This is a genomic window from Brevundimonas sp., assembly GCF_046293315.1.
GTDB lineage: Bacteria > Pseudomonadota > Alphaproteobacteria > Caulobacterales > Caulobacteraceae > Brevundimonas.
Window position 1 is genome coordinate 1 of record NZ_JBKBPF010000003.1, and the last position, 55,921, is coordinate 55,921.

Genomic DNA, 55,921 nt, shown 5'->3' on the forward strand with positions numbered 1-55,921 from the left:
TCCAGAAAGATGTCGACGGCCATCGGCCAAGACTTCAAACGCCCCGCCCGGCTCTCGCCAGGCGGGGCGTTTTTCTTGTTCGACTTGTGGCGGAGCGATCAGGCCGTGCGGAAAAGGCGCCGCCGGATGTCGCCCACCGCCTGGGGCGCCAGGGCCCACGGTTCGACGAAATAGCGATGGAACAGGCGCCTGGGCTCGGTGGCAAAACGCCAGAGCCACTCCACGCCCAGCCGGCCGGTCCAGCGGGGCGGCGTGGCCACCGCACCCGCTTCATAGGCCAGGGCCCCGCCCACCGGCATGACCACGCACGGGGGCAGACGCTCGCGGTTAGCCTCGATCCAGATTTCCTGCCGCGGCATCCCCATGCCGACCAGAAGAATGTCGGGCTCATGCTCACGGATGGCCGCCAGCACGGCGTCGTTCTCGGGCCCCGTCACGTCGAAGAATCCGTTGAGAGTGGACAGCTTCAGTCGCGGATGGCGTTCCGTGATCGCGACGACCGCCTTCTCGCCGACGCCGGGGGCGCAGCCCAGGTGGAACACGCGCCAGCCCTCACCGGCGGCGCGAGCCCAGAACGCCTCGCGCCAGTCCAGATAGGTCAGGCGGTGCGCTCGGCTCACCTCATGGCCCATCAGCCGGCCCCATGCGATCAGTGGCGCGGAATCGATCTCGATACGGTCGGCGCGGGCGTACAGGGCCGCCATGGCGGGGCTCCGCCGCCACAGATGCAGGCTGTGCAGGTTGTGATTGGCGATGAGGGCTGAGGCTCGGGTCGCGACCCGGGCCGCGATGAAATCCAGTAACTGGTTCGTGGTCATCGCGTCCACTTGGCCGCCCAGAAGGCGGATGCGGCGCGGTGCTGCGGCCGGGTCAGACGGGTCGACGGTGTCCCTCATGGACAGAGCTTCGCACACACGGGTTTCCCGCCCCTCAGCGAGCAGGGTTAACGAACCATGATCGTTCCATGACGCGACCACTTGCGGGGTGGCGCAAGCAGCCCGGCCCGGCTATGCCGCCGACAGGATTTCTCCGCACAAGGACAGGCCCATGCGCGTGGCGATGATCGGAACCGGCTATGTGGGCCTCGTCTCGGGCGCCTGCTTCGCCGACTTCGGCCACCGCGTGGTGTGCATCGACAAGGACGAAGCGAAGATCGCCCGTCTGCATGGGGGCGGCATTCCCATCTACGAGCCCGGCCTGGATGCCCTGGTCGCCAACAATGTGCGCGACGGCCGTCTGAGTTTCGCGACCGATCCCGCAGCTGCCATCGCCGAGGCCGACGCCGTGTTCATCGCCGTGGGCACCCCTTCTCGCCGTGGCGACGGCCATGCGGATCTGTCCTACGTCCACGCCGCAGCCGTCGAGATCGCGGATCTGATGCAGGGCTTCACTGTGGTGGTGACCAAGTCCACCGTGCCGGTGGGCACGGGGGACGAGATCGAACGCATCATTCGCGAGCGCCGGCCGGACGCGGAGTTCGCCGTGGTCTCCAACCCCGAGTTCCTGCGCGAGGGCGCGGCCATCGAGGACTTCAAGCGCCCCGACCGCGTGGTTGTCGGAACCGACGATGAGCGGGCCCGCGAGGTGATGCGCGAGCTGTACCGGCCGCTGAAGCTGAACGAGACGCCGATCCTGTTCACCGGACGGCGCACGTCCGAGCTGATCAAATATGCGGCGAACGCCTTCCTGGCCATGAAGATCACCTTCATCAACGAGATCGCGGACCTGTGCGAAACGCTGGGCGCCGACGTGCAGCAGGTGGCCCGGGGCATCGGTCTGGACAACCGCATCGGGTCCAAATTCCTGAACGCCGGGCCGGGGTACGGCGGCAGCTGCTTCCCCAAGGACACCCTGGCGCTGGTGCGGACCGCCGACGATGCGGGCTCGCCCGTACGGCTGGTGAAGACCACGGTGGAAGTCAACGACGCGCGCAAGAAGGCCATGGCCGGGCGGGTCTCGCAGGCTGCGGGCGACCTGCAGGGCAAAACCGTCGCCATCCTGGGCCTGACGTTCAAGCCGAATACGGACGACATGCGCGACGCGCCTTCTCTGGACGTGGTGCCGGCCCTGCTGGCCATGGGCGCGACCGTGCGCGCCTTCGATCCCGAAGGCATGGAAGAAGCGGCCAAGGTGCTGCAGGGCGACGTGACCTTCGTGGACGGGCCCTATGCGGCGGTCGAGGGCGCGGACGTGGCGGTGATCCTGACGGAGTGGGACCAATTCCGGGCGCTGGATCTGGACCGGGTCAAGCTGTTGATGACGGCCCCTGTCGTGGTGGACCTGCGCAACGTCTATCGGCCCGAGGACATGCGGGTGCGGGGCTTCAAATACAGCTCCATCGGCCGGATCTGACGCTCAGGTGAGCTTGTCGGCCTTGCGCAGGTCAGGAAACAGCTTCGCCCAGATCCCGGTGGACGCCAGCGCGCCGAAGCCACCGAACACGGCCGCCCCCACCGGTCCCAGGAACCGTACGGCGACGCCGGAATAGGCCTCGCCCAGTTCGTTGGACGCGCCGATGAACAGCATGGAGACCGAGCTGACCCGACCGCGCATGTGATCGGGCGTGGCCAGCTGGATCAGGGTCTGGCGGATGTTGACGCTGATCATGTCCGCCGCGCCGCCCAGGAACAGCACCATCACGGACAGCCAGAACCACTGGGACAGGCCGAAGGTCAGGGTGCAGACGCCGAACACCGCCACGGCGCCGAACATCCACCATCCCCCGCGCCGCCGAATGGGAAAGCGCGACAGCCACACCGCCACGGTCAGGGCCCCGACGCCGAACGAGGCGCGCAACAGGCCGAAGCCCTCGGGCCCCACATGCAGGATGTCGCGGGCGAAGATGGGCGTCAGCAGGGCCACGCCCGCCAGCAGCACCACGATCAGATCCAGCGAGATGGCGCCCAGCACCATCTTGGTCTTCCAGACATAGGCCAGACCCTCCTGCACGGCGGCGAAGCGCGACGGACCGCCGGGCATGATCTCGGGCTTGCCGCTGGTGCGGATCAGGGCGATCGCGGCGGCCGCCGCGATGAACATGGACAAGGCCACGGCATAGGCCAGCGGCACGGAGACGCCGACGATCACACCGCCCAGGGCCGGGCCGGCGATGGCCCCGGTCTGGAAGGCGATGGACTGGGCCGCGATGGCCGGCGGCAGGGCGCGGCGGCCCACCACCATGGGCAGGAAAGCCTGGGATGCGGGGGCGAGAAAGGCCCGGCAGGCGCCGAACAGCGCCGCCACGGCCAGCAGGCCCCACAGGGGCGGCGAGCCGTGGATGGCCATGGCCAGAAAGCCCACGGCGCAGAACCCCTCGACGATCACCGAGATGATCACCGTCAGCTTGCGGTCGCGGCGGTCGGCCATCTCGCCGGCGGGCAGGGTGAAGGCCAGAAGCGGCAGGAACTGCACCAGCCCCACCAGCCCCAGATAGAGACTGGCCTGTTCGATGGGGTGGTCGCGCCGGGCGATCTCATAGACCTGCCACAACAGGGCCGAGGACTGGGTCTGGATGGCCAGCACCGCCAGCACCCGCCCGATCCACAGATAGCGGAAGTCGCGGATCGCCCACGGACACTCGTGCCCGCCGCCGGGACTGTCCGGCTCGCGGGCGGACGGATTCGGATTTTCGGGGGTCTCTACGCTCACGATCGCCGGGGATACTTCGGATAGGGCGTCCCGTCGCGGTGGAAATAGCGGTCCGCGCCCTTCGGCAGGACCATGTCGATGTCGGGATAGTCGCAGCCGTCGCCGCCGGGCGTGCGGGTTCCCACCTCCAGCAAAACGGCCAGCGCGTCGGAGCGGTTCTCGATCTTGTGGCCGTTGGGCACGCCCGCCCGGAAGCCCGCGCAGTCACCCGCGTTCAGGAGTGTCTCGCCGTCCTCCTCGACCAGCACCACCTGGCCCTGCATGACCCAGACGAACTCGTCCTCGCCCTCGTGCCAGTGGCGCTGGCTGGACCAGTCGCCGGGCGACAGGTGCAGCAGGTTGACCCCGAACTGGCTGAGGCCCGCCGCGTCGCCCAGACGCCAGCGGCGGCGGCCCAGACACGGCCCGGCGTGCTCGTCGGGATAGGTGGTCCCGTGGCCGGCGGGGGCGGTTTCCAGATCGATCCTGGGCATGACGGTCTTCTCCCGGGCGGCGGCCCGTCCTAAAGCTGGGCCATGACCGCATCTGTCGATCCCGTGCGCCTGACGCAAGACCTGATCCGCATTCCGTCCATCACCCCCGCCGACGAGGGGGCCATGGACCTCGTGCAGGCCCAGCTGGAGCGGCTGGGCTTCACCTGCCGCCGCATGCCCTTTGAAGGCATCGAGAACCTGTACGCCCGGCGCGGAACGGAGGGGCCGAACCTGTGCTTCGCGGGGCATACGGACGTGGTGGCCACCGGGCCGCTGGAGGCCTGGCGGCATCCGCCATTCGAGGCGGTGATCGAGGACGGGGTGCTGTACGGGCGCGGGGCCGCGGACATGAAGGGCTGCATCGCCGCCTGGATCGCGGCCGTGGACTCCGTGCTGGCAAAGGGTCAGCCGCAAGGCTCGCTGTCCCTGCTGATCACCGGCGACGAGGAAGGCCGCGCCATTCACGGCACCAAGGTTGTGGTCCAGGCCCTGATGGACGAGGGCGAGGTCATCGACGCCTGCGTGGTGGGCGAGCCGTCCTCGGCCCGCGAGCTGGGCGACACCATCAAGATCGGGCGGCGCGGCTCGCTGAACGCCTGGATCACGGTGAAGGGCCGGCAGGGCCACGTGGCCTATCCGGAGCGTGCGGCCAATCCGGCCCCGGTGCTGGCGCGGCTGCTGGCCGAGCTGGACGCCCATGTGCTGGACGAGGGCTATCCGTCGTTCCCACCCTCCAATCTCGAGATCACCACCATCGACATCGCCAATCCGGCCATGAACGTGATCCCGGACACGGCGACGGGGCGGCTGAACATCCGCTTCAACCCGGCCCACACGGGCGAGAGCCTGATGGCCTGGATCCGCGAGCGGGTCGAGGCGGCGCAAGGGTCGAGCGGCTGCGGCGTGGGGGTGGATTTCCTGCACTCGGGCGACGCCTTCCTGACCGAACAGGGGCCGTTCGTGGCGGCGGTTCAGGACGCCGTGGAGGCGGTGACGGGCCGCCGCCCCGAGCCGTCCACCAGCGGCGGCACCTCGGACGCCCGCTTCATCACCCGCATGGCGCCGGTGCTGGAGCTGGGACTGGTGGGCCAGACCATCCACCAGATCGACGAGCGCGTGCCGGTGCAGGAAATCATCGACCTGACGCGGGTCTATGAGCGCGTGATCGAGGGCTATTTCGCGCGGGTGTGAGGTCTCGATGGCGCGCCGCCGCTCGCCTCGCGCAGGCTCGCCGCCCGGGGTGCGGGGCGACCCTCTCGGCACCGTCCGGGCCTGACAGTCGGACAGGCTGAAGCGCCCGTCGGTGCGGGTTGATGGGAAGGGTGCGGGGCGCCGGGCCATCGCCCGGTTCAAGGATAGACAAATACCGTTTCGACGAAGGCTGACGCCCCGCGCGATCGTTCTGCCAGAGCCCCCGGTGGGCACGCGTCTTAGGCGCTAGCCGGTGTTTAGGCCCCGGACGGGCGGGCATGGACAGCGCTCCATGTCCCGGACCCGGCGAGTAATCCGCCCCGCCGCTCAGTCCCGCTCGATCACAGCCCATCGCCGCAAGGTCGCCGGCCGAGCGCCCTTCCCGTGCGACGGGATGGGACAAGCATACCGGGGTGGGGAACGCGGTCGGAAAAGTGGGCGAAGATTTTTACGGAAGCCTTGTGCGCCAATGCATTGGCGCCGAAAAATGCGGGGATCTGGGCGGGATTCGTCCCGCATTTTCCTTCTCCCGTTGAGGGAGGAGGTGGCCCGCGAAGCGGGTCGGATAAGGGGTGAAACGCCGATCTCTGCCGAGTGGCGCTTTTACGGATGCTGCGGACTGATGTGAGGCCGCGTGACGCGAAACCATCCGACACCGGGATTCACCCCTCATCCGTCATGCTGCGCATGACACCTTCTCCCTCAAGGGGAGAAGGGATGCGGTCACGCCACCCTGCCCGCCCGGGGAGGGAGACGGCGGTATGGTGGATGCCGGACGCCCGAATTGAGCGAGGGGACGACAGCCCGGTTGAACCGTTGCTCTCGTCCCCTCGCCAAGTCCGGGTTGGGACTTGACCTTAGGGTCAGGAACCTGACCGTTTCCCCGGCGGGCGAACCCGAAGACGAAACGCGGCCTCCTGGCGGCTCCTGGTCTTCGGCGTACCGTCAGGGTCTCCCCTGTCGTCGTCCGTCGATCCCGGCCCGGTTCTCCGTGAACCTCCGCCCGAGGGCGTCTGGTTCGGGAGCCTTGGCCCTGTCCGGTCAATCGAGCCGTCCGAAGACGCCTGAGAGCCTGGATCAGAGAGCCGGACCGACCCGCTTGAAGTCCCCGGTCTCCCGGGATTTCCGCGCCGCCGTGTCCCTCGGCCCGTTGACGTTCCCGCGAAATCGTCTATTGGGCAAGCGCCCGAATTTCTCGTGCTGTGCATGAGGGGCCGCCGTCCGGTGCATAAGCCTGTGAAAGACTGTGGACGGATCGGATTCACAAAACTGAATCAATCGGGTGGGTTTTCCACAGTTTGATGACACCGCGTCGCGGACCCATGGCCGGCCGCCCTGGCGTGCTTTCGATCACGCCGGGGTGATGCGTTCGCAGCGAAAGCCCTATATGACGCCTGTCTCCCTTCCCTAAACGCGTTTGCGAACTGACATGGCGACCCTGAACCAGATCCGATCGACCTTCCTCGACTCCTTCGCGGCCTCGGGCCACGAGAAGGTGCAGTCGGCGCCGCTGGTGCCGCAGAACGATCCGACCCTGCTGTTCGTCAACGCGGGCATGGTGCCGTTCAAGAACGTCTTCACCGGCCAGGAGAAGCGTCCCTACAACCGCGCGGTCAGCGCCCAGAAATGCGTGCGCGCCGGCGGCAAGCACAACGATCTGGACAACGTCGGCTATACGGCGCGGCACCACACCTTCTTCGAGATGATGGGGAATTTCTCCTTCGGCGACTACTTCAAGGCCGAGGCCATCGAGTTCGCCTGGAACCTGATCACGAAGGAATTCGGCATTCCGAAAGACCGTCTGATGACCACGGTCTATGTGGACGATGACGAGGCGGTGGAGCTGTGGAAGAAGATCGCCGGCCTGCCGGAAAGCCGCATCGGCCGCATCGCGGGCAGCGACAATTTCTGGTCCATGGGCGACACCGGCCCATGCGGCCCGTGCACCGAAATCTTCTACGACCACGGCGACCATATCTGGGGCGGCCCTCCCGGCTCGCCGGAAGAGGACGGGGACCGCTGGGTCGAGATCTGGAACCTGGTGTTCATGCAGTACGAGCAGGCGGCGGACGGAACCCGCACCAACCTGCCCAAGCCTTCCATCGACACCGGCATGGGGCTGGAGCGCGTGGCGGCGGTGCTGCAGGGCGTCCACTCCAACTATGAAACCGACCTGTTCCGGAACCTGATCGCGGCGTCCGAGGCCGAGACGAAGACGAAGGCCGAGGGCGACCAGGCCCCGAGCCACCGGGTGATCGCGGACCACCTGCGCAGCTCCTGCTTCCTGATCGCCGACGGGGTGACGCCGTCCAATGAAGGGCGCGGCTATGTGCTGCGCCGGATCATGCGCCGGGCCATGCGCCACGCGCACCTGCTGGGCGCCGCGGACCCGCTGATGCACCGGCTGGTGCCGGCGCTGGTGGCGGGCATGGGCGACGCCTATCCCGAGCTGGGCCGCGCCCAGGCCACCATCACGGAGACCCTGCGTCAGGAGGAGGAGCGGTTCCGCACCACCCTGGGCCGGGGCATGGCCCTGTTCGAGGACGCCACCGCCAACCTCAAGGAAGGCGACATGCTGGAGGGCGAAACCGCCTTCACCCTGTACGACACCTACGGCTTCCCGCTGGACCTCACCCAGGACGAGGCGCGTCGGCGCGGCCTGTCGGTCAATGTGGCGGCGTTCGAAACGGCCATGGCCGAGCAGCGCGCGCGCAGCCGCGAGCACTGGACCGGATCGGGCCAGACGGCCACGGCGGGCGAATGGCTGGCCATCCGCGACCGCATGGGGCCCACGGTCTTCACAGGTTATGACGGCGTGGAGGAGTCCGGCGAGGTTCTCGCCATCCTCAAGGACGGCCAGGCGGTGGACGCGGCCGGGCCGGGCGAGACGGTTCAGGTGCTGTTCGACCGCACCGCCTTCTATGGCGAGAGCGGCGGTCAGGCGGGCGACCACGGGACCATCGAATGGCCCGGCGGCGAGGCCCGCGTCACCGATGTGAAGAAGCAGGCCGGGGACCTTCACGTGCATGACGTGGAGGTTGTGTCCGGCGGTCTGGCCATCGGCCAGCGCTGCGCCCTGCTGGTGGACGCCGACAAGCGCCGCACCACGCGCGCCAACCACTCGGCCGCGCACCTGCTGCATTCGGCGCTGAAGAACGTGCTGGGCGCCCATGTGGCCCAGAAGGGCCAGCTGGTGGACGCCGAGCGGGCGCGCTTCGACTTCAGCCACGGGGCGCCGCTGACCGACGCCGAGATCGAGGCCATCGAGGCCGAGGTCAATGCGGTGATCCGTCAGAACGCGCCGGCCGAGATGCGCCTGATGACCCCGGACGCCGCCATCGAGGCGGGCGCCATCGCCCTGTTCGGCGAGAAATACGGCGACGAGGTGCGGGTGCTGACCCTCGGCCGCTCGCTGGTCAGCGACAATGCGGCCTATTCCATGGAGCTGTGCGGCGGCACCCACGTCGCGCGCACCGGCGACATCGGCCTGTTCAAGATCGTGTCCGAAGGCGGCATCGCTGCGGGCGTGCGCCGCATCGAGGTGCTGACCGGCGAGGCGGCCCGCCAGTATCTGGAGGGCCAGGCGAAGGTGGCGCGTGGTCTGGCCCGCGACTTCAAGATGCAGCCCGCCGACGTGCCCGCCCGGGTCGAGGCCATGGCCGCCTCGGTCAAGGCGCTGGAGAAGCAGGTGGCCGAGCTGAAGAAGCAGGTCGCGCTGGGCGGCGGGGGCGGCGCTGAGGCTACGCCGGAAGAGATCGGCGGCATCAAGCTGATCGCCCGGGTGCTGGACGGCGTGGACGGCAAGGGCCTGCGTGGCGTGGCCGAGGACTTCCGCAAACAGGTGGGCTCGGGCGTCGTGGCCCTGATCGGCGTGGTCGACGGCAAGGCCGCGGTGACCGTGGCGACGACCGCCGACATGGCCGGCCGTGTGAATGCGGCTGACCTGGCCCGCGCTGCGGTGCTGGCCATGGGCGGCCAGGGCGCGGGCGGCAAGCCCGACTTCGCCCAGGGCGGCGCCCCGGACGGCGACAAGGCCGACGCCGGACTGGACGCGGTGCGGGCGGCGCTGAAGGGCTGAGGGGTACCCATAAATACCGGCTTGTGGTATTCGTGGGTCATGAGCAAAAATACCTCCGTCACCCTCGGCGAGCATTTCGGCGCCTTCGTGGACCAGCAGGTCACCGGGGGTCGATACGGCTCGGCCAGTGAAGTAATCCGGGCGGGCCTGCGCCTGCTGGAAGATCATGAAGCCCGGAGCCGGGTTCTCCGCGACGCCCTCATCGCGGGCGAAGAGAGCGGACCGTCGACTTCTTTCGACTTTGACGCTTTCATTGCGGGCAAGCGAACAGAAGCGCCCTGATGACACGGTTTGTCCTGTCACCTGCCGCGCAGGCGGATCTGGAGGACATCTGGCGGTATTCAGCGGCGTGGTCTTCGGCACAGGCGGAACGCTACGTGCTGGCCATCCGCGACGCCTGTGACGATCTCGCCACCGGAGTTCAGGCCGGACAGGACGCGGGCGACATCCGCGCCGGCTACCGCAGGCTCAGGGTGGGCTCACACGTGCTGTTCTTCCGACAATCCGGGGATGTCATCGACGTGGTGCGCATCCTGCATCAGCGCATGGACCTGCCGAACCGGCTGTGATCACTCCCTCGGCAGCCGCACCTGGGCCAGTTTCCAGCTGAACACGCCCCGGCGTTCCATGATCAGGTCGATGCGCTGATGGGGGCGGTCGCGGTCGGTGAGGGTGCCGGCGAAGCGGTTCAGGCCGCGATAGCCGTAGCCGATGCGGATGTCCTTATCGCGCCCCTCTGGCGGCTCCAGCGCCACCTCGCCACGGTCGCCGATGATGTCGGGCGCCTCGGCGGTCTGGACCATGGCGGCGATGGCCTCGGGCGTCACGAAGGCGTCCACGACGCCGGAAATCAGCGACGGCGCCAGAACCAGGCCGAGGCCGGCGAGAGGATTGTCGCGCATTTCCGGGTCCTCGCGCAGACGCCGGACCAGTTGGGCGTTGAGCTGCGCCTTCAGGTCGTCGCGCACGGCGGGGAAGTCCACGAGTCGTTCCAGCCGCGCCTCGTCGCCGGTGCGCGCCGCATTGATCAGCGAGCGCACCGCAAAGACCGGCGAAGCGAAATAAGCCACCAGAAACGCGCCGATCAGAACGATGATCAGCCGCGTCAGCAATCGTCGGCTCAAGAGCCGCCCTCCCCTTGCATCCCCGGGTCTTAATCGAGCGTGCGTCGCTCGCCGGGTCAAGCGAACTCGGACGAACCGCGGTCTGTGATCAACGGGGCATTGACGCGGCTGTTCCCGGCGGGCCCCATGCGCGCCGTTATTGATTTGAGGGGGGCTTCCTTCCATGACCCGATCCATCGCCCTGATGGGCGCCGCCGTCCTGGCCCTGAGCGCCGCCGCGCCGTTATCGCAGCCGGCCCAGGCCCAGCCCGTTCCCGCCGAGGCCCAGGCGCAGGACCCGGCTCTGGCGGCGATTCTGGCGGACTATGAGGCTTTCGACCGGGCCAATGATCCGATCGGCGCCGGACGCGAGGGCGATGAGGCGGCTCTTGCGCGCTTGCCAGACACCTCACGCGAGGCTGAACTGACTCGAGCCGAGACCCTGCGGGGGTTCGCCGCGCGGCTGGACGCCATCGACCCGGCCGCCCTGACCGAGGAAGACCGGCTGAACCGCGCCTTCATCTCGTGGATCATCGCCATGGGCCTTGAGCGCATCGAGTTCGATGGCGGACGACTGGCCTTTGATTCCGAGGGCGGGCCGGGCCAGTGGATCGGCTATCTGTCCGGCGCCACCCGCATCACTACCCGCGCCCAGGGCGAGGCGTGGCTTTCGCGCATGGCCGGACTGGGCGCCTTCTATGACGAGGCGCAGGCCGACGCGCGGCGGGGTCTGGAAACCGGTCTGGTCCAGACCCGGTCGGTGGTCGAGAACGCCCTGATGCTGGCCGAGACTGATGTGGCCTTCACAGCCGAAAGCGATCCCCTGATGCGGCCTCTGGCCAATCTTCCGGCCTCGATCCCGGCGGATGTGCAGGAGGGCTGGCGCGCCCGGGCCCGCGACATCCTCGCCGCCGAGATCGCGCCGCGCCGCGCCGCCTGGGCGGCATTCCTGCGCGAGGACTATCTGCCCGCTGCGCCCGAGAGCCTCGGCCTGGCCCACCGGCCGGGCGGGCGCGACTACTATGCGTTTCTGACGCGCAGCTACACCACCACCGACATGACCCCGGACGAGATCCACGCCCTGGGCCAGTCCGAGGTGGCCCGCATCCGCGCCCGCATGGATGAGGAGATGGCGGCGGCGGGATGGGAGGGCGACTTCGCCTCGTTCCTGACCTTCCTGCGCACCGATCCGCAGTTCTATGCGACCAGCCGCGAGGACCTGCTCAAGGAAGCGTCCGAGATGTCCAAGCGGGCTGACGGCGGCCTGCCCGCCCTGTTCGGCACCCTGCCCCGCCTGCCCTATGATGTGCGGCCGGTGCCGCAAGAGATCGAGGCCAACTACACCACCGGCCGTTACTTCTCCGGCTCCATGGAGAACGGCACGCCCGGCGGCTACATCGTCAACACCGGGCGACTGGACCAGCGGCCGCTGTACGAACTGCCCGCCCTGACCCTGCACGAGGCGGTGCCGGGCCACCACCTGCAGATCGCCCTTCAACAGGAAGCCGAGGCCGGGCCCTATTTCCGCCGCGGGGCCAATGTGACCGCCTTCACCGAGGGCTGGGGCCTGTACGCCGAGTATCTGGGCGAGGAGATGGGCTTCTACCGCACGCCCTACGAGCGGTTCGGGCGCCTGTCCTACGAGATGTGGCGCGCCTGCCGTCTGGTGGCGGACACCGGCATCCACTGGCTGGGCTGGGAGATCGAGCAGGCGCGCGCCTGTTTCGCCGAGAACTCGGCCTTGGCCACCCACAATATCGAGACGGAGCTGCAACGCTACATCGGCTGGCCCGGTCAGGCCCTGGCCTACAAGATCGGCGAGATCCGTCTGCGCGACATCCGCGTCCGCGCCGAGGCCGCACTCGGTGAGGGCTTCAACGTTCGCGCCTTCCACGACGCCCTGCTGGTGGACGGCCCCCTGCCGCTGGACCTGCTGGACCAGCGCATGGACGCCTGGATCACGGAACAGGCGGCGGAGAACTAGAGCCCCAGCCCGGTTCGCGCCTTCTTCGTCAGCTTCGCGGCGATGAGGGCGTGGGCAGTCGTCAGGTGGTCCGTCAGCTCGTCGTCAGGCCAGTCGGCGGGGTCGGCCAGGTTCACCCATTTCGCCCGGGCCAGATAGGGCGCCGGGCGGGCATGGCCCGTTTCCGTCAGAACCTCATAGGCGATGTCGCTGACCTTGAACGAGACGCCGCCTTGCGCCCCCGCCATGCAGAACATCTTGCCGCCGACCCGATAGGCGTCGTGATGATCCCCGAACGGGTGATCCAGCGTGGCCGCCGGCAGGGACAGGCAGAACCGCTTGACCCCCGCCCGGTCCATGATCAGGCGTCCAAGCCGATGCCGACGGGGCAGGCCACACCTGTGCCGCCGATGCCGCAATAGCCCTCGGGGTTCTTGGCCAGATAGCCCTGGTGATAGCCCTCGGCGAAATAGTACGTCGGGCGCGGAGCGATCTCGGTGGTGATGGGACCCATGCCGACCCGCTTCAGCGCCGCCGCATAGGCGTCGCGTGAGGCCTCGGCCGCCGCCTTCTGGGCCTCGTCGGCGTAATAGATGGCCGAGCGATACTGGGTGCCCGTGTCGCCGCCCTGACGCATGCCCTGGGTCGGGTCGTGGTTCTCCCAGAACGCCTTGAGCAGGTCGTCATAGGTGATCTCTTCGGGATTGAAGACCACCTCTACCGCCTCGGTGTGCCCCGTGCGCCCGGTGCAAACCTCCTCATAGGTGGGATTGGGCGTGATCCCGCCCGAATAGCCCACGGACGTCACCCACACGCCCGGCAGTTGCCAGAACACCCGCTCCACGCCCCAGAAACAGCCCATGCCGAACACGGCGCTCTGGAAGCCTTCGGGGTGCGGCCCCTTCAGGGGGCGGCCCGAGACGAAATGCACCTCGTCGGTGGTCAGCGGCTGATCGCGCCCCGGCAGGGCGGTGTCGGCGGTGGGCAGGGCGGATTTGGAAAACAGCATGGGTCGCCTCTTAAATGGGTCCAGCCGCATATGGGAAGCCCGACGACGCTTGCCCAGACGCTCCGCCTGTTCTATCAGCCTCGCTCCGCCGGATGGACCGTCCGGCGGAGCACGCACGGCGTGGAACGGACAGGTGGCGGAGTGGTCGATCGCGCACGCTTGGAAAGCGTGTGTACGTGAAAGCGTACCGAGGGTTCGAATCCCTCTCTGTCCGCCATGCCGCCGCCTTAGCGATTTGAAATGTTTTGATTATTTTCAAACGACAGAGCACTTACCCCAACAGATACCCTAACAAAGCCTCGTGCATGAACGGGTTCAGGTCGCGTGCGCGCGCGAGAAAACTGGATTAGCATGCGCTTCTCATAGCGGCGCCGGTGTCCAGGCGCGACGCGCGGGAGGCGGCATCGCCCCCCCCTCATGTTTCCAATCGTGGACGGGCGCGCAAACGGTGGTGGCCGGTGTCCAGCGGCAAAGGGTGTAGAATTTCGCCCTCCCCCCTCCCCGGCTGGACACGCCGTAAAGCGGAGCAATATGGTTAAGGTTCAACCGCCTGAGCCATGCAAGGCGACCGCCTGTTTTGCTACGGTGGCGAAGGGGGGTAACGTCGGGGCCATGAAAAACACGATCCTGACAGCAGTCGCCCTTTCTGCGCTGGCCGTAGCGCCCTCGGCGAAGGCGGATTGGCAGAACACCCGCTGGGGTATGACCCCACAGGAGGTAATAGAGGCCACCGGCGCGCGGCCGGAAACCGGTCGCTCCATTCGAGGGGGTTCCCTAGAAGCCGCAGGCGAGTATTCGGCAGCAGGTTTTGACTTTCGGAGCCGGTTCTTTTTCGCGTCTGGCGGACTACGAGTGGTGGCGTTGACCCTTTTGGACCCTTCGGACTGCCCCCTGCTCAACCGTGCATTGTCAGGCATCTACGGCGAACCGATGGAAAGCCGGGACAGTGCGACACGATGGGCGAGCACATCGGACAACTTCTACGTCTTAATAAACGAGCCTTGGGAACCGTATTCGAGTGAGTGCGTGGTATATTACGAGCCAATCTCGGCAGGGTCGGTTTCCGGTCTGTAGCGCCACGCGCCCGACGCGCTCCGACAGACAATTGCGCGGGGACAGTCGTGCGAGCATGCCCGATGGCGGTTGAAACTACCTGAAACCTAGAACTGGATTCCAAACCGGCGGCTGGCCTCCGCTGCAAAGGTGGCCAGATAGTCTTCCTCCAGATCAGACCACCGCTCGACTAGCCGTTCCCGGTTCTCGCCACGCGGGCGGGGCCTTCCGTCCGTTCCCAAGGCCCGCGCCTCCGCTTTGTCCTTCGCCCGTTGCAGCCGGTCGAGCGGGGTTTCCGATTGAGACGAATAGGTCAGGCGGTGGTGTTGGCGCGACGCGAACTCGCCGCCGACGCAACACAAGAGCTCACACCGCCGCCCAGTGCGGGGACACCGAAAATAGAAGCGCCGACCACCGTAGCGGCATGGCGCCGCGTCGAGACTGACCACCCGCAATCGGCGCTCGCCATTGGTGGTGTAGTCGAGCTCGACAAAGCCGTTGGCAGGGTCCGTCAGGTCAATGGTGAAGCCAATAGCACCCGTTCGCACCCCGGCCCGGCTCCAGCTCCAGGTTCCTGACACCCGGGCCCCCGGTCGGATAAATTCAGAGCGTCGGAGCCGTCGGATATCGAACCGTAGGGATTGCTCCACCGCGCCCCTGTTTCGGATCCGATAACGCCCGCTCGAATAGCCGCCCATGCCTTTCGGCCCTCGCCAGATTTTCCGTAATCGCTTGGCGAAGCTTACCACCTTTTATGCGGCTTCCCCGCTCCGTTGCCCTAAAGCCTGGCTTCGCACCGGCTTCAGCCTTGCCGCCCGGTTGCGTGTTCGGGATGAATGACACAGTCTCCCGCCTCTAGCCCTGAAGGGGCAACTCTTGTGAGGGTGGGGATGACCGTTCCGAAGCTAAAATGGTGGGTTTGGGCCATCATTGTGCTGGGCGTGCTGGGCGTCATCAGCGCGCTGATGGGGGGAGAGGCCGACGAAGCCAGGACTTCTCCCGAGGGCCCCTTAGCGGCGGCGGCAAGGCTGCATGACAGTCGGACAATTGCCGGACAAGGAACGCTTCGAACCTTTGCGGTCAGGGTTACGGTGGGAACCGATGCGGAGGCGCTGGAAGGTCAGGCACGCGACTTGTGTTCTCGCATGACCCACTGTCTCGTCATGGGCTGGATAGACCGCGACTTGATAGCCTCGGCCATGCCAATGACCGACCGTGAGGCCGAAGGGCTAGCGTTCCACTACACCCTGAACCGATCTAGCGGGATGGATAGGGCTTTGTGGGACTGTGCCGTCTTCAGCGATATTCCAGCAGACCGTTGCTTGAGTTCTTGATCCAACCTGAATGTTGGCGAGAGCACTTTTCGCAAGCTAGCTCACGACCTTACCAAAGGTGCTTCGCCCGCCGCGCTCCCGGGCCTATATTCTGCGACACTCCGCACCGCTTACCGATAATCTCGCCGCCCGCCTCGCATCGCCGCACGCCCAGACGCGACCGCGCCCGGTGGTCCGCGCCCTTCAAGACGTAATCCAGCGTCTCGCCCAGGTTCGTCTGATAGTCGCCACCACCGGCCACGCCATGACGCAGGGACCGGCCGATGGGGCGCGACAGGAGAACACCTTTCCGGCTTTGGGCTCCGCAAGCCTTCAACCAGCCGCGTTGTCGCCCGTTGAAGGCCCGCGCCAGATCGGGCGGAAGGTGCAACAGGATATGGACGTGCGCGCCCTTCCGGGGGCCGTTCTCCCTCACCCAGACATAGGCCAATCGCCCGCCACGGGACCGAACCCAATCGCCCGCCAGCTTCAGAAACTGCGCGAGCGCGCCCAGGTCATCGGCAACCCGCGCCTCTTGCCAATGGACGGTGGTGAAGCGGTTGAGCGGAATACCTGCCCGTTTTGCATACCGGGCCGCCTCGATCAGATTGCGGGCCGCCCCCTCGCTTATGGCTTCGCTCCGCCGGTCAGCGCGGTTGCGCGCACCGCCTCGCCCCGGCAACGGAACGAACCCGCCAACATGGGCTGCAACTATATAAGGGGAAGGGCCGTCATGGCAGATGCGCGCCTGAACCGGGTTCTCTAGCGTTTTTTCAATGGCTTGGCCCAGCCCGACAAAGGCCGGTCGGGGCTGCTTTCTCGCTAGTTTCAAATTTGGACAACGCGGGACCGCCTCGCACCTTAAACGGCGTTCAGTCTCCCCTGAAGCATTAGCAGCGGGTGCACGGTTGAGGGGACGGTGGGTCATGCGAAGGCGCGCGGACGGCCCAGGGAAGCCCAAGGGCGGCGAAGAAGCGACGGCGGGGAGCAATCCCCGCCGAAACCCCGCCACCGCCCTCAACGGCGTCCTATTCCGTTTCCGCGCCCCCTTCCGCCAACGTCACTGGCCCGGCGAGGGTGTAGCGAGCGACTCTCGCGCCGTCGGGCGTTGCCTCGCGCGCGGTGGCGATGGGCAGGCCCAGGCGACGGAGCTTGAAAATGTAAGCCGACGTTCGCCGTGCCCAGCCGAGCGGCGACGCCTCGCCCGACGTGAATCCGCGCGGGCCGGTGGTCAGCAGCAGGGCGAGGGTTTGTGCCTCGCGCCCTTCAACTGTCAGGGGCTCGCCGTCGGGCAGCAGTCGGAATGTCAGACGGGGGCCGCTCATATCCCTGCCTCCGGCTCACAGTCGGCGTCGAGCTCATCGTCCGGGTCGGCGTCCAGGGCGTCGAGAACCCCTATTGCTTCCTCGATTGCGGTTTCCAGACGCTCGCGCGCGGTGGTAGGTTCGGAAGGTCCGCCGACAAGCGAAGCCTTCCGAACCCCGTCCGCCCTCTCACCGGCGGCGGGGTTCATCGTTTGATGGTTCATGGCGCTACGCCGCCTCTGCCAGCTTGGCGAAAAAGGCGTCGAGCGCGTCGCGCCGGATCATGCGCCGCCCACCGACTTGGAGCGACGGAAGCTCCCCAGTCTGAATCAGCGTGTAGAGGCGCGAACGCGACAGGCCCGAATAGGCCACTGCGTCGTGGATGGTGAAGGCGAGGGGGTGAATAGGCTCTACGGCCATTAGGCGTCTCCTGTGCTTCCCGGCACGGCCCATGCCGTCCGGTTGTTGCGATAGGACACCGCCAGCTAGGGAAGGTGCTTAGCTGCTTCCCGACTTTTCAATGCGTCTCGTCACCGTGTCAGCACGTTCGGTCAGCGTGAGCTTTGAACGGACCAATCTGGCTACGGCGGTTTTCGTCAGCGCCGGACGATCCATCCATATTTGGTCTGCACAAGCTTGCCACCGTCGCCATGCGCGTTCTCGTTCCGCCTTGGTTTTTGCCGCCGTTATGTTCCCGCCGCTTCTTCGCCCCTCAATCTGGCCTTTCGTCGGCGCGATGAGGTCCCCTAGCGTGAACTCTTCCCGATATCCGCCGACCGCTTGCGCTATGTTCACGCCGCTGGCGAATAATGTCACCGCCAACCAGTTCTCCGTTCTTTCTGCCGCATTCAGATAATCGCGCGCAGCCTCGATGCTCTCCATTATCGATACGGCAAATCCTACTTGAGAATCCGCCGGAAATTCCTGCTTGGCGATATCAACCAGGCGAGCGTGACGCCATGCCGGGTCCGAAGCCTCTTTCAATGAAAACTTTTGGACGTATTCCCAGTCGCCGCCCTTGGCCGGACGCCGATATCGACCGTTGATTGTCGGCAATCCAAACTTGCCAAAAACTCTAAGCGTGGTGATTTCTAGCCCGTCGAGGTGCGCTCGCGCTCGCTTCAACTTGCTTTCTATCGATTGGCTATTAACCCACGTTCTCATCGACTCCGCGTCCGCAGGGACTAACGGCTCAGTTTCCGGCTTCCGCAGTAGATGAGAACGCTGACCTGTTTTTCCCCGCGCCACTGCCTAGCCTCCCCGCCGTATTGGTACCACCGTCGCGCTTCGGTTCGGGTCACAGTAACCCGCCCAGGCGTTCATGAGCTTGCGGCGCTTTTCCAGCGCGTCGCCGCGCCGATAGGCTCGCTCCGTGGCGTCGCCGACGACGTGCGCCAACGCTTCCTCCGCCAGTTCCCGGGGGAAGGTGGAAACTTCGCCAGCCCAGTCGCGGAACGAAGAACGGAAGCCGTGCGGCGTGAACTGGCCGTTCCGCTCCATGCGGATAAGCAGGGCTTGAAACGCCGCGTCGGAGAGCGGCTTCCCTTTGGCCGATGGAAACACCACCGCCCCGGCCTCGCCGTTGGCGAGCGGCTGCACGGCCTCCAGTATCTGGACCGCTCGCGCCGACAGGGGAACGCGGTGCTCACGCCCGGCTTTCATCCGCATCGCCGGAACCGTCCAGACCTTCGCCTTCAAGTCCATTTCCGCCCAGGTTGCGCCCCTCACCTCGCCAGAGCGGGCGGCGGTGAAGATAAGAAACTCCAAGGCAAGAGCGGCGACCGCCTCCCGCTGGCGAAGGTCGCCGACAAAGGCGGGAACGTCGCCGAACGGCAGGGCTGCGTGGTGGCCGCGCGTAAGTTTCTGGCGCTTGGGCAGCAGGTGGTCGAGGTGTCCGCGCCACCGGGCCGGGTTCTCGCCCGTGCGGTGCCCCTTGGCCTTGGCCGCGTCCAGAACCCGTTCAATACGCCCGCGAAGGCGCGAGGCGGTTTCAGGCTTTGTCGCCCAGATGGGTTTCAGCGTGGCGAGCACGTCGGCTGTTTCGATGCAGTCAACGCGAAGCGGGCGAAGTTGCGCGGCGTCGGTGGTCAGGGTGTTCGTCCATTGCGCCCGGTGTTTGGGATTGCGCCACTGCGGCGACAAATCGGCCACCACCGCGTCGGCGAAGTCTCCGAACGTCGGGACAGCCTCTTGCTCGCGCTTGGCTTCAATCGGATTCACGCCGTCCGCGACAAGCGCGCGAGCCGCCTCCGCCTTCGCTCGCGCCTTCGCCAAGCTGACACCCGCCAGGCCGCCCAAGCCCATTTCCTTCAACCGGCCATGCCAGCGGAAAAGGAAAATCCAGCTACGCGCCGCGCCCGGCCCCACAACCAGATACAGGCCACCGCCGTCAGCGTGGCGCCCGGGCGTGGCGAGCGTCGCCACCGCGCGAGGGCTCAACCGGTTCAACTGCCTAGCCATATCTACCCCAACTCCTACCCCAACAACGTGCGGGGATTGTAGCGGACGGTTTGGGATAACGCCAGACGGTGAGCGCGTCTAACGACTGATTTATAAGCTATTTTCTAGATGCCTTGGGACAGGGAGAAATGGGGGTTTAGGGGACTCTCTGTCCGCCACGGCGTCGGTCCTTCGTCAGAAGTCCGGAGCGTCGATCCCGGCGGGGTGATGTCCCGGCAGTGCCCCCAGCACCGGGGCGAGAGCCGGGCGAGGCCCTGTATGGGCGGGGCTCACGCATCAGTGAAGCCCGTGAGGTTCAGGCGCTGAGCGCGTCGGCGCCAGTCTGTCGGGGCCAGGCGACCGGGGACAGGCCCTCGATCATGGGCCGGGCGAACAGATACCCCTGCATCAGCGACACGCCCATGTCCCGCAGCACATCGTGCTCGTCGAGGGTCTCGACACCCTCGCAGACGGGGTCGATGCCCAGGTCGCGCAGCATGTTCAGCGTGTGTCGCACGATCGCCCGCTTCACCGGGTCGGTATCGATTCCCCGGATGAGGGCCATGTCCAGCTTGACGATGTCCGGCTGGAACTTGCTCAGCAGTCCCAGACCGGCGAAGCCGGCCCCGAAATCGTCGATCGCCGTCTTGAAACCCATCGCGCGATAGGTCCGGAGGATGTTGAGGAGGTGCACGGTGTCCACGGCCTCGTCCTCGGTAAACTCGAAGATGATCCGGGACACCGGAAAGCAGGTGCGCATGGCGGCCGCCAGCGTGGTCCTGATGCAGGCGCGCGGCTCATAGACGGCGTTGGGCAGGAAGTTGATGGACAGGCTCGCGCCGTCGCCGGTCAGATCGAGTCTGGACGCCCATTCTATGGCGGTCGTCCGGCAGAGCTGGTCGAAGGCGTAGCGATTGTCCGCCGACACCTGCGCCAACACGTCGCCCGCACCGGCGCCGTCCTGGCCCCGGATCAGCGCCTCATAGGCAAAGGTCGTCCCGGCGCCCACATCCACGATGGGCTGGAACGCCATGGTGATTGGAAGATCGAACCCGACGCCGTCTCTACAACCTGCACAAGTCATCCGGGGACTCCTTTCACCGGACATCGTGCGCCCAAAGGCGTTAAGATTCTCGAATATCGACCTTCAGCTCGCCCGGCCTGGCCTCAGCGCCGGCGCCCCAGGTACAGGGTGCACTGCGACGGTTCACCCGTCAGCGGGTTCTCGAAGCGAACATCCTCGGCCCGGACATCGGCGAATACCCCCCTCAGAGTGTGGATGAAGCCGTCCTCGGCTGGGTCGTCCGACCACATGGCGAACACCCCGTCAGGGCGCATGCCGAGCGCCAGATCCGCCAGGCCCCTAGCGGTGTAGAAGGCGGCATGGTCCGGGGCCAGCAGGCGCGTCGGCGAGTGGTCGATGTCCAGCAGCACCAGATCATAGGTCTCGTCGCTGTGCCGGGGGCTGCCGGGCGAGAACCAGGTGAAGAAATCGGCCAGGCGCAGGGCGCAGCGCGGATCGTCCCGCAAGGGCGGCGTCAGCGGGACCAGCCCCTCGTCGTGCCATTCGATCACCGGCTGAAGCGCATCCAGCACCGTCAGGCGCGCGACCCGCTGATCCTCCAGCGCGGCGCGGGCCGTGTAGCCGAGGCCCAGTCCGCCCACCAGCACCGACAGGGGCCGATCCGGCGCCACGGCCAGCGCCCGACGCGCCAGTTCGGACTCGCCCTCGATGAACAGATCCGACATCAGGTGCTCGTCGCCGAGCAGGATCTCCACCACATGCCGGTCCACCGCCGGAACCCACCGCCGACGCAGGATGGCGGGCCCCTTGGCGGTTGGGCGATAGTCGAGCTCTTCGAAACGTTTCATGGGCGGTTCGGCCATCAGGTGATCGTGGACGGAGCGGTGCGGTCCAGGCGGTCGGCGATGCCCGCCGCTTCCACAGCCGTCGCAGAGAGAGCCGCCAGGGCCTCGGTAACGGGGGCGTCGATCGCGCCCGTGGGCGCCTCATACCGCTCCACATAGACCCGCAGGGTCGCGCCGCGCGCGCCGGTGCCGGACAGGCGATAGGTGATGCGGGCGTCGGGGGTCAGCCACAGCCGCACGCCTTGCTGTTCCGCCACCGCGCCGTCCACGGGGTCCACATAGCGGAACTCCTCGGCAGCCCGCACGGTGAAGTCGCCCACCGCGCGGCCCGCCATCGGGTCCAGATCGGCGCGAAGGTCGCGCATGAAATCCGCTGCACGGGCCGCGTCCAGATCCTCGAAATCCAGCCGCTGGAAATAGTCGCGGCCGTAAAGCCGCCAGTGGTCCCGCACGATCTCTGGCAAGGGCCGGCCGTCGACCGCCAGCAGGTTCAGCCACATTAGAACGGCCCACAAGCCGTCTTTCTCGCGCACATGGTCGGCGCCGGTGCCGAAGCTCTCCTCGCCGCAGAAGGTGATGCGGCCGTCGTCCAGCAGGTTGGTGAAATACTTCCAGCCCGTCGGGGTCTCATAGAGCGGCAGGCCCAGCCGTTCGGCGACCCGGTCCACGGCCCGGCTGGTGGGGGCCGAACGGGCCACGCCCTTCAGGGGCCGGGCGCGATAGGCGCCGATGCGCGCAGCGTTGGCGGTCAGGATCGCCAGGCTGTCTCCGGGCGACACGATCATACCGGGGCCCAGGATCATGTTGCGGTCCCCGTCCCCGTCCGAGGCGGCGCCGAACGACGGCGGCTGATCGCCGAACAGGGCCGCGGCCAGCTCGGGCGCGTGATCGGGGTGGGGATCGGGATGTCCGCCGCCGAAATCGGGCGACGGCGCGCCGTTCATCACCACTCCGCCGGCGCCCAGCCGGGTCTCGAATATCTCGCGGGCGTAGGGGCCGGTCACCGCATGCATGGCGTCGAACGTCATGGAGAAGTCGGGCCGGGCGATCAGGGCGCGGATCTGGTCGAAGTCGACCAGGGTCTCCATCAGGTCCGCATAGGCCGTCACCGGGTCGATGACCTCCACCGCCATGCCGTCCAGATCGAAGGCGCCCGGCTGGCCCAGCGGCGGCGAAGGTTGGTCCGACAGGCTGTAGCGCCGCAGGGCCGAGGCCCGATCACGCACCGCGTCGGTCAGGGACGCCGGGGCGGGACCGCCTGAGGCGCCGTTGAACTTCACGCCGAAGTCGCCGTCCGGTCCGCCCGGATTGTGGCTGGCCGACAGGATCACGGCGCCGAACGCCTCATGCCGCCGCACCAGGTGGGACGCCGCCGGGGTGGACAGCAGCCCGTCACGCCCCACCAGCACCCGGCCAAACCCGTGGGCCGCCGCCATGCGGATCACCGTCGCCGCCGCCTGATCCGAAAAGAACCGCCCGTCGCCGCCGACGATCAGGGTTACGCCTTTCGGCGGCGCGGCCACCTCGAACAGGGCCTGGATGAAGGTCTCCAGGTAGTGGGGCTCCATGAACCGGCGCGTCGGGCGGCGCAGGCCGGATGTTCCCGGCGCCTGGTCTTCGAAGCCGGGCGTCTCATGGTGTTCGGTGGTCATTCAGGTCCCTGATATAGCAGTTTCACGCCGCCCCCGCGCGGTGCTGCGCTCGCGAAACGGGCGGATCGAAGCGTTGGTGGTGCATACCAGTTCATATGCCCCGTCACGACCTCCCGGCATGGAACGCACGAAACTCAGGTTTCGCCCACGCTTGAGCTTGTTATTCCGAGAGCCCCGGCTGGATGCTTCGATGAACTGGCGGGACGCGCAAGGATCGGCGGGACGCGCGGGACTGCATCTCCGGATTGTTGCGGCGCGACGATTGCCATAGGGTCGTCGGCCATCGGCGCGCAGGACGGGCGTGGTCCCGCAGGGATGGCGCAGTGACCAGCAATGAAGGCCCGGGACGACTAGCCGACGTGTTCAACCTGCTTCCCACATCGCCCGGGGCGGAGCCCCTGAGACAGGCTGTGCTCGCCTGTCGGACGCACCTGATCGGGGCGGCGGTGTTCAGCGCTCTTGTGAACCTGCTGTATCTGACGCCGACCCTGTACATGCTTCAGGTCTATGACCGGGTGGTGCCGACCGGCGGGCTGGCCACCCTGGTTCTGATCAGCGTCGCGGCCCTGTTCGCCCTCGCCGCTCTGGCGGCGCTGGACTGGCTGAGAATCCGCATCCTGCTGAGAGCTGGCCTGAAGCTCGATCAGGCGCTGACCAGCCGCATTCTGGCGCGCGCGGTGGATCTGCGCGGCCAGGCCCCGAACGCCCATGTGCTGCGCGAGTTCGACCATGTGCGCACAGCCCTGAGCGGTCAGGGGACCCTGGCGGTTCTGGACGCCCCGTGGACGCCCATCTTCCTGCTGTGCTGCTTCATGCTCCACTGGTCCATCGGCATGCTGACCCTGTTCGGCGGTCTGGTGCTGTTCCTCCTGGCCTGGCTCAACGAACGGGACACGCGGCCCAGGATCGGCCAGGCGATGGACGCCGCCAACAGCGCCTATGCCGCGCAGGAAAGCATCGCCGCCCAGGCCGAGGTCGTGCGGGCGCTGGGCATGCGCGCCAACAGCATCGCCCGGCAGACCCACGAGCGGCGCCGGGCGGTGCAACAGCAAGCGGACGCCAATCTGGCGGGCGGGCGCTACTCCGGCGCCATCAAGTTCGTGCGCCTGACGCTGCAGTCCGCAGCCCTGGGTCTCGCCGGCTTTCTGGTCATCCGGGGGCAGATGACGCCCGGCGCCATCATCGCCTCGTCGGTGCTTCTCAGCCGCGCCGTGGCGCCCATCGAGCAGCTGGTCGGGGCCTGGCCCGGGCTGGTCAAGGCCCACGCCGGATGGCGGCGGCTGATCGATCTGTTCGAGCGCACCGCCGAGGCCGACCGCGCCCGCACCGCCCTGCCCGCCCCGAAGGGACGGTTGAGCGTCGAAAGCGTCACGGTGCGCCTGGACGAGACCGGCCCGCCGCAACTGAAGGGGGCGGTGGTGGCGCTGGAGCCCGGCCAGACCCTGGGGGTGATCGGTCCCAGCGGATCGGGCAAGACCACCCTGGCGCGGGTCATGGCAGGGGCGTTGATTCCGTCTGCCGGCGCAGTGCGTCTGGACGGCGCGGAATACGCCGCATGGGACAGCGACGCCTTGGCCCGTCACATCGGCTATCTGCCGCAGACGCCCAGCCTGTTCGCCGGAACCGTGCGAGACAACATTTCCCGCTTCGCGGCAGCCACGGGCGCGCCTTCCGACGAGATCGACGCCGCCGTAATCAAGGCCTCCCAGGCCGCCGGGGCCCACGACATGATCCTGCGGCTGTCCCGGGGCTATGACACCGAGCTGGGCGCGTTCGGCGCCGGGCTATCCGCCGGACAGGCCCAGCGCGTGGCGCTCGCCCGGGCGCTCTATGGCGACCCGGTGCTGCTGGTGCTGGACGAGCCGAACTCGAATCTGGATCAGGAAGGCGAAGCCGCCCTGATGACGGCGCTGCTGGCTGCGGCGAAGCGCGGTGCGGCGGTGGTCATCGTCGCGCACAGGGCCGGGGTCCTGTCCCGGGTCGATCGCCTGCTCGTGCTCAAGGACGGCGGCGTCCAGGCGCAGGGCCCTCGCGAGGAGGTGCTAATGCAGCTCAGAAGCGGACCCCGGAACGCGGCGCAGGAAGCGACAGCCCGATGACGTCGACCAGCCCGTCCGTATCTGGAAACACGCCTGACCTGAGCCCCTCGCCCCGGTTCGAGCTCTGGCTGGGCGGCGCGATCATCGTGCTGTTCTTCGGGCTGTTCCTGGGGTGGGCTGCGTTCGCGCCGCTCGACGCCGGCGCCTATGCGTCAGGCCAGGTGATGGTCTCCGGCAACCGGCAGGCGGTGCAGCATCCGGACGGCGGGGTCGTCAGCGTCCTGCACGTGGCCGAGGCTGACCGGGTCGAACGGGGTCAGGTTCTGGTGGAGATCAGCGCCGGGAATCTGCGCGCCGTGGAGCGCGGCGTGGCGGGGCAGGTGTATGCGCTGCTGGCCCAGAGGGCGCGCATGATCGCCGAGCGCGACCGGCTGTCGGGGGTGCCGAGGCCGGAGGCCTATGCGGGTCTGTCCGGCGAGGATCTGGCCCTGGCCGAAGAGGCCCTGACCCTGCAACGCCGTCAGTTCGCGGCGCGTGGCGCGGGGCGCTCGACCGAGAGCGGCGTGCTGCGTCAGCGCATCAGCCAGCTCGAGGACCGGATGGGCGGGCATGAGCGGCAGCTGGACTCCAACCGCGAGCAGCAGCGCCTGATCCAGGAAGAGCTGACCGGTATGCGCTCGCTGGCGGACCAGGGCTATGCGCCGGTCAACCGGGTTCGGGCGCTGGAGCGCACCGCCGCCTCGCTGGAGGGCGAGGAAGGTTCGCTGATCGCCCAGATCGCGGCGGCCCGCGAGCAGATCGGCGAAACGCGTCTGCAGATGCTGGGCGTGACCACCCGTCTGGACGAGGACGTGGCCGACCAGTTGCGTCAGGTGGAGGTGGAGCTGAACGAGCTTCAGCCCCGCCTGTCCGAGTTGCAGGCCCAGATCGGCCGGACCCAGGTGCGGAGCCCGGCCAGCGGACAGGTGGTGGGGCTGAGCGTGTTCACCGCCGGCGGGGTGGTGCAGCCGGGTCAGGTGTTGATGGAGATCGTCCCGGACGACGCCTCGCAGGTGCTGGTGGCCCAGGTCGATCCCGCCGACATCGACAATGTGCGGGTGGGGCTGCAGACCGAGATCCGTTTCCCCGGCTTGCGCGAGGAAATTCCGCCCATCGTGCGCGGCGAGGTCACCCGCGTGTCGGCCGACAGCTTCGCGAACGAGCAGACCGGCCAGAGCCATTTCCGGGTCGAGGTGGTGGTGCCGCCGGAAGAGCTTGAAGCGCTCGGGGCGGCGGCCCGGGGCATCCGGCCGGGCATGCCCGTGGAGGTGGTCATCCTGCTGAGGCGGCGGACGGCGTTGTCCTATCTGGTGGAGCCGCTGACCCGCAATCTGTGGCGCTCAGGCAGCCAGCAGTAGCGGGCGTCAGGCCGCGTCCTTGGGGGCCAGCACGTCGCCGACCGTGGGGCGGTCCGCGCTGAGCACGAGCGACAGGTCGCGCGGCCGCACCACCTCGCCGCAGCAGCCGCAGGCGATGCGCGGCTCCAGCGAATGGCCGCAGGTCTTGTGGACCATGTCGACGCCGGAATCGCTGTCGCCATACAGATGCTTCGCGCCCCAGGCGTGCAGGGTGACCAGCACCGAATACAGATCCTTGCCGCGCGCGGTCAGGATGTACTCATTGCGCGGCGGGCGCTCGGAATACAGGTGCGGCTCCAGCACCCCGTGGGCCACGAGGGTCTTGAGACGCGCGGCCAGCACGTTGCGGGCCACGCCGAGACGCTCCTGCCACTGCTCGAAGCGGGTCACGCCCTGAAAGGCGTCTCGGATCACCAGCAGCGTCCACGGATCGCCGATCACCTCGAGGGTGGCGGCGATGGAGCAACTCTGGCGGGAGTAGTCGGCTGTGCGTCCCATAGGTCACAAGGTGACGTTGCGGCAGGCTTTTGACAAGTGGGTTGCGATTCAACACCCATTGAGTCAGTCTCCTTTGGCAACGGACGACGCAGCGCCTGGGCGCCGCGGCGTTCCTGCGTCCCTCGACTTGCGGGCGGAGGCCCTTCCGCCGGTCTCCGCCCGTCTTTCTGATAAGCCGTCTCCCATGACCGATTCTGCTGACCACCCTCTCCTCCGCGCCCTGACCCTGACGCCCGGGGGCGAGGCCCTGACCGCCGAGCTGTCCGGCGAGTTCTCCAACGGCCCCGTCGCCGCGCCGCCGGAGGCCGGATTCCCCTTCGGCGGCCTCCTTGCGGCCCTGTGCGCCGGCGCCATGCGGCAGGGGCTGGAGATCACCGGGCCGCTGCGGACCCTGAGCGTGCAGTATCTGGCGGCGGCGAAGTTCGGGCAGTCCCTGACCTTCCGGCCCCGTCTGCTGCGCGGCGGGCGCAACGTGGCCTTTTCGGCGCTGGAGGCCGGACAGGGCGAGCGGCTGACCCATCACGCCACGGCCACCTGGGGACAGGACGCCGCCGACGCGGTGGCGCTGACGCCCCTCCGTGCGCCGCCGCCGCCGCTGGCCAATCTCGATCCGGCCGCGACGCTGAAGGGGCCCATGCGGCCCCGCTTCAGCCAGCACGTGGAGTTCCGCTTCGATGGCGGCCCGAACATTCTCGGCGGCAACGAGGGCCGCCCCGTGGTGGAGCGGGTGTGGATGCGCACCAATGACGGCGCGCCGATGGACGAGCTGCGGCTGTGCTACCTGCTGGACGCCCTGTATCCGCCGTCGTGGACCGCCATGAAGGCGCCGCCGATGATGACCACGGTGGACCTGCGCTACGACATCCTGGCCACGCCGTCCCCCGAAACGGCGCCGGACGGCTGGGCCTTTTTCGAGTTCCGCATGCTGGATCTGGGTCTGGGCTGGACCGTGGACGACGCCACATGCTGGGGCGCGGAAGGGACGCCGCTGGCCCTGTCGCGACAGCGGCGCAAGCTGCTGTGAACCATGCGCCCGCCTTTCGCGGAAGCCGCCGCGTGAATATATGAGCCGCAACAAACACGCCCAGGAACCCGCCATGTCCGATCCCGTCGTCATCTGCTCGTTCGCCCGCACCCCCATGGGGGGCTTCCAGGGCGTGTTCACGGGCGTGAAGGCCACCGAACTGGGCGCGACCGCGGTCAAGGCGGCGGTGGAGCGCGCCGGGGTCGAGGCCGCGCGCGTCGAGCAGATTCTGATGGGCTGCGTTCTGCCCGCCGGTCTGGGCCAGGCCCCGGCGCGTCAGGCGGCCATCGGCGCGGGGCTGGGCCGCCATGTGGAGGCGACCACGGTCAACAAGATGTGCGGCTCGGGCCTGCAGGCGGCCATGATGGCCCACGATGCGCTTAAGGCCGGCAGCGCCGGGATCATCGTGGCGGGCGGCATGGAGTCCATGACCGGCGCCCCCTATGTCATGGCCAAGCACCGGGGCGGGGCGCGCATCGGCCACGATGTAATCTCCGACACCATGTATCTGGACGGGCTGGAGGACGCCTACACCCCCGGCAAGCTGATGGGCGCCTTCGCCGAGGAGGCGGCGCAGCAGTACCAGTTCACCCGCGAGGACCAGGACGCCTACGCCATCGAGAGCCTGAGCCGGGCGAACGCCGCCATCGCCTCGGGCGCCTTCGAGGCCGAGATCACCCCGGTGGAGGTGACCAGCCGCAAGGGGACCGAGACGGTCTCGGTGGACGAACAGCCCGGCAAGGCGCGGCCCGACAAGATCCCGACCCTGAAGCCCGCCTTTGCGAAGGACGGCACCATCACGGCGGCTAACGCCAGCTCGATCTCGGACGGCGCGGCGGCGCTGGTGATGACCCGCGAGAGCGTGGCGCGGGCGCTGAACCTGCCCATCGTGGCCCGGATCGCCGCCCACGCCGCCCACGCCCATGAGCCGGGCCTGTTCACCACCGCCCCGGTCCCGGCCATGAACAAAGCGCTGGAGCGGGCCGGCTGGAGCGCGTCGGACGTGGACCTGTGGGAGGTCAACGAGGCCTTCGCCGTGGTGGCCATGATCGCCATGCGCGAACTGGACATCGACCACGCCCGGCTGAACGTTAACGGCGGCGCCTGCGCCCTGGGCCATCCCATCGGCGCGTCGGGCGCCCGGGTCCTGTCCACCCTGCTGTCGGCGCTGCAGGCGCGCGGCGGCGGCAAGGGCATGGCGTCCCTGTGCATCGGCGGCGGCGAGGCCGTGGCCATGGCCGTGGAGATGGCCTGACATCAGGGTCTGGCCACCGGTGTCATAGGGGCTATGGTGAGGGCATGACCCTTGACCGCCGCACCCTCATCACCGCCGCCGGGCTGGGCCTCGCGGCCGCGCCCGCCCATGCCGCAATGACCCAGGCGCCCTGGAGCGAGGCGGTGCGCGCCGCCGCCGTGACGCCGGAGCAGGCCCCCGCCGATCCGACCGAGACGGTGCGGCTGTGGCCCGACGGGGCGCCGGGGGGCGAGAATGTCACCGTGGTCGCCGAGGTGAACGAGCGGTCCGAGGACCCCGCCTTTCACGACCGTTTCGCGGTCTACACCACCGACCCGATCATGACCGTGTTCCGGCCGGAGCGGCCCAACGGCGCGGCCCTGCTGCTGATCCCTGGCGGCGGCTATCGCCGGGCGGTGGTGGACAAGGAAGGCTACGACTGCGCCCGCGTATTCGCGGCGGCGGGGGTGACCTGTTTCGTGCTGCGCTACCGGTTGCCGGGCGACAACTGGGCGGCGGGGCCGAACGCGCCGCTGCAGGACGCCCAGCGGGCCATGCGCCTGATCCGCGCCAACGCGGCGGACTACGGCGTCGACCCGGACCGCATCGGAGCGCTGGGCGCCTCGGCCGGCGGCCACCTGGGCGGCGCCCTGGCGGCCCGGCACGGGGACACGATCTATGAGGCCGTGGACGCGGCGGATGCGGTGTCGGCCCGGCCCGACCTGTCCATCCTGCTGTATCCGGTGGTGACCCTGACCGACCCGCATGCGCACGCCGGATCCCGCAGCCATCTGCTGGGTGAAAACCCGAGCCCGGATCAGATCCGCGACTGGTCGCTGGAGACCATGCCCCGCCGCGACACCCCGCCCACCTTCATCGTCCACGCCATGGACGACGAGTCCGTGCCGCCCGAGAACGCGATGATGCTGACCACGGCCCTGCGCGCGGCCGACGTGCCGGTGGAGACCCACCTGTTCGAGGAGGGCGGCCACGGCTTCGGCATCCGCCTGATCGAGGGCCGTCCCGCCGCCGTCTGGCCGGAACTGGCCCTCACCTGGGCCGCGCGGCGCGGGTGGCTGGGCGGGGGCCCGGTCAGCTAGAGCGGCTCATCGTCAGAGCGCGGGCGTGGCGGGGGCGAAAACTGCCGCCGGGCCCACCAGTCGTCGATGTACTCATGCAAACGTTCCAGACGCTCGCGCCTCTGGAGGATGTTCATCTGGGCCTCAGCCTCAGCGATCCGTTGATTCAGAGGATCGAGGGGCGCGGGACGGGGCGGTCGCGGTCGGGCCATGGCTCTGTTCCTGTATGCCGGACAGGCTGAAGCGCCCGTCGTTGCGGGTTAGCGGGAAGGGAGCGGGGCGCCGGGCCATCGCCCGGTGTAGGGATAGACAAATACCGTTTCGACGAAGGCTGACGCCCCGCGTAACCGTTCTTCCAGAGCCCCCGGTGGGCACGCGTCTTAGGCGCTAGCCGGTGTTTAGGCCCTGAACGGGCGGGCATGGACAGCGCTCCATGTCCCGGACCCGGCGAGTAATCCGCCCCGCCGCTCAGTCCCGCTCGATCACAGCCCATCGCCGCAAGGTCGCCGGCCGAGCGCCCTTCCCGTGCGACGGGATGGGACAAGCATACCGGGGTGGGGAACGCGGTCGGAAAAGTGGGCGAAGATTTTTACGGAAGCCTTGTGCGCCAATGCATTGGCGCCGAAAAATGCGGGGATCTGGGCGGGATTCGTCCCGCATTTTCCTTCTCCCGTTGAGGGAGGAGGTGGCCCGCGAAGCGGGTCGGATAAGGGGTGAAGCGCCAATCGTTCCGGCCAGTCCTTGTCAAATGCTCCGGGGGACAGGAGGAATGGCCGCCGTGCAGAGTGAAACCACCTGACACCGGGATTCACCCCTCATCCGTCATGCTGCGCATGACACCTTCTCCCTCAAGGGGAGAAGGAAGGTCACGCGCGGCCTGTCGTGCGGGGCGGCTTCGGGGGCGGCGCGTCAGTCCGCGGCGCGGGGCGCGGGCGATCCGCCTGCATCAGGCGCGCGAGGCTGTGGGCGCCGGTGGCGAGCACGATCATGGGCCGGACTCCTTGACTGCGATATTGAGAATGCATCGCAATAGTGAGTCTGGCAAGCCTCCTGACGCGGACCCCGCGACCCTGTAGCGTCGCGCCATGATCGCGCCCTCCGACGCCCCTGCCCCGCCCCGCGCCTGCGGCGACTGCGGCCTGTGCTGCAAGATCATGGGGGTGGAGGCCATCGCCAAGCCGCCGCGCAAATGGTGCGGCCATTTCCGCAAGGGGCGCGGCTGTTCGATCTATGAACGGCGACCCAACGCCTGCGGGGCGTTCAACTGCACCTGGCTGCTGGCGCCGAATCTGGGCGAGGACTGGCGCCCGGACCGGGCGGGGTTCGTGCTGCACTCGGAGAACGGCGGACAGCGCCTGATCGTCGAGGCGGACGGCGCAGACCCGCAGGCGTGGCGGCGCGAGCCCTATCAGACCACCCTGCGCCACTGGGCGCGGGCCGGGGCGGCGCAGGGGCTGGAGGTGCTGGTGTTCGTGGGCGACCGGGGCGTTCGGCTGCTGCCTGACGGCGGAGAGCGTCCGGTCACGCGCGCCACCGCCTGATCAGTGCACCGTCGCGCTTTCGGGCCGACTCCGCCCGTGCAGCCTGTCGCCGATCATGTTGCCCCAGCGGACGGCGGAGCCCATGGGCGAGGCCATGAAGCCGGCGCGGGAATCGATCTTGCTGGCCTGATGGGCGAAGGCGGCGGCCATGCCGGCGCTCATCATGGCGGCGACCATCTGGCCCGCCATGCTGCGGGGGCGCGAGGCCATCCAGAAGGCGCTGACCGCCTGGGACACGCCCCACAGACGAAGCGCGCTGTTGCGGTCCGGCCCCGGGGGCGCGTTCCAGACGCGCAGCCCGGCCAAGGTCGCGGCCGACATCAGGGCGGGCAGGAGGACGCTGTAACCGTTGCGCGGCTTCTGGACGACGGGGCGGCCGTCATGCCCGGGCGCGGTCTCGCGGGGGTCGGCGGTGAGGGCCACCAGGGCCGAGGCCACCAGACCGACACCCACTGTCACCGCCAGACCCGTCGCCACATGCCGTCCGCTGCGGCCCTTGCTGTTCAGGAACCGGTCGACGGGGCGGGGGCGAGGCATGGCGGTGGTCTCCCTGTTGAAGTCTACAGGGAACGGAACAGGTCAGGCCGGATGGGGTTCCGGGCGGTGGACCCCAGCCCCCTCCACCATGCTTCGCATGGTCCCGTCGTCGGATCGGCTCCGCCGATCCTTCCTCCACCCCCAATGGGGGAGGATCAGTTGCCGGTGGCGGCGCCGTCGGGCTCGATGTCCTTCATGGCGCTCTGCAGCCAGTTCTGCTCGCCCAGCAGCTTGATCAGGTTCAGCTGGTTCTCGAGGAAGTCGATGTGCTCCTCGGTGTCCGACAGGATCTCGGTCAGGATCTGGCGGCTGATGAAGTCGGCCGCGACCTCGCACTGCTTGATGGCCTCGATCTGGTCGCGGCGGCCGTCCAGTTCGAGCTGCAGGTCGGCGCCCATGCATTCCGGCGCGGTCTCGCCGATCTTGAGCTTGTGCAGGTCCTGCAGGTTGGGCAGGCCGTCCAGGAACAGGATGCGCTTGATCAGCTTGTCGGCGTGTTTCATCTCGCCGATGGATTCTTCGTAGATGACCTTGCCCAGATGGCTGAGACCCCAGCTCTCGAACATGCGCGCATGCAGGAAATACTGGTTCACCGCGGTCAGTTCGTTGGTGAGGACGCCGTTCAGCGTCCGGATGATCGCGGGATCGCCCTTCATGGTCTCAAGCCTTTTCGTTCCGGGACCGGCTCACACGACGGCCGCGCCCTTGGTGCATGGCATAGCACGCTTCGCAGGCGATTGTTCACCTGCGAATACTTATCAGCTTATTGTAATTGCGAGTAAATCTCGCCTGGAGCCTGATCGGCTGAAGTGGAATCGCTTCGCGATTCCGCTGATGCCGTGAATCAGGCTCCAGATAAAGCGAGAGCATGATTCACGCTTCAGCCGGACCGCGAAGCGGTCCGTCCAAAACGATCATGCTCCAGATAAAGCGAGAGCATGATTCACGCTTGAGCCGGACCGCGAAGCGGTCCGTCCAAAACGATCATGCTCCAGGTTACTCGGCGGCGAGGGCGAAGGCCTGGCGGGATTCCTGGATCATCTCGCGCATCTCGCACACGCATTTGGCGCACTGGGCCTGACAGCCGTTGTGGGTGAACACGTCGCGCGGACGCCGGGCGCCCGCCTCGATGGCGCGGGCCACGTCCCGTTCGCGAATGCCATTGCAGTTGCAGATGTACACGGTGGTCGCTCGACCCGATACGTTGAGAACGACTCTCCATAGCAGGAGTCCAGGCGGATGCAAATCGTTCGCATGCGCAGAGCATGATCGTTTCGGACGGAACCGCTGTGCGGTTCCGACAGAAGCGTGAATCATGCTCTCGCTTTTATCTGGAGCCTGATTCACGGCATCAGCGGAATCGCGAAGCGATTCCACTCAAGCCGATCAGGCTCGCGATGCTTGACCGCTGAGGCAAGTCGGCGCACCCCCCGGGCATGACCCAGACCGTCCGCTGCCGCCTGTATCTGATCACCCCGCCGGCCCTGCCCGACCTGAACGCCTTCGCCGCCGAGCTCGAGGCCGCGCTGGGCGCCGGGGACGTGGCGGCGCTGCAGATCCGGCTGAAGCCCGCCGATGACGATCAGGTGCGCGCGGCGGTGCGGCGACTCCTGCCCATCGCCCAGGCCCATGGCGTGGCGGTGATCCTGAACGACCGCCCCGACCTGGCCGCCGAGCTGGGCTGCGACGGGGTCCACGTGGGGGACGAGGACCCGGGCGTGGACGCCGCGCGGCGCATCATGGGCCCCGACGCCATGATCGGCGCCACCTGCAGGGACAGCCGCCACGCGGCCATGGAAGCGGCGGAAGCGGGGGCGGACTATGTGGCCTTCGGCGCCTTCTTTCCCACCGATACCAAGGAAACGACCGCCCGGCCCGAGCCGGACATCCTGACCATCTGGCAGGAGACCATGGCCATTCCCTGCGTGGCCATCGGCGGGATCACCGTGGACAACGCCAAGCCCCTGATCGACGCCGGCGCGGACTTCCTGGCGGTGAGCGCCGGGGTGTGGCGCCACCCCGACGGCCCGGCCGAGGCGGTGCGGCGCTTCAACGCCCTGACGGGCTGAACCCGGGCTATCGCAAGGTATATTTAGCAAAGCCGTGGTTGACTGGGCGTTCAGCATCCCAGCCTACAGAAGCCGTCGTCATGATCCTGAGCCGCGCGCTCGCCGACCTGGACCACCCCGCCGTCGTTGCAGCCGAGGCGCGCGCGGGCTCGTGGCGGCGTGGCCACGACCTCATGAGCCAGCCCCACGCGCCGGTGTTCCTGGCCGTGATCCTTGCGGTGCTGGTGGTTCTGGCGGTGTCCACCAGCCGCTCGGCGGGACTGGTGGCGGCCCTGTGGGGCGCCGGGGGCGTCGCGGTGACGGCCTGGCTGCGGGCGGGCAAGGGCAAGGCCTATGAGTCCGCCTACATCGGTCTGATCGCGGCCGGCTTCGCGGGCGGCAATCTGCTGGCTGGCAATCCGCCCGACCTCGCCTTCATGTTCACCATCGCCAACATGATCGAGGTGGTTCTGGCCGTGGTGCTGATCCGGCGGTTCCTGCCGGATCTCAATATCGCCACCGTGCCGGGGGCCGCGAAATTCCTGATCCTGGCGGCGGTGATCCCGCCCCTGCCGGCGGCTCTGTTCGCCTCGGGCATGTTGTATCTGATGAACGGCCAGGATTTCCTGAGCACGGTGCAGACATGGTGGTTCGGCCACGCCCTCGGCATCGCCGTTGTCGGCCCCTTCGGCCTGGCGGTGACCAAGCGCCATTTCGCGCGGCTGGCCCGGCCCTGGCACGTGGCGGAGGCGGTGCTGCTGCTGGGCGGGCTCGCCGCCCTGGTGGCGGTGCTGTTCACCCAGGCCGTGGCGCCGATCCCCTTCATCATCGTGCCCGTGCTGCTGGTGATCGCGGTGCGGCTGAGGATCGTGGGGGTCACCGCCGCCATCCTGATCACCTCGGTGATCGCCGTCGGCGCGACCTTGCAGGGCTATGGGCCCATGACCCTGATGGCAGAGGCCGCGCCGGCCGAGCGAGTGATGATGGCCCAGCTGTTCACCGCCGCCACGGGGCTGCCCATGCTGCTGGTGGCCGCCATGCTGGAGGAGCGCGACCTGTTCGCCGCCCGCGCCGCGGCCGACAAGCAGGGCGCGGAACAGGCCAGCGCGGGCAAGTCCCGATTGCTGGCCAATGTGGCCCATGAGATCAAGAGCCCCATCGGCGGGATCATCGGCATCGGCGATCTGTGGTCTTCGGGCCAGTTGGGTCCGGTGACCCCGACCCAGGGGGAAATGGCCGGCATGCTGGTCAAGACCGCGCGCCAGATCGAGACCCTGACCCACGACCTCCTGGACGTGGCGCGCGCGGAGTCCGGCGCCGTGCAGATGGATCTGCGTCCGGTGGACGTGGCGGCGGTGGTGGAGGATGTGCGCCGCACCGTCGCCCTGCAGAAGGACGCCGAGGGTCTGACCCTCACGGCCGAGCGGGACAACGACGACCTGGTGGCCGTGGCGGACTCCGTCCGGCTCAGCCAGGTGGTCGGCAATCTGGTCACCAATGCCGTCAAGTACGGCGCGTCAGGCGGCGTGGTGATCCTGCGCACCCGCCGCGCGGGCCGCAACGTCCGGGTCGAGGTGGTGGACAAGGGACCGGGTCTTTCGGCCGACAAGCAGGCCCAGCTGTTCGAGCCCTTCAACAGGCTCGGTCTTGAGCGCTCGGCCATCGAGGGCCACGGTATCGGCCTGACCCTCGCCAAGCGCCTGACCGAACTGCAGGGCGGCCAGATCGGCGTCATCAGCGCCCCGGGCGAAGGCGCCGTCTTCTGGATCGAATTGCCGGCGGCCTGACGCTGCGACCCACCGCCGCGCGACAGGGCGGTGCTGGACTTCGACGGCCTATGGGCGCACCACCTTGTCACGGACAGGGCTATTCAGGGGCTGCTCATGGATTTCGACGCACTCTTGCTGTCGCGGATGCAGTTCGCCTTCACGGTGGCGTTCCACATCCTGTTTCCCGCCTTCACCATCGGCCTGGCGGCTTTTCTGGCTGTGCTGGAGGGCCTGTGGCTGTGGACCAAACGGGACGTGTTCCAGACCCTGTATCTGTTCTGGGTGAAAATCTTCGCCCTCAGCTTCGGCATGGGCGTCGTGTCCGGCGTGGTGCTGAGCTACCAGTTCGGCACCAACTGGTCCGAGTTCATCCGCCTGACGGGCGGGGTGATCGGGCCCTTGCTGGCCTATGAGGTGCTGACGGCCTTCTTCCTTGAGGCCTCGTTCCTCGGCGTCATGCTGTTCGGCTGGAAGAAGGTGGGGCCCAGGCTGCACTTCCTCGCCACCGTGCTGGTGGCCATCGGCACCAGCGTCTCGGCGTTCTGGATCCTGTCGGCCAACAGCTGGATGCAGACGCCGCAGGGCTACGAGATCCTCGCCAACGGCGTGTTCCAGGCCACCAATTTCTGGGAGGTGGTGTTCAACCCCAGCTTCCCCTCGCGGCTGGTGCACATGCTGCTGGCGGCCTTCCTGACCACGGCGCTGGCGGTGGGCGCGGCCTCGGCCTTCCAGGTGCTGAAGCTGCGCAACACGGCCGATGAGCCAAAGGGCTGGACCGCCAGCCGCGTGGCGCTGGCCATGGCCGTGGGCATGGTCGCCATCACTGCGCCGCTGCAACTGCTGGCCGGGCACTGGTCCGGCGAAGTGGCGCACCACTATCAACCGTCCAAGCTGGCCGCCATCGAGGGCTACTGGGAGACCCGCGCCGACCAGCCGCTGCACCTGTTCGCCATCCCCGACCGCTCGACCCAGTCCAACCACTTCGAGGTGTCGATCCCCGGCGTCGGCAACATGGTCCAGAACCTTCCGCGCGACGAGGTGATCCAGGGTCTGGACCAGCTGGCCCCCGAGGACCAGCCGCCGGTGTTCATGGTGTTCTGGGCCTTCCGCATCATGGTGGGTCTGGGCATGCTGATGATCGGTCTGGGCCTGTGGGGCGCCTTCCTGCTGTGGCGCAAAAAGCTGTTCGACAGCCCCTGGTTCCTGCGCTTCGCCGTGGTCATGGGCCCGTCCGGCTTCATCGCCGTTCTGGCCGGCTGGATGGTCACCGAGATCGGGCGTCAGCCGTGGGTCGTGTACGGCGTCCTGCGCACCGCCGACGCCGTCTCGCCGGTCACCACCGGAGAGGTGCTCACCTCCCTGCTGGTCTACATCACCGTCTATTCCATCGTCTTCACCGCAGGGGCCCTGTTCATCCTGCGGCTGATCGTGGAAGGACCCAAGGCCGTGATCACCGCCCGCGCCGCCGAGGAGCGCCGCGCCCCCGGCTCGGCCCTGGCCAAGGCGCCCGAGGATGTGGACGGCGATGTTCCGGGAGATCCGTCATGACCCTCGACCTCGCCCTGATCTGGGCCGGACTGATCGCCGTCGCCGTGCTGCTGTATGTGGTGCTGGACGGGTTTGATCTGGGGCTCGGCATCCTGTTCCCCTTCGCGCGCTCGCCACAGGACAGGGATGTGATGATGAACACCGTCGCCCCCGTCTGGGACGGCAACGAAACCTGGCTGGTGCTGGGGGGCGGCGGACTGCTGGCCGCCTTCCCCCTCGCCTATTCGATCCTCATGCCGGCGCTGTATCTGCCCGTCCTGATGATGCTGGCGGGCCTGATCCTGCGGGGCGTGGCGTTCGAGTTTCGGTTCCGGGCGCGCAACCGGGGGCGGCGGTTCTGGACCCAGATGTTCGCCTTCGGCTCGGTCCTCGCGGCCTTTGCCCAGGGGCTGATCCTGGGCGGCTTCATCCAGGGCGTGCGGGTGGTGGATGACCGGTTCGCGGGCGGGCCGTTCGACTGGTTCACCCCCTACACCCTGCTGGTGGCCTGCGGGCTTGTCGCGGGCTACGCCCTGCTGGGCGCGACCTGGCTGATGCTCAAGACCACCGACGACCTGCACGGCGACGCCCGCAAATGGACCGGCATCGCCGCCCTGGTCACCGCCGCCCTGCTGGCCGCGGTCAGCCTGGCGACCCTGGTGGCCCATCCGGTGATCGGCCTGCGCTGGGGCTGGCCCGACGGCCTCATGGGCGGGATCGACTGGGCCATGTTCGCCCCGCGCGTGCTCATCCCGCTGGTCGGCGTCGCGGGTCTGGCGATGATCTTCCTCGGCTCGCGCAAGGGATCACACGGCTGGCCTTTCGTGGGCGCCCTGACGGTGTTCCTGTCCGGCTATCTGGGGCTGGCGATCAGCTTCGCCCCCTATGTGGTGCCCTATGCGGTCAACTTCCGCCAGGGCGCGGCGCCGGACAATGCGCTGGCGCTCATGCTGTGGGGCACGGCCTTCATCCTGCCGACCATCCTCGGCTACACCGCCTGGGTCTACTGGGTGTTCCGCGGCAAGATGACAGCGGAGACCGGCTATCATTAGACCCGTTCCCCCGCCCGGCCCCGACGATCCGTTGCCGCCCCTGTGGAAGCGGCTGATGTGGTTCGCCCTGCTGTCGATCGCCGGGCTCGTCCTGGTGGCGGCGGTCGCCTACACGCTTCGGGCCTTGCCGTTCATGGGATGAGGCGCGACAGTCGCCCCATGATGTTCCGCAAGACGCTGATCGCCGCCGCCCTGACCGCCCTCGCCGCCCCCGTGGCGGCGCAGGACGCCGGGGACTTCACCGCGCGCCTGAACCGTCTGCCGGGCCAGGCGGCCGCGCCGACGCCAGAGCCTGAGCCGCAGCCCACGGTCGCGCCGGAGGCCGGGGCCACACCCGAAGCCGCCGCCCCTCCGGCCGAGGACATCACCTCGCGCCTGAACCGCCTGCCGGGGCAGACGGCCCAGCCGACGCCCGAGCCCGAGCCTGAGCCTGAGCCCGTGCCCATGCCCGAACCGGAGCCCGCCCCGCCGGAATCGGAGCCAGAGCCGGAACCCGAGGCGGTCCTGGACGCCGAAATCCAGCCCATGCCCCAACCCGACGCCGCCCCCGAACCTGCGACGGAACCGCCCCCGCCGCCGGTGCTGGAGATCCTGAACTCGCAGGCGGACCTGGCCTTCCGGGTGGACGTGCCCGAGGCGTTCGATCTGGTGGAACGGCCCTCGGGTCCCGACTTCGATGTCTATCAGGTGTCGCGCGGCGATACGGCGTTCGTGGGCGTCTATGTGGGCTGCTGCTCGCTGTTCCCCATCTACGACGGCCGACAGACCGAGACGGCCGGCCGGATCTCGGTGGTGGTCAACGAGGGCGGCGCCAACCGCGCGGTGGAGCACCTGTTCGTGCGCGAAAGCGACGGCCGCCAGATCCACGTCTGGCTGCACGGCGTCACCGGCGAGGACCGCGCCCTGGCCGAGCGCATCGCCCAGACGGTGGACCCGAGGTAGCTTTCCTTCTCCCGTGGGGAGAAGGGGGACCCGCGCACCGGAGCGCAAGGCGCGAAGGTACTGGCGCGGGGGATGAGGCGGTTCGGAGCCGGCCCCGTTCGCACCGTAACCCCTCTCCCTCCGCGCAAGGGGCGATCTGCTTCGCATCCCGCCGCGCGGAGCCGGCCCTCTCCCGCCGGGAGAGGGATGCAGGCTAACCCTCGAGATCCAGCGCATAGCCCGCCGAGCGCACCGTGCGGACGGGGTCGCGCAGGCCTTCGGAAACGGTCAGGGCCTTGCGCAGGCGGCCCACGTGGACGTCCACCGTGCGGACCTCAACATAGACGTCGGAGCCCCACACCGCGTCGAGCAGCTGTTCGCGGCTGAACACCCGGCCGGGGTGCTGCATCAGATAGTCCAGCAGACGGAACTCGGTGGGGCCCAGGTGGACCTCCTTGCCGTCGCGCTTCACCCGGTGGGCGACGCGGTCGATGATGATGTCGCCGTGGCTGACCCGGTCGTCGGCGAGGCCCGGACGGATGCGGCGCAGCACCGCGCGGATGCGGGCGTTCAGCTCCACCATGGAGACCGGCTTGGTCAGATAGTCGTCAGCGCCCGTGTCCAGACCGCGGACCCGGTCGGATTCCTCGCCGCGCGCGGTCAGCATGATGATCGGCACATTGCGGGTCTCGGCGCGGCCGCGCAGGCGGCGGCAGACCTCGATGCCCGACACCTTGGGCAGCATCCAGTCCAGCAGGACGAGATCGGGTGTCTCCTCCTCGGCCTGCATCAGGCCTTCCTCGCCGTCGGAGGCGACGCTGACCTTGTAGCCTTCCTTTTCCAGATTGTACTGGAGCAGGGTCGCCAGGGCGTCCTCGTCCTCGAAAACCAGAATATGGGGCGTCATACGCTCTGCTCCGGCGAGCCGATTTCACTGGGGGTGGGCACGGCGGTGGCGCGCGGGCGCTCGCCCGTCAGTTCGTCGCCGGTAATCTGATAGTGGATGGTCTCGGCGATGTTGGTGGCGTGGTCGCCGATGCGCTCAAGGTTCTTGGCCATGAACAGCAGGTGGGTGCAGGCCGTGATCGTGCGCGCGTCGCCCATCATGTAGGTCAGAAGTTCGCGGAACAGGGCGTTGTAGTGCTCGTCCACCTCGTCGTCGGTGCTCCACACGGCGACGGCGCGATCCACATCACCCGAGGTGTAGGCGTCCAGAACCTGCTTCAGGCGCTGGTTCACCAGCCGGCCCATGCGCTCGATGGAGCGGGTCAGCGGGGCCATCGGCTCGGTCTCGGCCAGGCTGAGGCCGCGCTTGGCGATGTTCTTGGCCAGGTCGCCGGTGCGTTCCAGATCCATGGCCAGCTTCATGGCCGCCAGGGTCTTGCGCAGATCGGTGGCCACCGGCTGACGCAGGGCGATCAGGCGGATCGCCTTCTTGTCGATCTCGATATGCATGGCGTCCAGCTTCGCGTCGCGCTCGACGACCTGACGGGCCAGGGCCACGTCGCGACGCACCACCGAGGCCACGGCGTCGATGATCTGGGCCTCGGCGAGACCGCCCATGCGGGCGACCTCGGCGGTGAGGGCGTTCAGCTCCTCTCCATAGGCGCGGACGGTGTGTTCATTCATGGCCATGGTGATGGTCCTCAGCCGAAGCGGCCGGTGATGTAGTCGAGGGTGCGCTTGTCACGCGGGTTCTGGAAGATGGTTTCGGTGTCGCCGAACTCCACCAGCTCGCCCATGTGGAAGAAGGCGGTGCGCTGGCTGACCCGCGCGGCCTGGGCCATGGAGTGGGTGACGATGACGATGCAGAACTGCTCGCGCAGCTCATCGATCAGCTCCTCCACCTTGGCGGTGGCGATGGGGTCCAGGGCCGAGCAGGGCTCGTCCATCAGGATCACCTCGGGCTGGACCGCGATGGCGCGGGCGATGACCAGACGCTGCTGCTGGCCGCCCGACAGGCCGGTGGCCGGGGCGTCGAGACGGTCGGCCACCTCGGCCCACAGTCCCGCGCGCTTCAGGGATTCCTCGACCCGGTCGGCCAGCTCGGCCTTGCCTTCGGTCAGGCCGTGGATGCGCGGGCCATAGGCCACGTTCTCGAAGATCGACTTGGGGAAGGGGTTCGGCTTCTGGAACACCATGCCGACGCGCGCGCGCAGCAGCACCGGGTCCAGACCCTTGTCGTAGATGTCCTCGCCGTCCATGCGGATGGAGCCCTTCACCCGCGCGATGGAGATGGTGTCGTTCATCCGGTTCAGGCAGCGCAGGAAGCTGGACTTGCCGCAGCCGGACGGGCCGATGAAGGCGGTCACGGCCTTGTCGGGAATATCCAGGCTGACGTCGTAAAGAGCCTGCTTGTCGCCGTAGAAGACCGAGACGTCGCGGGCCTTGATCTTGATGACGCCGGTGGGATCCGGGTGCGCGGCGTGGGGCGGGGTCAGCAGCGGCGAATCCGCCGCGCTGCCGCCGCTTTCGGCGCCGTCCAGCTGTCGGAAAAGATTGAAGCGCATGGGGACTACCACCGACGTTCGAAACGGCGCCGCAGATAGATGGCGGCGGCGTTCATGATGATCATGAAGACCAGGAGAACCATGATGGCCGCAGCGGTGCGCTCATGGAACGCGCGCTCGGACGCATTCTCCCAGATGAAGACCAGCACCGGCAGGGCGCTGGAAGGCGAGGTGATGGCCTCGGGCACGCCCGGCACGAAACTGACCATGCCGATCAGCAGCAGCGGGGCGGTCTCGCCGAGGGCGTGCGCCATGGCGATGATGGCGCCGGTCATGACGCCCGGCATGGCCAGGGGCAGGACATGGTGGAACACGGCCTGGGTCCTGGAGGCGCCCATGGCCAGGGCGGCTTCGCGGATCGAGGGCGGCACGGCCTTGAGCGCGCTGCGGGTGGCGATGATCACCGTGGGCAGGGCCATCAGGGCCAGCACCAGACCGCCCACCAGCGGCGAGGATCGCGGCAGATGCATCCAGTTGATGAACACCGCCAGACCCAGCAGGCCGTAGACGATGGAGGGCACCGCCGCCAGATTGTTGATGTTCACCTCGATGATGTCGGTGATGCGGCCCTTGGGTGCGAACTCCTCCAGATAGATGGCGGCGCCCACCCCGATGGGCAGGGCCAGCGACGCGGTCACCAGCAGCATCAGGGCCGAGCCCACCACCGCGCCCAGAACGCCGGCCAGCTCCGGCTGGGTGGAGTCCGACCGGGTGAACAGGCCGGTGTTGAACTGGCCCTGGATCCGGCCCTGCTCGCGCATCTGGTCCAGCCAGAAGATCTGGCGGTCGTTGAGGCGGCGGAACTGCTCCTCGCCCTCTCCGTCCAGCTCGCCCTTGTAATAGAGGTCCGCGTCCGCCCCGATGGGCAGGGTGACCGTGATCCGTTCGCCGATGCGGTCGGGGTTCTCGCGCACCACACGCTGCATCTCGAAGGCGACGCCCGCGGACATCAGCTGACGCATGTCGCGCGAGGCGGTCATGGCCACATCATCCTGCATTCCCAGGCGCACCAGTTGCTGTTCGGCCACCAGCTGGTCGAAATTGGTCCCTTCGGGGTAGGCCGGGTCAATGCGCGCGGGGTCCAGATAGACCTCGGTCTGCACGGTGTGGGTCCAGAACGCGGTGTGGCCCTGCTCGATGATCCGGCCCAGCAGCAGGGCCAGGAAGCCGATGGCGATGGCAATGGCCAGCACGCCGTAGAGCTTGAACCGCCGTTCGCGCGCATGACGGCGCTTGAGGCTCTTCCTCAGCTGGGCGGTGCTGCGACCGGAGGCGCCGGCGCGGGTCAGGGTCGCGTCAGTCATATTGTTCCCGGTAGGTCTGGACGATGCGCTGGGCCGCGAAGTTCAGGATCAGGGTCACCACGAACAGGGTCAGGCCGAGACCGAACGCGGCCAGGGTCTTGGCGCTGTCGAACTCCTGGTCGCCGGTCAGAAGGGTGACGATCTGGACCGTGACCGTGGTCACGGTATCGAGCGGGTTCAGGGTGGTGCGCGCGGCCAGGCCGGCGGCCATGGTCACGATCATGGTCTCGCCGATGGCCCGCGACACCGCCAGCAGGAAGGCGCCGGCGATGCCCGGCAGGGCGGCGGGTAGCACCACCCGCTTGATGGTTTCGGACCGGGTCGCGCCCATGGCGTAGGAGCCGTCGCGCAGCGACTGGGGCACCGCGTTGATGATGTCGTCCGACAGGGACGAGACGAACGGGATCAGCATGATCCCCATGACCGCCCCGGCCACCAGCGCCATCTGGTTCTGCACCAGCAGCAGGTGCTGGCCCACGCCGTCCAGCGGACCGCCGACCAGCTGGGCGCCGATCCCGTTGAAGAAAGCCCGGAACGACGGCCCCACGGTGAGGGCGGCGAAGAACCCGTACACCACCGTCGGCACCCCGGCGAGAATCTCGAGCACCGGCTTGATCACCGCGCGGCGCTTCGGCCCGGCGTACTCCGCCAGATAAATGGCCGAGAACAGGCCGATCGGACCGGCCACGATCATGGCGATGATCATGATCAGGAAGGTGCCCGCAAACAGCGGCACCGCCCCGAACGCGCCGGTCGACCCGACCTGATCGGCGCGGATGGCGATCTGCGGCGACCACTGGGTGCCGAACAGGAACTCGGTGATGGGCACCATCTGGAAGAACCGCAGGCTCTCGAACAGAAGCGAGGCGACGATGCCGATGGTGGTGAGGATGGCCACGGCCGAACAGGTGAACAGGGCGACGGCCACGAAGGCCTCAACCCGGTTGCGGGCGCGCGTATCCGGCGTCAGTCGCCGCCACGCCAGGCCCGCGCCGATCAGGGCGGCCAGAACAACCGCGATCATGCCGCTCCAGGCGAGGGCGGCGTCAACGCGCGCGGCCCGGGCAGCCTCTTCCTGAAGCGCGGTCGCCAGATCGCCGGTCCAGATCTGGCGCGGCATGCCGCCGGCGCCGACAATGCGGGCGTCCTCGATGAAGACATTCCGGCGGGGCGCGTCCAGCGACTGCACCGCCTCGGGTGCGGAGGCGGCCAGCACCGTCCGCTCGACACGGGCGTCGAATACCGAGGCCATAATCAGGATCAGCAGGGCCGGGACCGCCGCCCAGATCAGGGCCAGGGCGCCGTGATAGCTGGCGCCGCTATGGGCGCGCACGCCCGCCGCACGCCGACGCGCTGCGCGCCGGGCGAAAACGAACACCGCCGTCGAAAACACGGCGAGCACCAGGAGAGAGAGAAAAAACATTCACCGTCCAGACGCACGAGAGGGCGAATCGACAAACAGATCGCCTCGCCGGGTCCGTATGCCGACGACCCGACGCCGCATTACGACGGTTCAGCGACAGTTTTATAACATCGTCCGGGCGCTGACGGATTGTCACACGACGGGAGGACGACGCAGCGGCAGATAGACGCCGAACGCCGCCCCCTGGCCCAGCACGCTTTCCACCGTCATGCCGCCCCGGTGGCGATTGACGATGTGCTTGACGATGGCCAGCCCCAGCCCCGTGCCCATGCGCTCGCCGCTCTTCTGGCCTTCGACCCGGTAGAACCGCTCGGTCAGGCGCGGCATGGTCTCGCGCGCCAGCCCCGGGCCGTGATCGCGCACCGTGATCAGCACATAGCGCGCGCCCGGATCCCGGTCCGGCGTCAGCAGCGGCAGGCCGGAGGCGTCGATCATGCGGGCCCGGCTCGCCTCATCGGCGCTGACGTCCACGGACAGGGTGATGTCCACCTCGGTGTCGTCCGGCGAATATTTGATGGCGTTGTCCGTCAGGTTCTGGATCACCTGGATAAGCTGGTCCCGGTCGCCGGTCACGCTGGCGGAGCTGTCGCCCTCGCGCGTCACATTCAGCTTGATGCCCCGCCTCGCGGCGAGGGGTCCGGTGGCGTCCACCACATCGGACACCGCCCCGGCCAGATCCACTTTTCCGGACGGCGGAATGTGCTCGTTGAGCTCGATCCGACTGAGCGACAGCAGATCGGCCACCAGTCGCGTCATGCGTTCGGCCTGCACCGCCATGATGGTGAGAAACTTCTCCCGCGCCACGGCGTCGTCCCGCGCATGGCCCCGCAGGGTCTCGATGAAGCCGGAGAGGGAGGCCAGCGGCGTGCGCAGCTCGTGGCTGGCGTTGGCCAGGAAGTCCACCCGCATCAGTTCGGCCCGCTTGGAGTCGGTCTCATCACGCAGGCGCAGAATGGCCAGATGTCCCTCCCCCGCACCGCGACCGGGCAGGGGCGCCACCCAGCCGCTCCAGTGCCGGTCCTGGGTTCCGCCCGGCTGGTAGTCGATCACCTGGGTGCGCCCGCCGAACAGCGCCTCGTCCACCGCCTCCAGCAGATTCGGATCGCGAATGGACGCGTGCAGGGGGTGGTCCAGAACCCCGGACGGGAGGCGCAACAGCGCGGCGGCGGCGGCGTTGGCGCGCACGATGGTGCGGTCGCCCACGTCGTAGGCGTCGTCGCCCGCAATCACCAGCAGGGGATCGGGCAGCGCCTCCATCGCCGCGGCGGCCAGGGCCTCGTCGCGGCCGTCAGGTTCCGCCTCGGGCTCCTGGACGTTCACCGCCCTGACGGGACGCTCCCGCACGATCAGCAACGCCAGAAGGGTCACCGTCGCGCCCGTAAGGAGGGCCGGCGCTGCGGACGGATGCGCGGCGGCAGTCAGTCCCATGACCCCCATGGCCACCAGACCCGGCGCCCAGCGTCTCAGGGTGTTCGCGTCGAGAAAGGCGTTGGACGTTGTTTCGGTCATGGGCGTTCCAGCAGGCGAACGGATGTGATCGCCCTGCCGCCAGTGTGGCGACTCCGAACGGCGGTTTCAGCCCTTTTTCACACCTTCACCGTAGAAAGGCACGAACTTCGGGGGAACCGTGCGCGAAACGCTCACCTGTCTGGCGACCGAGCATGACTGGCGGCTGCTGATCGCGGCCGTCTTCGTGTGTCTGGTGGGCACCGCGACCTGTATGCGCCTGTTCAACCAGGCGCAGAACCGCAAGCGCGGCGAACGGGACCTGGTGCTGCTGATCGCCGGCCTGGTGGGCGGCGTGACCGTATGGACCACCCATTTCGTGGGGATGCTGGCGTACCAGTCCGTCACCCGGCTCGACTATGATCTGTTCACCACCATGGGGTCCCTGATCATCGCCGCCTCGGGCGTCGCGGCGGGTCTGCTGGTGGCGGCGCACATTCGCTGGCCGGCGGGCCGCCTGGTTGCCGGGGTTCTGATCGGCAGCACGGTCGCGGCCATGCACTACACCGGAATGGCGGCGGTGAGCCTGCAGGGCGTCCTCGCCTGGGACGCCGGCCTGGTGATCGGCGGCATCATCACCTCCAGCATCCTGTGGGCTGCGGCCTTGCTGGTGCTGGGTCAGGGCTGGCGCCGCACGGCAGGCGCCTCCCTGCTGGCGGTGCTGGGCATCTGCAGTCTGCACTTCAGCGGCATGGCCGCTGCAGAGATCACCTTCGATCCGGGCCTCCCGGCGGTTGAGGCGAACGCAGGGTCGCGCATGGCCATCAGCGCGGCGATCCTCACCGCCTTTCTGATCACCGCCGCCGCCGTGGTCGAAGCCCTGAATTTCTGGTCGAGAAGCAGCATGTTGACCCAGCTGCGCGAGGCCATCGACGCCATGCCCGACGGTCTCGCCTTCTACGACTCCGAGGACCGGCTGGTGATCTGGAACGCCCGCTATGCCGAGATCAATCCCGAGATCGCCGACATTCTCAAACAGGGCGCCACCTTCCGCGAAATCGTCCAGACTGGCCTCGACAAGGGCCACTATCCCGAAGCCGAAGGGCGCGAGGTGGAATGGCTTGACGAGCGCATGACCGCACGGAGCCATCTGTCCTGCGCCATGGAGCAGAGAACCTCCGACGACCGCTGGCTGAAGGTCCAGGATCGCCGCACCGCCGATGGCGGCGTGGTTACCCTGGTCAACGACATCACCGATCTGAAAAGGGACGCCGAGGTCCTCGCCGCCGCCCGCGACGCCGCCGAGGCGGCCAACCGCGCCAAGTCGGAATTCCTGGCCAATATGAGCCACGAGATCCGCACGCCGCTGAACGGCGTCATCGGCGTGGCCCAGGCCCTGTCCGGCACGCCCATGAACGACCGCCAGCAGGAGATGCTGGCGCTGATCCGCTCCTCGGGCGTGACGCTGCAGCACCTGCTCTCGGACATCCTTGATCTGGCCCGGGTGGAATCGGGACGGTTGGAGCTACGCCCCGAGCCCTTCGACCTGCACAAGGCTGTCAACGAAGCGGCCCAGCTCTATTCCGCCCAGGCCGAGGACAAGGGTCTGCGCTTCTTCGTGGATTCGCCGGCGGAAACCCGGGTCTGGGTCGACGGCGACGTGGTGCGTCTCAAGCAGATCCTGACCAATCTGGTCTCGAACGCCGTCAAATTCACCAGCCAGGGCTTCGTCAGTCTGACCGTGTCGCGCGGTCAGGGCGCCGACGGCGCCCCGGTGTTCCGGTTCATGATCGAGGACACCGGCATCGGCTTCGACTCCGCCGCCCGCGCCCGGCTGTTCAGCCGGTTCGAACAGGCGGACGGCGCCATCACCCGCAAGTTCGGCGGCACCGGTCTGGGACTGGCCATCTGCCGCGAACTGGCCGGCATGATGGACGGACATCTGGATTGCGAGAGCGAGCCCGGCGGCGGCTCCACCTTCATCCTGACCCTGCCCCTGCGCGTGGTCGCGGCGACGGTTCAGGAGGCCGCGCCGGACAGAAACGCCGACGCGGCCACGGGGCGCCCTCTCCGCGTTCTGGTCGCCGACGATCACCCCACCAACCGCAAGGTGGTGGAGCTGGTGCTGTCCCAGATCGACGTGGAACTGGTCATGGTCGAGGACGGGGCCCAGGCCCTGGCCACCTTCCGCGACGGCGAGTTCGACGTGGTGCTGATGGACATGCAGATGCCGGTCATGGACGGTCTGACCGCCACGCGCGAGATCCGTCTGCACGAGGCGGCCATGGGCGCCCCGCGCACCCCGGTGTTGATGCTGACCGCCAACGCCCTGCCCGAACACATGGACGCGGCGCGCGAGGCGGGCGCCGACCGGCACCTGTCCAAGCCTTTCGGCGCCGAGGCCCTGATCGAGCTGGTGACCGACCTGGCCGCCGGCTGCGACGCTCTGTTTGAGGGCGCCGCCTAGCTTTCCAGCCGCGCGTAGGCCGGCAGGGTCAGGAATTCCTCGCAGGTCTCGGCCAGGCACAGGTCGGTGAACAGGCGCACCGCCTCTTCCAGATGCGGCAGGTCCCTGGGCATGCGCCGGATCTCGTCCTCGATCAGGGCCCGCACCAGCGCCTCGTCCACCACCCGGCCGTCGTCCAGATGGGCTGACAGCGTGCGCCACTGCCACACCTGGGTGCGGCTGATCTCGGCGGTGGCGGCGTCTTCCATCAGGTTGAACAGCGGCACCGCCCCGCGCCCGCCCAGCCAGGCCTCGGTGTAGAGAATGCCCACGCGGATGTTCTCGCGCAGGCCCGCCTCTGTGCGCGGTCCCTGATGGATTTCCAACAGCCGGTCGCGGCCGATGTCCTGGCCTGACAGCGGCCGGTCAAGCTGGTTCGGGCCGGGCATCAGGCGGTCGAACACCTCCATGGCCACGGGCACCAGATCGGGGTGCGCCACCCAGGTGCCGTCGTGGCCGTTGCCGGCCTCGCGCTCCTTGTCGGCCCTGACCTTGGCGAAGGCGGCGGTGTTGGCGGCCTCGTCGTTCTTGACCGGAATCTGCGCCGCCATGCCGCCCATGGCGAACGCCCCGCGCCGGTGGCAGGCATCGATCAGCTTGAGGGAATAGGCGTTCAGGAACGCGTTCCCCATGGTCATGGCCGAGCGGTCCGGGGTCAGGAAATCGGCATTGCCGCCCAGCCGCTTGATGGTCGAGAAGATGTAGTCCCAGCGGCCGCAGTTCAGACCGACGATGTGGTCCTTCAGGGCGTGCAGGATCTCGTCCATCTCGAAGGCGGCGGTGATGGTCTCGATCAGGATGGTGGCCTTGAAGCTGCCCGCCGGCAGGCCAAGCGCGTCCTGGGCCCGCCGGAACACGGCGTCCCACAGGGCCGCCTCCTCCATGGTCTCCAGCTTGGGCAGATAGAACCACAGGCCCGACCCGGCCGTGGTCGCCGCTTGCGCGTTGTGGAAGGCGTACAGGCCGAAGTCGAACAGGGCGCCCGACACCGGCTTGCCGTCCACGGTCATGTGCCGCTCCGGCAGGTGCCAGCCGCGCGGGCGCACCTTCAGCACCGCGCGCTGGTCCTTCAGGCGATAGGCCTTGCCGGTCTTCGGATCATCGAACGACAGGGTTCCCGCCCACAGGTCCTTGAGATTGATCTGCCCCTCCACCTGATTGGTCCATGTGGGGCTGGTGGCGTCCTCGAAATCGGCCATGAACACCCTGGCCCCGGAGTTCAGGGCGTTGATGACCATCTTGCGGTCCACCGGGCCGGTGATCTCCACCCGCCGGTCGCGCAGCTCGGCCGGGATCGATCCGACGCGCCAGTCCCCCGCGCGGATGGCGGCGGTGTCGGGCCGGAAGTCCGGCGTCTCGCCCGCGTCGAAGCGCGCCTGCCGCGCCGCCCGCTCAGCCAGCAGGTCCAGCCGCCGGGCGTCAAAGCGCCGGTGCAGGTCGGCCACGAACCCGAGCGCCTCCGGCGTCAGGATCTCGCCCGCGCGGCCGTCGATCGGGCCGGTGACGCGGATGGCGGGGTCGGTCAGGGAATCCAGCGGCATTGCATCTCCTTCTCCCTCCCCGTCCGGGGAGGGCGGTCGTCGCGAAGCGGCGGCCGGGTGGGGAGGGCCCGGCGAAACAGACACGCTGCATCGCCTCGCCGCCCCCGCCCGCTTCGCCTTCGGCTCAGCCACCTCCCCGGGACGGGGAGGGAGACTGACGTCATCTACTCATACCCGTGCGCGGCTTCATTGATGACCAGCGGCGGCATGGCGTTGAAATCCACGGCCACCGGCTGGGGGATGCGCGCCTGATAGGTCTTGATGACATGGGCCATGCGGTGGCGCACCTCCCGCTCGGCCGCGCCGCCCCCGTCCAGCCCCAGCGGGGCCAGACAGAAGTCGATGATGGCGTCGGCGCTTCTGATCTCGGTCATGGCAGTGCTCCTTATTCCGCCGCCACGAACTGGGCGGTCTCGGTGGAATCCTTCAGGGCGGTGGTGGACGAGTTCCCCGACGAGATGGTCATGGCCACCTGGTCGAAATAGCCGGTGCCCACTTCCCGCTGGTGCCGGGTGGCGGTGTAGCCGGAGGCCTCATTGGCGAACTCGCGCTGCTGCAGCTCGGAATAGGCCGCCATGCCGCGGGCGCGGTAGCCGGAGGCCAGCTCGAACATGCCGTTGTTCAGGCTGTGGAACCCGGCCAGGGTCACGAACTGGAACTTGTAGCCCATGGCCCCCAGCTCGCGCTGGAACTTCGCAATGGTCGGCTTGTCCAGCTTCGCTTCCCAGTTGAACGACGGCGAGCAGTTGTAGGCCATCAGCTTGCCGGGGTGTTCCTTCTGGATCGCCTCGGCGAACCGCTTCGCATCGTCCAGATCCGGGTGCGAGGTCTCCCACCACAGCAGGTCGGCGTATTTCGCATAGGCCATCCCCCGCGCGATGCAGTGGTCCAGACCTGTGCCGGCCTTGAGACGGAAGAAGCCCTCGGGCGTGCGATCCTCGCGGTCGATGAAGGGATGGTCCCGCTCGTCCACGTCCGAGGTGATCAACTGGGCCGACTCGGCGTCGGTGCGGGCCACGGTCAGGGTCGGAACCCCCATCACGTCGGCGGCCAGGCGCGCGGCGATCAGGTTGCGCTCATGGGCCTGGGTCGGGATCAGCACCTTGCCGCCCAGATGGCCGCACTTCTTCTCCGAGGCCAGCTGGTCCTCGAAGTGCACGCCCGCGGCGCCCGCCTCGATGAAGGCTTTCATGATCTCGAAGCTGTTCAGCGGCCCGCCGAAGCCGGCCTCGGCGTCGGCCACGATGGGGGCGAACCAGTCGCGCTTCGCCCCGCCCTCGCCGTGCTCGATCTGGTCGGCGCGCTGCAGGGTGCGGTTGATGCGGCGGCACAGCTCCGGCGCCGCATTGGCCGGGTACAGCGACTGGTCCGGGTACATGGCCGAGGCGGTGTTGGCGTCCGCCGCCACCTGCCAGCCGGACAGATAGATGGCCTTCAGGCCCGCGCGGACCATCTGCATGGCCTGATTGCCGGTCACGGCGCCCAGGGCGTTGATGAAGGGCTCGGTGTGCAGCAGCGCCCACAGGCGGTTGGCGCCGCGCTCGGCCAGGGTGTGCTGGATGGGGAAGGAGCCGCGCAGGCGCTCCACCTCTTCGGGGCCATAGGGACGCTCGATCCCGTCGAACCGCCCCTCGGGGGCGCCCGGAACCAGTTCCGCGAAAGTGGTCATGATGTGTCTCCGACAACCGATCCAGCGGCCTCGTCGCCGCGTCGATGGCCAAGAAACACGGCAGCGCCCGGATTGCACCGGCTGCACGCCCGCCTTTCGCGCTTATTGGTCACATAATGACTAGCTTTCGACAGTCACTTCATGACATCATGACAGAATGAGCGATGATGCCGACCGCAAACTGTTTCTGGGCGGACGCCTCAAGCGGCTGCGGCGCGAACTGGCCCTGTCCCAGACCGCCATGGCGGCGGATCTGGGGGTCTCGCCCAGCTATCTGAACCATATCGAGCGCAACCAGCGCCCCGTCTCGGCGCAACTGCTGCTCCGACTGGCGGAAACCTATGACGTGGACCTGCGGGCCTTCGGCGGCCAGACCGGCCCCGGCGGCGAGGCGGCCCTGGCCGAGGTCTTCGCCGACCCCCTGTTCCAGGGCATCCCCATCCCGCGACACGAGATCCTGCAGCTGGCCGAGGACCTGCCCGGCGCCGCCGACGCGGTGGTGCGCCTGTACCGCGCCCTGGCTCAGGGCCGCCCCGCCGCCCCGGCCGCCGAGACCGCCAGCCCCGCCGACTGGGTCCGCGACCACATCCAGGCCCGCCGCAACCACTTCCCCGAGCTGGACCTGATGGGCGAGGCGCTCAGCCATGATCTTGCGCCCGACCCCGCCACGCTGCAGACCGCCGGCCCCGAGGCCCTGATCCGCGAGCGCCTGAAATCCCGCCACGACATGGGCGTGCGCGTCATGCCCGCCGATGTGATGGTGGAATGGACCCGCCGCTTCGACCCGCACCGCAAGCGGCTGCTGATCTCCGAGGTGCTGTCCCCCGCCTCGCGCGCCTTCGCCCTGGCCTATCAGCTGGGCCTGATGGAGCACGGCGGCGAGCTTCAGGCGCTGGTGGATCAGGCCGCCCCGCCCGACGCCGCGTCGGCGCGCCTGCTCAAGGTGTCGCTGGCCAACACCCTGGCCGGCGCCATCCTCATGCCCTACGGCGCCTTCCAGGCCCTGGCCGAACAGAGCGGCTATGACCTCGACCGCCTGTGCGCCCGCTTCGGCGTCTCGTTCGAACAGGCGGCCCACCGCCTGACCACCCTGTCGCGGCCCACGGCGCGCGGCGTGCCCTTTTTCTTCATCCGCGTGGACCGGGCGGGCAATGTCTCCAAGCGCTACGCCTCGTCCACCTTCCCCTTCGCCCGGTTCGGCGGCGGCTGCCCCCGCTGGCGCCTGCACGACGCCTTCGGCTCGCCCGGCCGCGTCCTGACCCAGATCGTGGAGACCCCCGACGGCCAGCGCTGGTTCACTTTGGCCCGCACCGTCCCGCGACAGGGAACCCACGACCACGACCTGGCCGTGGGCCTCGGCTGCGAGCTCAAGCACGCCCACCACCTGATCCACGCCCGCGGCCTCACCCTCGACGCCCCCGAAGTCACCGGCATCGGCCCCGCCTGCCGCCTGTGCGACCGCCACCCCTGCCCCCAACGCGCCGAACCCCCGCAAGGCCGCCCCCTCACCGTCGACGACTGGGCCAAATCGGTCAGCCCGTATCCGTTCGCGGCGGGGTAACCCCTTCAGGTGCTGAGATGATCTACAGCCTGTTCGACCTGCTCAACGACAAGACCTTTTCGCACCCGAGCACGGTTGCCGCAGCCGAGCTCAGCGGCGGCGCTCTGCGATTGACAGTTCGCGGTTATGGTTGGTGGAAAGAGCAGCCAACCTGGTCCAATGGCGACGCCGTTCTGGTCTTCTCTGGCATCTCTAGCGGCGCGTTAGATGGTGAGGCCCTGCTCGATCTGGAAGACGACGAGGCGCTTGGAAACTTCGAGGTCGTTTACTCAGACAGTCTCGACTGGGCGCAGCCAGCGACGTTCTCGCTGTATTGCAGCGAGCCCCTGCCGGAGCCCCTAGCCGTATACGATATCGTTGAACGCTGGGTGGAGCAGTCCAAAGGGATCAAGGCTGTGCCGGATTTCCTTCATGGCTCGGCACGACTTTCCACATTCCTCGATTTTTCGAACTCGCCCTTCTTCATGCTGGCCCACGGACCCGATAGCCTGCGCTCACTCCTTGAAAGCGAACTCAAGCGGCAGAACGTGAGACATCAATTCGAACTCTCGCAGGGTCATCCAGAAAGCCGGTATCTTGTTCGGCTGGCGGGGGACACATGGTTCTTCTGCGAGTCAGCCACGCTTGAAGAAATCTAGACTCGAAGGGTCGCACTCGGTCGGAGCCGTCGTTCGTCCGCTTCCAGAACCCCGACTTCCTGAGGATTGCCTGGAACTGACCCGTCGGGTGTCCGCACGGGGTGGAAAGCGGACTCAGGGTACGTGTACCGACCAGACTTCAATGCGCCCGCTCGGACCGTCGAAGAGCCTGGCATGAAGAACCAGGTCGCTGACGGGCTCCCGGTCGGTGCTGAGATCGATAAGGAACTCCCAATGGCCGTCCATCCAGCGATATGCCGACCGCTGCCAGACCTCGTCCCGTAGTGATGCCAGATTGTCCCCGTAGGCGGCGACCTGCTCCCTGATGAACCGGGCGGTATCCCCGTCCAACGGCGAAACACCGTCGAGCACAGGCCTCGACAGCTGAAAATCGCCGGTGACGAAAGCGCCTATCACCTCCCGAAATCTGGGCCGCACCTCCTCCGGCACGGGGTGTTCATCGTCGTCCTGTGCGAGCATGAGCGTGACTATGCCGACGCTCCACAGCGTCCGCTAGGGGCCGGCAGCAGTCTCCTTCTCCCCTTGAGGGAGAAGGTGTCATGCGGAGCATGACGGATGAGGGGTGAATCCCGGTGTCAGCCGGTTTCGCTCCGGGTCGCCCTCAGGCGGGGAGCCGCGCGTTGTTGGACAGAGCGGTGTCTCACCCCTCATCCGACCCGCTTCGCGGGCCACCTTCTCCCTCAAGGGGAGAAGGAAACTGTCCCCTTAATCCCGCATTTTCCGAAGCCAATCCCTTTCCCCACAAGGGTTTCACCCCTCAAACACCCTGTTTTTCACCGCACTGTTCCGGGGCGCCGGATAATGGCGGCATGAGCACCACCCCCATTCCCCCCGCGCCGCCCCGCCGCCCAACCGGAGACGCGCGCCGCTGGTCTGCCGCCAGAACCGAATACCTGGCCGGGGCCGAGGCCGAGGCGGTCTGTCGCCGTCACGACATCCGCACCGCCACCTTCCTGCGCCTCGCCGGCGAGCAAGGCTGGCGCCGCCCGGAGCCTACTCCCGCACCAGCGGTGCAGAACCAGCCCCTTGTCATCCCGGAAGCGCCGCCAGGCGCTATCCGGGACGGGATGGAAGCAGCGACACCCCTCACCGCCGCGCAGATGGCCGACAAGGCCTGGGCCATGCTTCAGGCCGCCGTGGCCGCCGGTCGCCTGATCGAGGCCCGGGGCTGGATGCGCCTGCACAAGGACCTGCAACCCTGCATCCGCGAGGAAGCCGCCGCCGAACGCCGCGCCCGCATGGACCGCGAGGCCGCCGCCCTGCGCGAGGCCGAACCGGCGCAAGTGGACGCCGTTAGACTCCAATTGCACTGTTTTTCGCCCTCGGAGTCCAACACCGCATCCCCGGCCCAGGCCCCCTCCCCGTCACCCTCCGGCTTGACCGGAGGGTCCAGACACGCCGAAGGGGCCGAGTCCGCGCCGCACCCGCCCGCGTCTCTGGATTCCCCGGTCAAGCCGGGGAATGACGGGCGGGCAGGGGCCGACGCCATTAGACTCCAATTGCACTGTTTTTCGCGTCCGGAGTCCAACAACGGAGGCCCC

52 protein-coding genes and 1 tRNA gene (1 of these 53 cut by a window edge) are annotated in these 55,921 nt (G+C 68.1%); 23 read left to right on the forward strand and 30 right to left on the reverse strand.

The window, feature by feature from the left end; genetic code table 11:
- Positions 1-98: 98 nt before the first annotated feature.
- Entirely contained in the window at positions 99-896 is a 798-nt protein-coding gene (locus ACK4SE_RS03175; RefSeq protein WP_409688694.1) for a WecB/TagA/CpsF family glycosyltransferase, read from the reverse strand.
- Positions 897-1,047: 151 nt separating this feature from the next.
- Here ACK4SE_RS03175 and ACK4SE_RS03180 point away from each other — a divergent pair, with 151 nt between their 5' ends.
- Positions 1,048-2,352, forward strand: coding sequence for a UDP-glucose dehydrogenase family protein (locus ACK4SE_RS03180; RefSeq protein ID WP_409688697.1), 1,305 nt, complete (start codon positions 1,048-1,050; stop codon positions 2,350-2,352).
- Between the two features lie 3 nt (positions 2,353-2,355).
- Here ACK4SE_RS03180 and ACK4SE_RS03185 read toward each other — a convergent pair whose 3' ends face one another.
- Both ACK4SE_RS03185 and ACK4SE_RS03190 read right to left on the reverse strand, forming a co-directional pair.
- Positions 2,356-3,648, reverse strand: coding sequence for an MFS transporter (locus ACK4SE_RS03185; protein ID WP_409688700.1), 1,293 nt, complete (start codon positions 3,646-3,648; stop codon positions 2,356-2,358).
- Positions 3,645-4,121, reverse strand: coding sequence for a cupin domain-containing protein (locus tag ACK4SE_RS03190; protein WP_409688702.1), 477 nt, complete (start codon positions 4,119-4,121; stop codon positions 3,645-3,647). Before ACK4SE_RS03190 ends, ACK4SE_RS03185 begins: the two co-directional genes overlap by 4 nt.
- A 42-nt stretch (positions 4,122-4,163) precedes the next feature.
- Between ACK4SE_RS03190 and dapE the strand changes: the two genes are divergently transcribed.
- The 4 genes from dapE (at position 4,164) to ACK4SE_RS03210 (ending at position 9,959) form a co-directional block, all read left to right on the forward strand.
- On the forward strand, positions 4,164-5,312 hold the full coding sequence (dapE, locus tag ACK4SE_RS03195; protein ID WP_409688705.1) for a succinyl-diaminopimelate desuccinylase: 1,149 nt from the start codon (positions 4,164-4,166) through the stop codon (positions 5,310-5,312).
- A gap of 1,429 nt (positions 5,313-6,741) precedes the next feature.
- Positions 6,742-9,390: an alanine--tRNA ligase gene (gene alaS / locus ACK4SE_RS03200; RefSeq protein ID WP_409688708.1), complete on the forward strand. Its 2,649-nt coding sequence runs from the start codon at positions 6,742-6,744 to the stop codon at positions 9,388-9,390.
- 39 nt (positions 9,391-9,429) lie between these two features.
- Positions 9,430-9,672 (forward strand): type II toxin-antitoxin system ParD family antitoxin, encoded by a 243-nt coding sequence (locus tag ACK4SE_RS03205; RefSeq protein ID WP_409688711.1) that lies wholly within the window; start codon positions 9,430-9,432, stop codon positions 9,670-9,672.
- Positions 9,672-9,959: a type II toxin-antitoxin system RelE/ParE family toxin gene (locus ACK4SE_RS03210; protein WP_409688714.1), complete on the forward strand. Its 288-nt coding sequence runs from the start codon at positions 9,672-9,674 to the stop codon at positions 9,957-9,959. Before ACK4SE_RS03205 ends, ACK4SE_RS03210 begins: the two co-directional genes overlap by 1 nt.
- On the opposite strand, the gene ACK4SE_RS03215 is transcribed toward ACK4SE_RS03210, so the two are convergent.
- Positions 9,960-10,514, reverse strand: coding sequence for a DUF2939 domain-containing protein (locus ACK4SE_RS03215; protein WP_409688717.1), 555 nt, complete (start codon positions 10,512-10,514; stop codon positions 9,960-9,962).
- Between the two features lie 163 nt (positions 10,515-10,677).
- Here ACK4SE_RS03215 and ACK4SE_RS03220 point away from each other — a divergent pair, with 163 nt between their 5' ends.
- Positions 10,678-12,477 carry a DUF885 domain-containing protein gene (locus tag ACK4SE_RS03220; RefSeq protein ID WP_409688720.1) on the forward strand — a complete coding sequence of 600 codons (1,800 nt, stop codon included), beginning with the start codon at positions 10,678-10,680 and terminating at the stop codon, positions 12,475-12,477.
- On the opposite strand, the gene ACK4SE_RS03225 is transcribed toward ACK4SE_RS03220, so the two are convergent.
- Positions 12,474-12,815, reverse strand: a complete 342-nt coding sequence (locus ACK4SE_RS03225) for an MmcQ/YjbR family DNA-binding protein (protein WP_409688723.1) — start codon at positions 12,813-12,815, stop codon at positions 12,474-12,476. The genes ACK4SE_RS03220 and ACK4SE_RS03225 overlap by 4 nt on opposite strands.
- A gap of 2 nt (positions 12,816-12,817) precedes the next feature.
- Entirely contained in the window at positions 12,818-13,465 is a 648-nt protein-coding gene (msrA, locus tag ACK4SE_RS03230; protein WP_409688725.1) for a peptide-methionine (S)-S-oxide reductase MsrA, read from the reverse strand.
- Positions 13,466-13,592: 127 nt separating this feature from the next.
- Between msrA and ACK4SE_RS03235 the strand changes: the two genes are divergently transcribed.
- Positions 13,593-13,682: transfer RNA gene (locus ACK4SE_RS03235), tRNA-Ser, on the forward strand.
- Between the two features lie 943 nt (positions 13,683-14,625).
- On the opposite strand, the gene ACK4SE_RS03240 is transcribed toward ACK4SE_RS03235, so the two are convergent.
- Positions 14,626-15,216, reverse strand: a complete 591-nt coding sequence (locus ACK4SE_RS03240) for a hypothetical protein (protein ID WP_409688727.1) — start codon at positions 15,214-15,216, stop codon at positions 14,626-14,628.
- Between the two features lie 192 nt (positions 15,217-15,408).
- Between ACK4SE_RS03240 and ACK4SE_RS03245 the strand changes: the two genes are divergently transcribed.
- Complete coding sequence (locus tag ACK4SE_RS03245) at positions 15,409-15,852, forward strand: hypothetical protein (RefSeq protein ID WP_409688730.1); 444 nt, start codon at positions 15,409-15,411, stop codon at positions 15,850-15,852.
- Positions 15,853-15,901: 49 nt separating this feature from the next.
- Here ACK4SE_RS03245 and ACK4SE_RS03250 read toward each other — a convergent pair whose 3' ends face one another.
- The 8 genes from ACK4SE_RS03250 to ACK4SE_RS03285 all read right to left on the reverse strand — a co-directional run bounded on the left by ACK4SE_RS03250 (position 15,902) and on the right by ACK4SE_RS03285 (position 23,095).
- On the reverse strand, positions 15,902-16,663 hold the full coding sequence (locus tag ACK4SE_RS03250; RefSeq protein WP_409688733.1) for a hypothetical protein: 762 nt from the start codon (positions 16,661-16,663) through the stop codon (positions 15,902-15,904).
- 196 nt (positions 16,664-16,859) lie between these two features.
- Positions 16,860-17,156, reverse strand: a complete 297-nt coding sequence (locus tag ACK4SE_RS03255; RefSeq protein ID WP_409688735.1) for a hypothetical protein — start codon at positions 17,154-17,156, stop codon at positions 16,860-16,862.
- Positions 17,157-17,363: 207 nt separating this feature from the next.
- Positions 17,364-17,555, reverse strand: a complete 192-nt coding sequence (locus ACK4SE_RS03260) for a helix-turn-helix domain-containing protein (RefSeq protein WP_409688738.1) — start codon at positions 17,553-17,555, stop codon at positions 17,364-17,366.
- A gap of 78 nt (positions 17,556-17,633) precedes the next feature.
- Positions 17,634-18,260: a hypothetical protein gene (locus ACK4SE_RS03265; protein WP_409688741.1), complete on the reverse strand. Its 627-nt coding sequence runs from the start codon at positions 18,258-18,260 to the stop codon at positions 17,634-17,636.
- Between the two features lie 126 nt (positions 18,261-18,386).
- The gene (locus tag ACK4SE_RS03270; RefSeq protein ID WP_409688744.1) at positions 18,387-19,559 is read right to left on the reverse strand and encodes a tyrosine-type recombinase/integrase; all 1,173 of its coding nucleotides are present in this window, start codon (positions 19,557-19,559) and stop codon (positions 18,387-18,389) included.
- Positions 19,560-19,890: 331 nt separating this feature from the next.
- Positions 19,891-20,658 carry an EAL domain-containing protein gene (locus ACK4SE_RS03275; RefSeq protein ID WP_409688747.1) on the reverse strand — a complete coding sequence of 256 codons (768 nt, stop codon included), beginning with the start codon at positions 20,656-20,658 and terminating at the stop codon, positions 19,891-19,893.
- A gap of 83 nt (positions 20,659-20,741) precedes the next feature.
- Positions 20,742-21,446, reverse strand: a complete 705-nt coding sequence (locus ACK4SE_RS03280) for a hypothetical protein (RefSeq protein ID WP_409688749.1) — start codon at positions 21,444-21,446, stop codon at positions 20,742-20,744.
- 14 nt (positions 21,447-21,460) lie between these two features.
- Positions 21,461-23,095: an alpha-D-glucose phosphate-specific phosphoglucomutase gene (locus ACK4SE_RS03285; protein ID WP_409688752.1), complete on the reverse strand. Its 1,635-nt coding sequence runs from the start codon at positions 23,093-23,095 to the stop codon at positions 21,461-21,463.
- A gap of 323 nt (positions 23,096-23,418) precedes the next feature.
- Here ACK4SE_RS03285 and ACK4SE_RS03290 point away from each other — a divergent pair, with 323 nt between their 5' ends.
- The gene (locus ACK4SE_RS03290) at positions 23,419-25,194 is read left to right on the forward strand and encodes a type I secretion system permease/ATPase (RefSeq protein ID WP_409688755.1); all 1,776 of its coding nucleotides are present in this window, start codon (positions 23,419-23,421) and stop codon (positions 25,192-25,194) included.
- Positions 25,191-26,531, forward strand: a complete 1,341-nt coding sequence (locus ACK4SE_RS03295) for an HlyD family type I secretion periplasmic adaptor subunit (RefSeq protein ID WP_409688758.1) — start codon at positions 25,191-25,193, stop codon at positions 26,529-26,531. Before ACK4SE_RS03290 ends, ACK4SE_RS03295 begins: the two co-directional genes overlap by 4 nt.
- A 6-nt stretch (positions 26,532-26,537) precedes the next feature.
- Here ACK4SE_RS03295 and ACK4SE_RS03300 read toward each other — a convergent pair whose 3' ends face one another.
- A complete protein-coding gene (locus ACK4SE_RS03300; RefSeq protein ID WP_409688761.1) occupies positions 26,538-27,029 on the reverse strand; it encodes a winged helix-turn-helix transcriptional regulator in 492 nt (163 codons plus the stop codon).
- A gap of 184 nt (positions 27,030-27,213) precedes the next feature.
- Between ACK4SE_RS03300 and ACK4SE_RS03305 the strand changes: the two genes are divergently transcribed.
- The 3 genes from ACK4SE_RS03305 to ACK4SE_RS03315 all read left to right on the forward strand — a co-directional run bounded on the left by ACK4SE_RS03305 (position 27,214) and on the right by ACK4SE_RS03315 (position 30,387).
- On the forward strand, positions 27,214-28,053 hold the full coding sequence (locus tag ACK4SE_RS03305; protein ID WP_409688763.1) for an acyl-CoA thioesterase: 840 nt from the start codon (positions 27,214-27,216) through the stop codon (positions 28,051-28,053).
- A 73-nt stretch (positions 28,054-28,126) separates the two neighbouring features.
- Positions 28,127-29,308 (forward strand): thiolase family protein, encoded by a 1,182-nt coding sequence (locus ACK4SE_RS03310; RefSeq protein WP_409688765.1) that lies wholly within the window; start codon positions 28,127-28,129, stop codon positions 29,306-29,308.
- Between the two features lie 44 nt (positions 29,309-29,352).
- The gene (locus ACK4SE_RS03315; RefSeq protein WP_409688767.1) at positions 29,353-30,387 is read left to right on the forward strand and encodes an alpha/beta hydrolase; all 1,035 of its coding nucleotides are present in this window, start codon (positions 29,353-29,355) and stop codon (positions 30,385-30,387) included.
- Positions 30,388-31,232: 845 nt separating this feature from the next.
- On the opposite strand, the gene ACK4SE_RS03320 is transcribed toward ACK4SE_RS03315, so the two are convergent.
- On the reverse strand, positions 31,233-31,355 hold the full coding sequence (locus ACK4SE_RS03320) for a hypothetical protein (protein WP_409688769.1): 123 nt from the start codon (positions 31,353-31,355) through the stop codon (positions 31,233-31,235).
- A 96-nt stretch (positions 31,356-31,451) separates the two neighbouring features.
- Between ACK4SE_RS03320 and ACK4SE_RS03325 the strand changes: the two genes are divergently transcribed.
- Positions 31,452-31,907, forward strand: coding sequence for a YkgJ family cysteine cluster protein (locus tag ACK4SE_RS03325; RefSeq protein ID WP_409688772.1), 456 nt, complete (start codon positions 31,452-31,454; stop codon positions 31,905-31,907).
- Here the strand turns inward: ACK4SE_RS03325 and ACK4SE_RS03330 are convergent, their stop codons facing one another.
- From ACK4SE_RS03330 to ACK4SE_RS03340, 3 genes are all read right to left on the reverse strand, one after another.
- Entirely contained in the window at positions 31,908-32,444 is a 537-nt protein-coding gene (locus ACK4SE_RS03330; RefSeq protein WP_409688774.1) for a TspO protein, read from the reverse strand.
- A 155-nt stretch (positions 32,445-32,599) separates the two neighbouring features.
- Positions 32,600-33,100 carry a bacterioferritin gene (bfr, locus tag ACK4SE_RS03335; protein WP_409688777.1) on the reverse strand — a complete coding sequence of 167 codons (501 nt, stop codon included), beginning with the start codon at positions 33,098-33,100 and terminating at the stop codon, positions 32,600-32,602.
- Positions 33,101-33,440: 340 nt separating this feature from the next.
- Complete coding sequence (locus tag ACK4SE_RS03340) at positions 33,441-33,626, reverse strand: bacterioferritin-associated ferredoxin (RefSeq protein WP_409688779.1); 186 nt, start codon at positions 33,624-33,626, stop codon at positions 33,441-33,443.
- 254 nt (positions 33,627-33,880) lie between these two features.
- Here ACK4SE_RS03340 and thiE point away from each other — a divergent pair, with 254 nt between their 5' ends.
- From thiE to ACK4SE_RS03365, 5 genes are all read left to right on the forward strand, one after another.
- Complete coding sequence (gene thiE / locus ACK4SE_RS03345; protein WP_409688781.1) at positions 33,881-34,513, forward strand: thiamine phosphate synthase; 633 nt, start codon at positions 33,881-33,883, stop codon at positions 34,511-34,513.
- A gap of 80 nt (positions 34,514-34,593) precedes the next feature.
- Complete coding sequence (locus ACK4SE_RS03350) at positions 34,594-36,279, forward strand: ATP-binding protein (RefSeq protein ID WP_409688782.1); 1,686 nt, start codon at positions 34,594-34,596, stop codon at positions 36,277-36,279.
- 96 nt (positions 36,280-36,375) lie between these two features.
- Complete coding sequence (locus ACK4SE_RS03355) at positions 36,376-37,809, forward strand: cytochrome ubiquinol oxidase subunit I (protein ID WP_409688783.1); 1,434 nt, start codon at positions 36,376-36,378, stop codon at positions 37,807-37,809.
- Positions 37,806-38,840, forward strand: a complete 1,035-nt coding sequence (cydB, locus tag ACK4SE_RS03360) for a cytochrome d ubiquinol oxidase subunit II (RefSeq protein WP_409688784.1) — start codon at positions 37,806-37,808, stop codon at positions 38,838-38,840. The genes ACK4SE_RS03355 and cydB overlap by 4 nt, the downstream gene beginning before the upstream one ends.
- 159 nt (positions 38,841-38,999) lie before the next feature.
- Complete coding sequence (locus tag ACK4SE_RS03365; protein WP_409688786.1) at positions 39,000-39,782, forward strand: hypothetical protein; 783 nt, start codon at positions 39,000-39,002, stop codon at positions 39,780-39,782.
- A 193-nt stretch (positions 39,783-39,975) separates the two neighbouring features.
- Here ACK4SE_RS03365 and phoB read toward each other — a convergent pair whose 3' ends face one another.
- The 6 genes from phoB to ACK4SE_RS03395 all read right to left on the reverse strand — a co-directional run bounded on the left by phoB (position 39,976) and on the right by ACK4SE_RS03395 (position 46,507).
- On the reverse strand, positions 39,976-40,668 hold the full coding sequence (phoB, locus tag ACK4SE_RS03370) for a phosphate regulon transcriptional regulator PhoB (protein WP_409688788.1): 693 nt from the start codon (positions 40,666-40,668) through the stop codon (positions 39,976-39,978).
- Complete coding sequence (gene phoU / locus ACK4SE_RS03375; protein WP_409689148.1) at positions 40,665-41,390, reverse strand: phosphate signaling complex protein PhoU; 726 nt, start codon at positions 41,388-41,390, stop codon at positions 40,665-40,667. The genes phoB and phoU overlap by 4 nt, the downstream gene beginning before the upstream one ends.
- A gap of 17 nt (positions 41,391-41,407) precedes the next feature.
- On the reverse strand, positions 41,408-42,271 hold the full coding sequence (gene pstB, locus ACK4SE_RS03380) for a phosphate ABC transporter ATP-binding protein PstB (protein ID WP_409688790.1): 864 nt from the start codon (positions 42,269-42,271) through the stop codon (positions 41,408-41,410).
- Positions 42,272-42,276: 5 nt separating this feature from the next.
- On the reverse strand, positions 42,277-43,575 hold the full coding sequence (gene pstA, locus ACK4SE_RS03385; RefSeq protein WP_409688792.1) for a phosphate ABC transporter permease PstA: 1,299 nt from the start codon (positions 43,573-43,575) through the stop codon (positions 42,277-42,279).
- Complete coding sequence (pstC, locus tag ACK4SE_RS03390; protein WP_409688794.1) at positions 43,568-44,998, reverse strand: phosphate ABC transporter permease subunit PstC; 1,431 nt, start codon at positions 44,996-44,998, stop codon at positions 43,568-43,570. Before pstC ends, pstA begins: the two co-directional genes overlap by 8 nt.
- 132 nt (positions 44,999-45,130) lie before the next feature.
- The gene (locus ACK4SE_RS03395; RefSeq protein ID WP_409688796.1) at positions 45,131-46,507 is read right to left on the reverse strand and encodes a sensor histidine kinase; all 1,377 of its coding nucleotides are present in this window, start codon (positions 46,505-46,507) and stop codon (positions 45,131-45,133) included.
- A gap of 118 nt (positions 46,508-46,625) precedes the next feature.
- Between ACK4SE_RS03395 and ACK4SE_RS03400 the strand changes: the two genes are divergently transcribed.
- Entirely contained in the window at positions 46,626-48,911 is a 2,286-nt protein-coding gene (locus tag ACK4SE_RS03400; protein ID WP_409688798.1) for an ATP-binding protein, read from the forward strand.
- On the opposite strand, the gene aceB is transcribed toward ACK4SE_RS03400, so the two are convergent.
- The 3 genes from aceB to aceA all read right to left on the reverse strand — a co-directional run bounded on the left by aceB (position 48,908) and on the right by aceA (position 52,160).
- Complete coding sequence (gene aceB / locus ACK4SE_RS03405; RefSeq protein ID WP_409688800.1) at positions 48,908-50,491, reverse strand: malate synthase A; 1,584 nt, start codon at positions 50,489-50,491, stop codon at positions 48,908-48,910. The two genes, ACK4SE_RS03400 and aceB, sit on opposite strands and share 4 nt — an antisense overlap.
- 164 nt (positions 50,492-50,655) lie before the next feature.
- Entirely contained in the window at positions 50,656-50,865 is a 210-nt protein-coding gene (locus ACK4SE_RS03410) for a hypothetical protein (protein ID WP_021696737.1), read from the reverse strand.
- 11 nt (positions 50,866-50,876) lie between these two features.
- On the reverse strand, positions 50,877-52,160 hold the full coding sequence (gene aceA / locus ACK4SE_RS03415) for an isocitrate lyase (protein ID WP_409688802.1): 1,284 nt from the start codon (positions 52,158-52,160) through the stop codon (positions 50,877-50,879).
- A 157-nt stretch (positions 52,161-52,317) separates the two neighbouring features.
- Here aceA and ACK4SE_RS03420 point away from each other — a divergent pair, with 157 nt between their 5' ends.
- The gene (locus ACK4SE_RS03420) at positions 52,318-53,721 is read left to right on the forward strand and encodes a short-chain fatty acyl-CoA regulator family protein (RefSeq protein ID WP_409688804.1); all 1,404 of its coding nucleotides are present in this window, start codon (positions 52,318-52,320) and stop codon (positions 53,719-53,721) included.
- Positions 53,722-53,738: 17 nt separating this feature from the next.
- Complete coding sequence (locus tag ACK4SE_RS03425; RefSeq protein WP_409688806.1) at positions 53,739-54,359, forward strand: hypothetical protein; 621 nt, start codon at positions 53,739-53,741, stop codon at positions 54,357-54,359.
- Between the two features lie 114 nt (positions 54,360-54,473).
- Here the strand turns inward: ACK4SE_RS03425 and ACK4SE_RS03430 are convergent, their stop codons facing one another.
- Positions 54,474-54,839, reverse strand: a complete 366-nt coding sequence (locus ACK4SE_RS03430) for a hypothetical protein (protein WP_409688808.1) — start codon at positions 54,837-54,839, stop codon at positions 54,474-54,476.
- A gap of 350 nt (positions 54,840-55,189) precedes the next feature.
- On the opposite strand from ACK4SE_RS03430, the gene ACK4SE_RS03435 reads away from it, so the two are divergent.
- Positions 55,190-55,921, forward strand: partial view of a hypothetical protein gene (locus tag ACK4SE_RS03435; RefSeq protein WP_409688810.1) — the 5' portion only. It continues 9 nt past the right edge of the window; the window shows 732 of its 741 coding nt (coding positions 1-732); its start codon is at positions 55,190-55,192; its stop codon lies beyond the right edge, outside the window.

What these genes read in the sequence shown, in the direction of transcription:
- ACK4SE_RS03285 (WP_409688752.1), bottom strand. Translation starts at nt 23,095, where the DNA reads ATGACCACCGAACACCATGAGACGCCCGGCTTCGAAGACCAGGCGCCG.
- ACK4SE_RS03295 (WP_409688758.1), top strand. Translation starts at nt 25,191, where the DNA reads ATGACGTCGACCAGCCCGTCCGTATCTGGAAACACGCCTGACCTGAGC.
- ACK4SE_RS03310 (WP_409688765.1), top strand. Translation starts at nt 28,127, where the DNA reads ATGTCCGATCCCGTCGTCATCTGCTCGTTCGCCCGCACCCCCATGGGG.
- ACK4SE_RS03205 (WP_409688711.1), top strand. Translation starts at nt 9,430, where the DNA reads ATGAGCAAAAATACCTCCGTCACCCTCGGCGAGCATTTCGGCGCCTTC.
- ACK4SE_RS03175 (WP_409688694.1), bottom strand. Translation starts at nt 896, where the DNA reads ATGAGGGACACCGTCGACCCGTCTGACCCGGCCGCAGCACCGCGCCGC.
- ACK4SE_RS03225 (WP_409688723.1), bottom strand. Translation starts at nt 12,815, where the DNA reads ATGGACCGGGCGGGGGTCAAGCGGTTCTGCCTGTCCCTGCCGGCGGCC.
- ACK4SE_RS03425 (WP_409688806.1), top strand. Translation starts at nt 53,739, where the DNA reads ATGATCTACAGCCTGTTCGACCTGCTCAACGACAAGACCTTTTCGCAC.
- ACK4SE_RS03240 (WP_409688727.1), bottom strand. Translation starts at nt 15,216, where the DNA reads ATGGGCGGCTATTCGAGCGGGCGTTATCGGATCCGAAACAGGGGCGCG.
- ACK4SE_RS03190 (WP_409688702.1), bottom strand. Translation starts at nt 4,121, where the DNA reads ATGCCCAGGATCGATCTGGAAACCGCCCCCGCCGGCCACGGGACCACC.
- phoU (WP_409689148.1), bottom strand. Translation starts at nt 41,390, where the DNA reads ATGAATGAACACACCGTCCGCGCCTATGGAGAGGAGCTGAACGCCCTC.
- pstA (WP_409688792.1), bottom strand. Translation starts at nt 43,575, where the DNA reads ATGACTGACGCGACCCTGACCCGCGCCGGCGCCTCCGGTCGCAGCACC.
- alaS (WP_409688708.1), top strand. Translation starts at nt 6,742, where the DNA reads ATGGCGACCCTGAACCAGATCCGATCGACCTTCCTCGACTCCTTCGCG.
- ACK4SE_RS03350 (WP_409688782.1), top strand. Translation starts at nt 34,594, where the DNA reads ATGATCCTGAGCCGCGCGCTCGCCGACCTGGACCACCCCGCCGTCGTT.
- bfr (WP_409688777.1), bottom strand. Translation starts at nt 33,100, where the DNA reads ATGAAGGGCGATCCCGCGATCATCCGGACGCTGAACGGCGTCCTCACC.
- ACK4SE_RS03280 (WP_409688749.1), bottom strand. Translation starts at nt 21,446, where the DNA reads ATGAAACGTTTCGAAGAGCTCGACTATCGCCCAACCGCCAAGGGGCCC.
- ACK4SE_RS03300 (WP_409688761.1), bottom strand. Translation starts at nt 27,029, where the DNA reads ATGGGACGCACAGCCGACTACTCCCGCCAGAGTTGCTCCATCGCCGCC.
- thiE (WP_409688781.1), top strand. Translation starts at nt 33,881, where the DNA reads ATGACCCAGACCGTCCGCTGCCGCCTGTATCTGATCACCCCGCCGGCC.
- dapE (WP_409688705.1), top strand. Translation starts at nt 4,164, where the DNA reads ATGACCGCATCTGTCGATCCCGTGCGCCTGACGCAAGACCTGATCCGC.
- ACK4SE_RS03245 (WP_409688730.1), top strand. Translation starts at nt 15,409, where the DNA reads ATGACCGTTCCGAAGCTAAAATGGTGGGTTTGGGCCATCATTGTGCTG.
- pstB (WP_409688790.1), bottom strand. Translation starts at nt 42,271, where the DNA reads ATGCGCTTCAATCTTTTCCGACAGCTGGACGGCGCCGAAAGCGGCGGC.
- ACK4SE_RS03305 (WP_409688763.1), top strand. Translation starts at nt 27,214, where the DNA reads ATGACCGATTCTGCTGACCACCCTCTCCTCCGCGCCCTGACCCTGACG.
- pstC (WP_409688794.1), bottom strand. Translation starts at nt 44,998, where the DNA reads ATGTTTTTTCTCTCTCTCCTGGTGCTCGCCGTGTTTTCGACGGCGGTG.
- ACK4SE_RS03410 (WP_021696737.1), bottom strand. Translation starts at nt 50,865, where the DNA reads ATGACCGAGATCAGAAGCGCCGACGCCATCATCGACTTCTGTCTGGCC.
- ACK4SE_RS03330 (WP_409688774.1), bottom strand. Translation starts at nt 32,444, where the DNA reads ATGCCTCGCCCCCGCCCCGTCGACCGGTTCCTGAACAGCAAGGGCCGC.
- aceB (WP_409688800.1), bottom strand. Translation starts at nt 50,491, where the DNA reads ATGCCGCTGGATTCCCTGACCGACCCCGCCATCCGCGTCACCGGCCCG.
- ACK4SE_RS03180 (WP_409688697.1), top strand. Translation starts at nt 1,048, where the DNA reads ATGCGCGTGGCGATGATCGGAACCGGCTATGTGGGCCTCGTCTCGGGC.
- ACK4SE_RS03255 (WP_409688735.1), bottom strand. Translation starts at nt 17,156, where the DNA reads ATGAGCGGCCCCCGTCTGACATTCCGACTGCTGCCCGACGGCGAGCCC.
- ACK4SE_RS03315 (WP_409688767.1), top strand. Translation starts at nt 29,353, where the DNA reads ATGACCCTTGACCGCCGCACCCTCATCACCGCCGCCGGGCTGGGCCTC.
- ACK4SE_RS03320 (WP_409688769.1), bottom strand. Translation starts at nt 31,355, where the DNA reads ATGATCGTGCTCGCCACCGGCGCCCACAGCCTCGCGCGCCTGATGCAG.
- ACK4SE_RS03395 (WP_409688796.1), bottom strand. Translation starts at nt 46,507, where the DNA reads ATGACCGAAACAACGTCCAACGCCTTTCTCGACGCGAACACCCTGAGA.
- msrA (WP_409688725.1), bottom strand. Translation starts at nt 13,465, where the DNA reads ATGCTGTTTTCCAAATCCGCCCTGCCCACCGCCGACACCGCCCTGCCG.
- ACK4SE_RS03210 (WP_409688714.1), top strand. Translation starts at nt 9,672, where the DNA reads ATGACACGGTTTGTCCTGTCACCTGCCGCGCAGGCGGATCTGGAGGAC.
- ACK4SE_RS03325 (WP_409688772.1), top strand. Translation starts at nt 31,452, where the DNA reads ATGATCGCGCCCTCCGACGCCCCTGCCCCGCCCCGCGCCTGCGGCGAC.
- ACK4SE_RS03430 (WP_409688808.1), bottom strand. Translation starts at nt 54,839, where the DNA reads ATGCTCGCACAGGACGACGATGAACACCCCGTGCCGGAGGAGGTGCGG.
- aceA (WP_409688802.1), bottom strand. Translation starts at nt 52,160, where the DNA reads ATGACCACTTTCGCGGAACTGGTTCCGGGCGCCCCCGAGGGGCGGTTC.
- cydB (WP_409688784.1), top strand. Translation starts at nt 37,806, where the DNA reads ATGACCCTCGACCTCGCCCTGATCTGGGCCGGACTGATCGCCGTCGCC.
- ACK4SE_RS03275 (WP_409688747.1), bottom strand. Translation starts at nt 20,658, where the DNA reads ATGACTTGTGCAGGTTGTAGAGACGGCGTCGGGTTCGATCTTCCAATC.
- ACK4SE_RS03220 (WP_409688720.1), top strand. Translation starts at nt 10,678, where the DNA reads ATGACCCGATCCATCGCCCTGATGGGCGCCGCCGTCCTGGCCCTGAGC.
- ACK4SE_RS03365 (WP_409688786.1), top strand. Translation starts at nt 39,000, where the DNA reads ATGATGTTCCGCAAGACGCTGATCGCCGCCGCCCTGACCGCCCTCGCC.
- ACK4SE_RS03420 (WP_409688804.1), top strand. Translation starts at nt 52,318, where the DNA reads ATGAGCGATGATGCCGACCGCAAACTGTTTCTGGGCGGACGCCTCAAG.
- phoB (WP_409688788.1), bottom strand. Translation starts at nt 40,668, where the DNA reads ATGACGCCCCATATTCTGGTTTTCGAGGACGAGGACGCCCTGGCGACC.
- ACK4SE_RS03355 (WP_409688783.1), top strand. Translation starts at nt 36,376, where the DNA reads ATGGATTTCGACGCACTCTTGCTGTCGCGGATGCAGTTCGCCTTCACG.
- ACK4SE_RS03260 (WP_409688738.1), bottom strand. Translation starts at nt 17,555, where the DNA reads ATGGCCGTAGAGCCTATTCACCCCCTCGCCTTCACCATCCACGACGCA.